The following is a 57671-nucleotide window of genomic DNA, read 5'->3' as shown; positions in this document are numbered from 1 at the left end:
CTGAGAGTGGTTAGTTCGACGCTACCAAGCAAGAATTTCTTTACTTCTGGATTATCATTCTCTGATACTTTCTCTGCTATAATCTTTGTTACTGCAGCCTTTACATCCTCATCAGTAATGTTGAGGTCGTATTGTTCTAAAGCCTGATCGTACTCACTCTTCTCTACAATTCCATTCGCTTTCTGCGCTTGGATATCCTTTGAAACGGTGTCTTTAATGATTCCCATATTATTATTTTATAATTGTAATGTAGATGTTTTATTTATTAGTTAGAAGTTTGTTTTATTCTTGATTATCAGTAAGTTTCGGGTTGTTCTTATGTCTGTCTCTGTCACGTGACGTCTTCTTCTCAAAGCTGCGTTGTAGTTCTTCTGTGAGATTAACGCCTGTTTGGTTTGCAAGACAGAGTAGAACCCACAAAACATCAGCCATTTCCTCTCCTAGGTTGGGCTTTTCTCCTTGCTTAAAGCTTTGGTCTCCATAGCTTCGAGCTATGATTCTTGCCAGCTCCCCGACCTCTTCTGTGAGACAAGCCATATTTGTTAGTTCGCTAAAATAGCGTACTCCATACTGTTTAATCCACTTATCTACAGCCTCTTGTGCCTCTTGTATTGTCATTATTCTTTGTTTTTAGTATCCATACAAATGGTTACTGGTCCATCATTTAATAGTTTTACTTTCATGTCGGAACCGAATTCTCCCGTACTAATAGGCTTTCCTAATGCTTCGCTTAAGGTCTTGCAGAAGTAATCGTAGAGCGGAATTGATAGCTCATGAGGGGCTGCGTGTATCCAACTGGGTCGGTTTCCTTTCTTGTAACTAGCCATGAGTGTGAACTGAGATACAACTAGGATCTCGCCTTTGATGTCCATAATACTACGATTCATTATACCTTGTTCATCATTGAAAATACGAAGTCCTATAACTTTATTCACCAACCAGTTAGCATCCTCTTCAGTATCTTCTTTGCCAATACCAAGCAAGATAAGCAGTCCTGCTTGTATGCTGGACTTCACCTGTTGGTCAATGGTTACGGATGCTTGAGCCACTCTTTGTATCACAATTCTCATACGGCAAATGTACAATATTTATTTGGTTCTCTGCTTATTCAGTGTGGAAATAATTGTAGATAATGCTAGCTTTGCTTGCACCTATTATATTTGTAAGTGATTGAATATCAGCTTCTTTTATGTTATTTACGCTCTTCAGTTTCTTTAATAACATGTCCTTTGTCTTCGGACCAATACCTTTTATATCATCTAACTCGCTGTGTAACTGATGTTTAGAGCGCTTACTGCGATGAAAAGAGATTGCATATCGATGCACTTCGTCCTGTATTTGTGTGAGAACTCGGAATAGTTCACTCTTCACGTTGAGTGCTACTACTTGCTGTGGGAAGCCAAAGAGAAGTTCATTTGTGCGGTGTTTATCATCCTTGGCAAGTCCAGCAATAGGGATTTTGAGGTGTAATTCATCTTCAATAACCTCTCTTACCACTTCCATTTGCCCCTTACCACCATCTGTAATAATGAGGTCGGGGAGGGCAGAACCTTCTTCTTGCATACGTGTATAACGTCTTCTAACGACCTCCTGCATGCTTGCATAATCATCAGGACCAACCACTGTCTTTATGTTATATTTACGATAATCTTTTTTGGAAGGCTTCATGCCCTTATAAACAATACATCCCGCAACAGCATCAGAACCAGAGATATTGGAGTTATCAAAGCATTCTATTTGATAAGGAAGCTTTGGTAATTTAAGTTTCTCTTGCAGTTCTCGCATTAAGCGAGTCTGTTTCTGCTGTGGATTTAGCTTTTCCGATTGTTTTAATCGATCGAATTTATATTGCTTGGCATTCATCTCTGATAGTTCTAGAAGGTGCCATTTATCACCCCGTTTAGGTATGACGAACTCTGCATCTTTTATCCTAAAATCAAGTTCAAAGGGCACTATAATCTCCTTAGCTGTGCTTTTGAAGCGAGCACGAATCTCTGGAATTGCCTCATTTAATAGCTCTCTAACGTTTTCATCGAGCTTTCTCTTGTATTCATAAGTGAAACTTTGATTGATTGCGCCATTCTTAACATGAATGTAATTAACAAATGCGTTCTTTCTTGTATCATCATCCACGATTGTGAAAACATCGACATCTGTGATAGTATAATTGACTATTTCACTCTTTGCTGCAAAGTTTTCGAGAGCAAGATAGCGCTGTTTACAGAGTTCTGCATCCTCAAACTTCAGTTCTTCTGCATATTTCTGCATTTTTAATCTGAGCATTTGTTGTACGTTACGAGTGTTTCCTTTTAATATTTCTCGTGCTTGCTTGATCGCTTCTTGATAGTCTTCATAGCTCTGTTTGTTGATACATGGGGCACCACAGTTATGTATATGGTATTCTAAGCAAGGCTTATATTTGCCCTGTTCTATGCCCTCTTTTGTGATTGGATAGCGACATGTACGAGGCTTGTAAACCTTTTTTATAATCTCTAAAATGGCATTCATACTACCAATATGGCTGTAAGGACCATAGAATGTGCCATAATGCTTATTAATTGTACGCGTCTTGAATATTCGTGGAAAATATTCGTTTGTTACACAGATGCTCGGATAAGTCTTCCCGTCCTTAAGTAATACGTTATACTTTGGTTTGTATTGTTTGATGAGTTGATTCTCGATTAGTAAGGCATCTTCTTCTGTATTGACAACAGTGTAAGTTATATCATGTATTTTAGAAACTAGTACCTTTGTTTTGAATCTGTCTACCTCTTTGTGGAAATAAGATGATACACGGCTCCTTAGGTTCTTAGCCTTTCCTACATAGATTATTGTATGTTCTGAATCATAGTATTGATAAGTTCCGGGCTTCTCGGGGAGGCTCGAAACAATATTCTTTAAATAGGCTAATCGCTTCAAGTTATTTTCTTTATTCATTTTGTGTAACTGCTTTGTTTAAAGGTCTTTTAGTCTGTTTTGTTTCACGTGGAACGTTAACTATGCTACGTGTGTCGTATTTGCTTTATAGGGACAGAACTTGTTCTTTTGTTTTGCTTGTTGCTTATTAGACGTAATAATGATTCCTGGAAGAGAAAAGGAGCAATCCTCTTAACTGGATAGCTCCTTTCTTTTCTTTACTAACTAGATGATTCTTTATTGATTAGAATTGGAGTAAAGAAGTAATTTCAATATCCTTATCGAACTGGTCACGACTGTTAGGAAATTCCGAATGGAGTTCGATAATGAAGTTACAATACACCTTTTTAGGATTGAACTTCTTAACAAGGTCACATGCAGCTTTCATCGTTCCACCAGTTGCAAGGAGATCATCGTGGAGCAGAACAACGTCGTTCTCGTCGATAGCATCCTTATGAATTTCTATCGTATCTACGCCATACTCCTTCTGGTAACTCTCTTGAATAGTCTCACAGGGAAGCTTTCCCGGTTTACGACAGAGTACGATACCAGCACCCAAACGGGTCGCAATAGCAGACGACATGACGAAGCCACGACTCTCGATACCCACGATCTTGGTCACACCCTTATCCTTGTATAAGTCGACCATCTCGTCCGTAATCTCCTTGAGAGCCTCTGGTGATTTGAATAGGGTAGTCACATCACGGAAATTAACTCCCTTGATAGGCCAATCTGGGATACATCTCAGGTTGTCTAATAATAGTTTTTTGTTCATTTTCAGATTGTTATATAGTTTTGTTTTATGCAGTTGTTTCACGTGAAACGAGGCCTTTCTATATCTTATCTGAGGCCTCTCTTATTCACATTTTTATACTGTTGAGACCCGAAGACATTATCTCCCCATCAAGACAAGGAGCACATTAATATCGCTTGGGCTTACTCCTGGGATACGACTTGCCTGTGCGAGCGTCTCTGGTTGGATTTGTTCTAACTTCTGTCGGCACTCTGTTGAGAGGTCATGTAGCTCACTATACTTAAAGTGTCCTTTGATTTTTATATCTTCAAGTCGGTGCATCTTCTCAGCGAACACACGTTCACGTTCAATATATCCCTTGTACTTCAGTTTTATTTCTGCAGCTTCGGCAATCTCTTCTTTACGGTTAGGAGAAGCCTCGATAGCCTCCTTCAAACTTGGAATAACAGCCGAAAGGTTCTCGAAGTTGACCTGTGGACGTGCAACAAGGTCAACTATCTTCGTTGCTCCCTTGATAGGAGAAGTGCCCAACTGAGCCAAGAATCCATTGACAACCTCGGGCTTAACAGAAGTGTTATTACAGAAGTCAAGGATACGATTGATATGCTCCTTCTTCTGTATCCACCAGTCATAACGGTCCTGTTTAGCTATACCTATATTATAAGCACGCTCCGTCAGACGTGCATCAGCATCGTCTTGGCGCAAGAGAATACGGTATTCCGCACGCGAAGTAAACATGCGGTAAGGTTCATCAACACCCTTTGTCGTGAGGTCATCAATCAACACACCGATATAACTCTCGTCTCTATTCATCACGAAAGGCTCCTTACCCGCACAGAGTAGGGCAGCATTAATACCCGCCACTAAGCCTTGTCCGCCAGCTTCCTCGTATCCAGTCGTACCGTTCACCTGCCCAGCAAAGAACAAACCCTCGATGACTTTTGACTCCAAAGACTGCTTTAGCTGTGTTGGATCAAAGTAATCATACTCGATAGCATAGCCGGGACGATAGATTTTAGCGTCACGAAGGGCAGGAATCTTATGTATAGCATCCAACTGTACCTCCCAAGGCATACTTGAAGAGAAGCCATTCAGATACATTTCATTCGTGTCCACGCCCTCTGGTTCAAGGAAGAGAGGATGGCTATTCTTGTCAGGGAAGGTGACGAGTTTCGTCTCAATTGAAGGACAATAGCGTGGACCTGTACTCTGAATCTGCCCATTGAATAAGGGAGAATCAGCCACCCCACGTCGCAACACCTCATGTGCTTCCTCGTTCGTGTTACACGTCCAGCATGGCAACTGTGGTAGATGGCGATGTGGACCATAGAAAGAGAACTGATGATAATCGGTCTCTCCCGGTTGTGGTTCCATCTCATCAAAGTGTACTGAACGGTGGTCAATGCGCACAGGCGTACCCGTCTTCATGCGATCAGCACGAAGACCATGGCGCGTAATGCTCTCCGTAAAGTTGTGAACAGCAGGCTCTGCACATCGTCCACCCTCCACCTTTCGCTTACCGATATGCATCAGTCCGTTAAGGAAGGTTCCCGCAGTGATAACCACTGTACGTGCATAGATCTCAATACCCCATATCGTTTTGATACCCAATACCTTACCATTCTCTACCAACAACTCGTCGGCTTGATCCTGAAAGATGTCGAGGTTGTCCGTATGGTCGAGTATTGTGCGCCATTCCCAAATAAATTTACCACGGTCACACTGCGCTCGTGGACTCCAAACGGCAGGTCCCTTTGATCGGTTCAGCATACGAAACTGAATCGCTGTAGCGTCGGTCACCAGTCCCATGTGGCCTCCAAGAGCATCTATCTCTCTGACTATCTGACCCTTAGCAATACCTCCGACGGCAGGATTACAGCTCATCTGACCGATCTTATTCATATCCATTGTTATCAAACAAGTCGTTGCACCCATGTTGGCAGCTGCTGTTGCAGCCTCACAACCTGCGTGTCCACCACCGATAACAAGTACGTCATACTTGAATTTCATCGTCTTTTTACAAAAGTATAGGGGCACAATACCCCTAATTTATATCGTCACAAAATTAAGAAATAAATTCGAATTATATCTATATTATAGATAGAAAAGTTCCTTCCTAACTCCCCTCTTTCGCTTAATTCGGCAGCCACGCAACGCCTAAACCAACGTTACTGTATCGTGAGAACTCGTTGAAAGAGATGTCATAGAAAGTGTTTACGTACAGACGTGGTGATACCTTATAAGCCAATCCCGCCTCACTCATAAAGTTGAAGTGGCTGTCTTGTCCCGGTTTAGCCCAATCGTCTTGTCGTTTTGAGTTATATCTATTATAGCTCTCAACGAAGAAGCTCCATCTTTCTGACGGTTGATAAGTGAGGTTAGCACCAATGAAAAGGTCGGGACTCTCAGTGTCTCCGTTCCATTCAGCTCCCAAGTCATAGCCTAAGGTGAACTTACTACTCAGCTCATTCTCGAACAAGAGGTGAGCTTGAAAGCCCAAATGCTTGGGCAGATAGTGTGCGTTACTACCGCCAGGGATGAGCATCGTGCCCATAAAGGCAACCTTTGGAAACACCTTTCCACCCTCATATACCTTGATTTTCGTACCGATAGAGGCATTAGCGATACCCCCAAAATTCCCTTCAGGCGTATGGGTTATACATTCATCAATCTGTAGTCTTACCTCCGCTTGTGGAGTCAGTCCAAGACGAAACGTAGATGTATTGATAGTGAAAGTACGTGCTTGTTTACCGTTTCTTCTGTCCCATTCAAGTACGATACCTGTTTCCCAATCAATTTTACCTTGCTTCATGATGTCGACACCAGTCGTTGCGCCGGGTGCATCCGGTGAGAAATCAATCGTTTCTTGTGCTATAGAGCGCGCAGAGCCGAGCATAAGGAGAGACAGACATAGAGTTCTCCTCAAACTACTTCTAAGATAGGCTATCATAGTCTTCTTTCTCTTTGATAATGTTTCTGTTTGTTTTGATGTGAATTACAGTCCCCTATCTGTACTATTATCCTTTGATACTCATCTTCATATAGGGGACTATCATGCCAGCTACAAAGATACGCATTAATCGGTTGAAAACAATCTTTTTAGGGTTAAAGAATGCCTTATCCTCGAAAATCAAAACTGTTTTGCGCTCTGTCTTACGGCTAATAACCCTCCTTTCTGTCCCTTTCTATCTTCGTGTTAACGTTCCACACATGTTACAATGCTGCCCCACAGAAGTTGTACTAATGTCCCGAACCCTCTTAAGCGGTGGTGTTGTCGACGAAAGAAATCAAACACCTAAACAGGCGCAAGGCATCATGGTTATTACGCTATACGTTCTTTGTTTATAAAGATAATGTGTAACTTTGCATGTTTGGACATAATAACAGAAAAAATGGAACTAAGTAAAAAGGAAGAAGAAAGCAACGAAGAACGTACAGCCTTGGGCATTCTGCTCACAATAAGTTTTTGTCATCTTTTAGACGACACAATGCACTCCATGCTACCAGCTATCTATCCGATGTTGAAAAGTGAGTTTGGATTATCCTTCTTTCAGGTGGGTATCATAACGTTAGTACTACAGTTAACCTCCTCCATCATCCAGCCCTTCGTCGGACTCTATGCCGACAAGCATCACGGTTGGTGGCAGTTACCAGTGAGTATGGTGTTCACGCTTATTGGTATCTTTATGCTTTCGTATGCCGATAGTTTCCTTGTTATCTTAGTCTCAGTGTCGTTGTTTGGCTTAGGCTCATCTATCTTCCACCCACAAGGGTCGCAAGTAGCGCAGCAAGCCTCTGGTGGTCGTAATGGTTTAGCACAAAGTATTTTCCAAGTGGGAGGCAATGGTGGCTTCGCAGCAGGACCATTGTTTGCAGCCTTGATAGTGATACCAGTCGGTCTGAGTGGTGTACGATGGTTTGCGTTTATTGCCCTTCTTTTAGCCGTCATACTAATTTACATAGGAAAGTGGCATGTAAAACAATTAAAGGTCGTTCGTAAACGCAGCAGGGCACGATGGACAACAGCAAAGGCATATACGCGTAATCAGATTTATGGATTTGTGTTTATCCTCTTCGTATTGATGTTCTCCAAGAACTTTTATACAGAAAGTATGGTTAGCTATTTCACCTTCTTTCTGATAGAGAAGTTCGGGGTCTCTATTCAAACATCCCAACTCTGCCTGTTTGTTTTCTTAGCAGCAGAAGTTGTCGGAACCCTTCTTGGAGGCTGGATAGGCGACCGCTACGGACGTAAATACGTGATATGGTTCTCTATCTTTGGTGCAGCGCCCTTCACAATCATGCTCCCTTACGTGGGTAGTCTTGCTGGGACAATCATCTTGTCAGCCATCATCGGACTCATTATAGCATCAGCCTTCTCAGCAATATTGGTCTATGCGACCGACCTCATGCCCAATCATATCGGTACGATAGCCGGAATCTTCTATGGACTTTCGTTCGGTCTTGGTGGACTTGGAAGTACCTTCTTCGGTTGGTTAGCCGATCAGACGAGTATTCTCTTTGTCTTTAAAGTGAGCACATTACTCCCTTTATTAGGTATTATAGCCGTCTATTTGCCAAAGATGAAGCGTGAGTAAGACCACAGCTATCAAGAAAATAAGGTACATTTATTGGTCTATTGTCATTCCAATCATTCTTTTTACAGTTATAAAATGCTATCTGTAAGTCCTTAATATAGAATGTTAAGGATGAAAGCAACTTACATTAATGATACCTGAAGTATTTTAGGTGCAGTAGAGATGAGGGTATAATCAATTTCAAATAGTTCTGTTATGGAACTAAAATACATGATAATATCAGTCAATATAACAACCGAATAAACAAGTATCAGTGCCAAGATGACAACATCAAACCCACCACAATAACTAACTCTCATGCCCTTCTATTCCCTTCAAATAGCGTGTAATCTAATGTGATGAGCGTTATTTACGATCGTGCAGACCCTTTTATTCCAATTAATTCCTTATCTTTGTAGCATAAATCAAATATATTACGCAATAACATTCATACATGCTTGTCCGTGTTGATAGAGGGCAGGCAGGAATCTAAACATTAAAAACCTACATGATTAAAAAGAAACTTTTAGTTACATTTGCAGTAGGGCTATGTGCCTTAACTGCGGCTCATGCGCAGGATAATGAGTTCGATTTAGGTAGTCAGCGTTCGGAGATTCAGTTGGTAAATCCCGTTCCCGGCAATCGGATTGACCATCACGGACTCGTTATTAATCCTACTCCTCGTTCGTTGAAGATGATGAATGGTGAGACAATCGACGTCAGTAATGGTGTTCAACTCATCAATCCTGTTACGAACAAGAAGGTCAAGAGCATTGATTATCAGCCCGACCTCAACTTCATTCCATTGGTTAAGAAGGGGCTACCTCTGCGTATCGAGTTAGTGAAAAATACTGCCCAATTCACAAAGGATATGGCTGGCGTAGCTGCAACTAATGGTGCTTACGTGTTGAAGATAACTAAGAATGGAATCAACATACAGGCTGAGAATGACTTAGGAGTGTTCTATGCCATCCAGACCTTGCGCCAGATGATGGAGAGCCCAGCCGTTGAAATGGGTAAAAAACTACCTTGTTTGGAGATCACCGACAGCCCCGTATTCCCTTATCGTGGTGTTGTTGAGGGTTTCTATGGTACACCATGGTCGCACGCAGTACGCCTTTCATTGATTGACTTCTATGGTAAGTACAAGATGAATACCTATATCTATGGTCCGAAAGACGACCCTTATCACAGCTCACCTAACTGGCGTTTGCCTTATCCCGAACGGGAGCAAAAGAACATCAAAGAGCTTGTTGACGCTTGTAAACGAAATCGTGTAGACTTCGTTTGGGCAATTCATCCAGGCAAGGATATCAAGTGGAACGAGGAAGATTATCAGAATCTTGTGCATAAGTTCGACCTTATGTATGCGGATGGTGTGCGTTCGTTCGCTATCTTCTTCGATGATATTGAGGGCGAAGGAACCAATCCTAACAAGCAAGTTGAGCTTTTAAACCGCTTGACTAAGGAGTTTGTAAAGGCGAAGGGCGACGTCTCTCCATTGATAATCTGCCCTACAGACTACTCCAAACTATGGGCAAAACCAGGGGAGGATGGTCCGTTGAGCATTTATGGAAAGACCCTTGATCCATCCGTGAGAGTGTTCTGGACAGGCGATGTAGTCTGCAGTGACGTTACAAAGAGCACCCTTGACTGGGTAAACAGCCGTATCAAACGACCCGCATTCTTCTGGTGGAACTATGCAGTTACCGACTATGTGCGCAACTTAATACTGCAAGGTCCGGTATACGGATTGGACACCTCGCTCACAGCTAATGATATGTGCGGGCTCGTCAGCAACCCAATGGAGCACGGCGAAGCCTCTAAGTTGTCCCTATATAGCGTTGCCGACTACACGTGGAATCCGTCTGCTTATAATGCAATAGATAGTTGGGAACGTGGACTAGAGGTCATGATGCCACGCGCAAAGGCTGCTTATCGCACCTTCGCCATCCATTCTGCCGATACAGAAACAGGCTATCGGCGTGACGAATCATGGGAGACTGAACCCTTCCGGTTGGCTGATTACTCCAAAGAAAAGCGTGATAAGCTCTATCAAGAGTTCCAACGTGTGGCAGAGGCACCAGCTACTATTGAGGCAGGATGCACCGATTCGCTATTGCTCAAAGAGTTGAAACCATGGCTTGTAGAGTTTGGTAAGCTCGGAGAAAGGGGTAAGAAGGCGATCGAACTCATGGATCTCTATCGTTCAGGTGACGCTGGAAAGTTCTGGAAAGAGTATGTGAATAGTGGTATGACTGCGGCAGATAAGCAGGCATACGAGGCTCATAAGTCGGGAACAATGAAGTTACAACCCTTCTACGAGCACGCTATGTCCGACTTAGGCGATGCTTTTTACGAGCAGCAATCAGGTCAGAAAGCATTTACCTTGCGTGGGATTGGCTCTTACAAAAGCCTTAGTACTACCCAAAGTAAATTGATGTTAGATGGTGACAGCACCACTTTCTACACCTCAGGAGAGAGCCAGAAGGCAGGAGACTGGATGGGTGTCGCCCTCCCAGAACCTATGTCTTTGCGGGAGATACACGTACTTCAAGGTAGAAACTCTAAGGATGATTGCGACTTCTACGACCATGCTGCGTTGGAGTATTCCGTTGAAGGCAAGACATGGAAGCCGCTTTTGAGCGATATGCGTAACCAGTATGACATCCTGTGGAAGTCTGATAGTCCTATTGAAGCACGCTTTATTCGTTTGCGTCGACTTGATTCTGATCGTAAGAACTGGGCTTCTATTCGTTCGTTCGTAGTCACTCCTGTGGGGGCTGCTGATACAGCAACTGATGCGCTCCAGTTGGTGTTTGACCATCGTCCAGAGACTTCTTTCCATAGCACTGGTAGCCTTTCTTTCGAGGTTCCGAGCGGCATTACGTCTTACACCTTCCTACTTTCATTGCCAACGAACGAGCCAGTTTGCTTGCGACAATACGACAAGCGCGGTCGCTTGAAGGCTGAAATAAAGACCAACGAGCCGTTCTTCACCGCTAAAGTTGATAAGAAGGTAACTCGCATGGAATTAGTTGGTAAGGCTGATGTCTACGAGATTATACCTAAGAAGTAAGTTCATTCTTTATACGTTTTATCGCCCTTCTGCGATAGAACTAAAGCCAAAAACAGGGATACACAAGCGTGTATCCCTGTTTTGTTAATGATATTCTCCCTTGCTTAAAGCCTTTCGTTCTCTATGAGTTCCGCACATTCCAGATTATTACAAAAGGCTTGTAATGGTTCTCCAAGTGCTTTGTAATGGTTCTCCAAAGCATTTGTAATAATCTGGAATGATGTTTTCTGTTATTTTAAAAACGTTCTTTGTCCAAAGAAAAGACGGGAGAGTCCGATCTTATCCATCACCCATGTGATGGCAAAAGAGCCCGTTATGGCAAAGAGAACACTTATGAGAAGGAACAACATACCCGTTGGTTCTATCTTAATCAGTAGGTTTTGATAGTACTTGGCAAGCATGGTGAAGATGGGAGAAAATAGCAATAAGGGGAAGGTATTGCGCCCAACAAAGAGCATGATACGGCGTAATTGCGTTGGAATTTGTAGGCGATAGAGCCACAATAACGTACTGATTACGAGATAAACGATACATATTCCGCCGTATGAAGCACGATTATAATTGTTGACATCAAGGCTAATTATGATCAAGAGAATGATGATCCACCATTGAGCTGGGAAACTTTTGCGGAAGTCTCCAACCCCTTGTCGGATGATGACACCGCCTAAGAAGTAGGCTGCATTAGCCACTGAAAGGAGTTGACAACTATGGGATAGGAGCCAAAGAAACAAGGTTAGGAGGATAGTTCGACCTATCCAAAGCTGTTGAGGCTGGTTAAGTGTGTTGATGAAGTTTGCTATCTTGCCCTTTTTAGAGCCTTCTCTCGGCTTTAAATCCACATTGGTCGTATCTGTACCACTCGTCTTGAAAACTCGTTCTGACGGCGTTTTAAATGCCAAATAATAGGACAATCCACATAGAATTAACGTGTGTAAGTACCAATAAGGACCTATTGGATGTAGGAAGATATGGTCTAAGAGGATGGCAGGCGTTAGATGATTGATGTGTTCCCGAATGGGTAGGAGCGCCGCCATTAACGTGTAACTCGATTCCATAATGGCGTAAGGAATAAATATCCAAAGGAGCGTTTTGCCCAAAGCCGACCATGATTTGCGCACGTTAAAGAGGTAACCAGAGACTAAGAGAAAGCCCGGCATGTGAAAAGTATATACATATTGCTTGGCAACGGGATAGGTGTTACCGATGTAAACAAGGTGGAATGCAATCATTAAAGTTATGAAAACGCATTTGAGGAAGTCGAGTTCTTCCACCCTGGGTTTGGCTTTGTGTAATTGAATTATCATTTGCGCAAAGTTATGAAAAAGGTTGAGAATGACAAAGAAGAGCGTCGGTTTTCCTGTAAGAGAGGTTTTTCTTGTGGCTTTATACGATACGAAGAGAAGGGCAGTTGTTGCTTTGTTTGAGGCTAGATAAAAGGAAAGTGGATGTGTCGAAACCCTTGTTTTGACGCATCCACCTAATTTGTTTGTATGTGTTCAATAGACTTTATCGCCTATAGAAACGCATGAAATTTACTTTACTTGATATGCTCTTCCGAGTGGAGCATGTGCTCTGGAGAGAGAATCGCATCCAACTTCTCCTTAGAAAGAATATTGTGTTTGAGGACGAGATCATAAACAGAACCACCAGTCTCGAGGGCTTCCTTGGCAATCTTTGTGCTGTTCTTGTAACCGATGTAAGGGTTCAGAGCGGTTACAATACCGATAGAATGCTTCACCATCTCTAGGCATCTTTCCTTGTTCACTGTTATGCCATCGATACACTTCTCACGTAGTGTGTCCATCGCATTAGGCAACCATGTGAGGTCTTCAATGAGGCATTCTGTGATGATAGGTTCCATGACGTTCAACTGGAGCTGACCTGCTTCTGCAGCAATCATAATGGTTGTGTCGTTGCCAATCACCTTGAAGCAAGTCTGGTTAGTGACCTCTGGAATGACTGGATTCACCTTTCCTGGCATGATACTTGAGCCTGGTGCCATAGGTGGGAGATTGATTTCGTTCAATCCACAACGTGGACCAGATGCAAGCAAGCGAAGGTCATTGCAGATCTTAGATAACTTAACAGCTAGACGCTTCAAAGCACTTGAGTAACTAACATAAGCACCAGTGTCTGGGGTTGCTTCTACCAAGTCTGAGCCTGCAACAAACTGATACCCGGTTAGCTCTGAGAGCTTTTCTGCACAGATCTTAGGGAATCCTGGGGCTGCGTTCAAGCCTGTTCCAATGGCAGTACCACCCATGTTGATCTCATGTAAAAGAGCTGCATTGCGGTTGAGATTAGCGACTTCCTCCTCTAAAGTGTTTGCGAAGGCGTTGAACTCCTGACCGCTAGTCATAGGCACAGCGTCCTGTAGTTGGGTGCGACCCATCTTGATGATGTTCTTAAACTCATTGCCTTTTTTGCGGAAGGCATTGATTAAGTGGTTCAGAGACTCAATCAGTTTACTATTGAGAAGGATGAGAGTTAGACGAATGGTAGTAGGGTAGACATCATTAGTTGATTGCCCGCAATTAGCGTGATCATTCGGTGCGCAGTATTGGAACTCGCCCTTCTTATGACCCATAACTTCGCATGCGCGGTTCGCAATCACTTCATTGGCATTCATGTTAACAGACGTTCCTGCACCACCTTGTACCATATCGGTAACGAAGTTCTCATGCAACTTTCCACCAATAATCTCTCGACATGCTTGAGCCATCGCATCAGCTACTTCGTTGCTAATCTCACCTAATTGTCGGTTCGTCTCAAGGGCTGCTAACTTCACATAAGCTATTGCTGTGACATAGTCTGGATAGTCACACATGCGCTTACGTGATATGTGATAGTTATTGATGGCACGCTGTGTTTGTACACCATAATACGCCTCTTCTGGTATTTGAAGTTCACCTAGAAGGTCACTCTCTATACGAAATTTCTTTTCTTCCATTGCTTAATTAATATTTTGTTTAGTATTATTTAGTATGCTTTGATACGATACATTAGTATGCTTTAATGCGATACATGAACCCAAGTTCAATGCGGTTTGTATTGTAGTTACTCAATCCGCTAAGAGCTGTGTAATGCACCTTTTTACCTATGTAAGCCAGGAATATGCGTAAGTCTTGGCTCTTTACAGGATAGTATTCAAGGCTCCCGATATAGCCATAACTCTTGCGGTAATCCTTGAGCGAGGTGATATCTTTAGCACTGGCAGTCTCATACATACCCTTTAACATTAGGTTCCATTGTGGTGCGAATTGCCAGTTTAACTTTGTGATAAACGAGTTGTAATGCACACCAGCAGCCCATACATTATCGTTATAGAGGGTTGGATTAGTTGATTGCATATCTCTAGAGACTATGCCCAAGCGGTCAACACTATCAAAGGAACCGATATAATCGAAGTACCATTGTAGGTTATCTAGGTTTAACTTCTGCCCTAGGAAGAGCATACGACTATACTTATGACGTGCCTCACTCTGTATTCCCCATGCCCAGCGAGTCTGTAGCTTGTTGCCAAGGAAGCTCCCGTTCCAATTGACAATATAGGTTAGTGGATTGCGGGCGGGCTTTAGCTGGTTAAGTGTAAGTCCATTACCATCTTCATACATGGCGTTCTGACCATACACTTCAGCAAACTTCTCGTTATGAGCATTAGATATTTCAACAGCAATCTCTTGCGTTGGTACTGGGTTATAAGTCACTGTCACGCCTGCAACGAAGTTGTCCATGTTGTTAAGCATATCAGAGTATTGATAGATGAACATGGGGTTCTCATCAAATTCAAAGCCTCCCCAAATCTGACACATCTTACCTGCTTCAACCTTCCAAGCGTCTGAGAACTTATAACCAACCATCATGATGTCGGTTGCCTTAGCAAAGTTATCTTCGCTTTTAGCGTCATTTGCCTTGTTTAAACGGTGCCTGAAACGATAGTAGAGTTTGTCAGTAAGGTTGCCTTTCACCTCTATTCTTAGTTGCTTGTTAGCAAAGCGTGAACTCCAGTCTTTGCTTGCGTCTTGTTCTACTTGCGCACTTGCAGCATAATTGAAGTACACATTAAACATGTCATTGTGCTTCTTTAGCTTTGCAATCTCTTCTGATAAAGACTTGAATTGTCCATCGCTTGCACCATATCCATGGTTGTCCTGCGCTGTAGTTGTTAGCGACAAAGCTAGTAGACAGGCACATAATAGATTCCTTTTCATGCTTTTCAATCTGATTGATAATTGTTTTATATAATAAGTATTAGGGCGCTTATTGATAAGTGATAATAGGTAGAAAGCAAAGTCTCGGAGCTTTTTCATTTGTGTTTTTGAGCCTTCTTGGTTCTTAAAATGAAGTCATTTTTATCAGAGAAGTTGCTCTCTACCCCTTATTAATACTCCTATCTAGTATTCATTGAAGTACTGCTGAATCTTCTGCCAATCCTTTGTTTTAGTCAAGGCAAGCATTAGTAGTATTCGAGCCTTTTGTGGATTGAGGTTTAAAGAGGCTACAAAATGATATTTAGCATCGTCTACCTCGCCGTTCAAATTGGTTGGTCCGAACGCAACTCGGCTTGAGCGAACAATCTGGATACCGCTGTTTTGTGCCTTTACTGCTGCTTCGAATACATCTTTATAGAAGTTTCCATCACCTACACCAGCAACTACAATACCATTATACTTGGCATTTACGAATGCTTCAAAGGGTAGTGCAGAAGCGTTAGCATACCCATATACGATGCCAACTTTGGGTAGTGAGGTTAGAGAAGACACGTCGAACTCTGACGAAAGACCCTGTTTTGCAACTGGTTTATGCAAGAAGTAGGGCTTACCATTGTACACATAACCCATCTCACCATACAATCCTCCCTTGAAAGTAGACACATCTGTGGTGTGAGTCTTTATGAGTGCTTTAGCTTCGAAGAGCTCATTATTCATACAAGCCATCACTCCATGACCCTTAGATGATGGGTCTACGAGAGTGCAGACACCATTATATAGATTGGCAGGACCATCTGCGCTGATAGCTGTTGATGGTCTCATTGACCCAACAAGCACTACAGGTTTATCTGAATGAACGGTCAATGAGAGGAAGTAAGCCGTTTCCTCCATCGTATCTGTTCCATGCGTTACCAATACACCATCATATCCTTCTTTATTCAAGAGGTCATTAATGCGTTTAGCCAACTTTAGCCAAACCTCATCATTCATATCTTGACTACCGATGTTAACAAGTTGCTCACCTGAAATATCAGCTATTTCTTTCACTTGTGGTACTGCATCTATCAAAGTCTGAACGCCTACTTGTCCTGCTCCATACGCAGAGCTAGTAGCCGATGCAGATACACCTGCGATGGTTCCACCTGTTGCAATAATGCGAATCTTTGGCTTCTGTGCCATGACGACAGTGCTTATGATCAATGCAATCACTGTCATGAATGTAATCTTGAAGATTCTCATAAGAATTTTATTTATTAGTTAAACGTTATTGAGTTAACTGATAGTTGGAGGATTCTTCCCTCTCTTTTCTGTTCTAGTAAGCTCTACTCTTTACAAGAACTGAATGACGAGTACACCCAAGAGGATGGACACTATCGTTGTTATAAAGCCTGGTAATTGGAAACTATGATTGATAACATACTTGCCAATATGCGTTGTTCCAGTTCTATCAAAGTCGATTGCTGCAACCTCTGTTGGGTAGTTTGGCAAGAAGAAATAACCATTGCAAGCAGGGAACATTGCTATCAATAAGAGAGGATTTACGCCTAGAACAATGCCCACAGGATAGAGTGTTGTGACTGTTGCTGCTTGTGAGAATAACATGATACTAAGCACGAAGAGTGCCACTGCAAATAGGATAGGAGCAGAAGTAATCATACTTGACAATGCTGCATTCAATACCTTTTCGTTCCCCATGTAGAATGTGTTTCCCATCCAAGCAATACCAAAGATAGCTACAACAGCATTCATTCCAGCCTTAAAGATGTTGCCATTTACAGCATTGGCTACCTTTGCTTTACCAACGAAAAGGATTAAGGCTGCATCTGACATCATTATCATTTCAATGGTTTGACTCATAGAGACTCCTTCTGGACGAAGGCTCGGAACGAAGCCAAACACTACAACCAAAGCAACTCCAAAGAGGAATGCGAAGACGGAACGTTTTGCCTCGGAACCACACTCTAAAGTAGACTCTTGAACGTTTTTAGCGTCTTCTTCTGGGTTGATAAGACCCTTTGCTATACGTCTCTTATACTCTGGATCGTCTACTAACTCTTTACCTACATGGTTCTGAACAAAGGCTGCCACAATGATAGATATTAGAGCCGTTGGAATACAGATCATTAAGACTGTCCCTAATTCAATGCCCTTTGCTCCGAGTAAATCTTGGCTTATTAATGCTGCTGTTGCTGCACTAACTGGACTACAAGTAATACCCAAAGAGGCTGCAATAACGCTCAGACTCAAAGGGCGTTCAGGCCTTATTTTGTTTGCTTGAGCAATCTCTGAGATAATAGGTAAGAGTGAATAAGAAGTGTGAGCAGTTCCTGCTACGACACAGAAGAGCCAACAGGTGATAGGACCAAAGTATGTGATATGTGTCGGATGCTTATGTAGAAATTTAGCAGCAACGCCCACTAAGTACTCCAAACCACCAGATGCCTGCAGTGCAGCAGCAGCCGTAATCACTGATACGATAATCATCATTACATCAATAGGAGCATTTCCTGGGGCCAGTCCGAAGCCGTAAACCAAGATGAAAACACCTATCATACCATAAATACCGAGGCCAATACCTCCCACACGAGCACCTATGAAAATAAGTGCCAAAATAATGAGTAGTTGTATAATTACTATTGTTGTAACCATTTCGAGATGATTATATTCTGTGAAGTGAGTTGTTTTTACAAAAGTAGGAAATTTATTAATACAAGTACTGGAGATGGCTAATAAAGATAAAGTGTTTAACAATCTTTAGTATCAGAAAGTAATCATCAAGATCATAGATAAGTGTTATTTGCGGATTAGAAGTGACATTCTGACAATTATTCTAAAAGTCTTCTCGTGTCAAGAACATATACATTAGGAATACTGGTAAAGGTTCTTCTATAGCTTAACTCATATTCTTTACAATGCTTCTGGTCAAATGACAGAATAGAAGCGAAGCGTCTTTAACTGCCAACCAATGGTGTGTTTATCCTTTAAGAAAATGATAAAAATAATATTAAAAACCTATTCGTCTTCAGAAATAAATGCTACTTTTGCCTATAATATGAGATTAATAAGAAAACTTTTCACGCTTTTGTCGCTGTTTGCCTTTGCTTCGGCTGCAATGGCACAAGACCATATTAACCCTGAAGATCGTGTTGTTGACATGAACTCTCCGACGTTTGTTCCGATGGTACACATCGGTAAAGCGAAGGTAGGAAGCGATAGTATTCAATACGTAAGGACAAGTAATGTGTATGTATTTCCGCCTATGGAGTTCAAAGATAAGGCTCAGGAAACGGCATATTATCGCTTGGTTTATAACATCAAGAAGGTTCTTCCTATTGCTAAAGAGTGTCATCAAATTATTCTCGAGACGGGTGCTTACCTCGAAACTATCCCTACAAAGAAGGAAAGAGATGCGCACATGAAGCGTGTGGAAAAGGAGATTTGGAACACATATAAGCCTCGCATGAAGAAGTTGACATTCACTCAAGGCAAGTTACTCATCAAACTCATTGACCGCGAATGTAACTCTACTTCCTACGAACTGGTGCAAGCTTTCCTTGGTCCTGTTCGTGCTGGTTTCTATCAAGCGTTCGCTTGGGCGTTTGGAAGTAGCCTAAAGAAGCGTTACGATCCACAAGGAGCTGATCGCCTTGTAGAGCGTATTGTACTGCAAGTTGAGGCTGGTCAATTATAGTGGCAAGCCTTAACTATTCCCCTGAATACACTTAGCTATACAGCAGAAGAGACTTATTAAATTTGAAAAATAGATTATTTTATTTTCGTTTTTAATCTATTAAGCTGTCATTTTTAGTCTATTTTTATATCTGATGAACGCTTTTTCCCACTTTACATCAGGTTCTTTTCCTTTGTAAGGGGAAGTTTCCTAGAGGATAGAAGAGGGTAGGGAGGGCTATGCGAAGCATGATTTTGTGTCATGAAAAGTAGTCTTCTATCTTCTTGAGAACGCCTTTCGCTAGGATAGAAGACCTCTGAAACGAAAGAAGGCTAACGTCTTTGAGATTACTCAAAGAGTTAGCCTTATATGGAAAAAACTTCTTTCTCTTATTTAGTATATAGAACTTGAATGATGGTCTGACCCACTGCCTGCAGTGTATTCTTATCAATGTGTTCCATCGTATCATTGATGGTGTGCCACGTAGGACCAAAGCTGCTCTGTGCGCAATCAGGGTAGTATGGGATAATATCTATCGTTGGTATGCCTGCATTCTGGTTCACTGGGATATGGTCATCAGTAATCATTCCACCTGGAGAATCAGGGAAGTAAGAGCCAAAACCAGCCGACTTTGCTGCTGCCCACACCTTCTCAACAATGTTATTAGCGTATTGCTGCGACATTCCTTCACGATAGAACTGAGCGCCTTCACCGCCTACCATGTCCAAGAGAATGCCGTATTCGGGCTTGATAGTGCCTGGGAAGTGCAGAGAATAGTACTGCGCACCGAGTGCCCAGCTGTCTCCTGTGTCCTTATAGTTGGTCTCCCACTGTGGAACTCCCCAATCCTCGGCATCGAAACAGACAAAGTCTACACCCATAGTAAACTTCTTATCTGCCTGTAACTGGCGTGCAATCTCAAGCATAACAGCAACTCCACTGGCGCCATCGTTGGCTGCCATGACTGGTTTACGGTGGTTGGTAGAGTCTGGATCATTGTCTGCCCAAGGTCTACTATCCCAGTGTGCGCAGAGAAGAACACGTTTCTTTGCCTGTGGGTTGAGCCTGGCAATGATGTTAGTAGACTTTAGCACTGTTCCGTCATAGCCCTTTAAGTCTGCCTTTTGTTCCTCAACTTCACATCCAAAACGCTTGAATTGCTCCACAATCCACTTGCCGCATTGCTCATGGGCAGTAGAGTTCATGGTGCGAGGACCGAACTCGCATTGCGCAGCAGTGTATGCGTAAGCAGAGTCGGAATTGAACTTTGGACCAATAGGATGCGCTGTTGTAGTAGTATCAGCATCCGATGTCGCATTGTTATTACTTGCTTTTCCTTTGCATCCATAGGCTACGCTCGTCAGAGTGAGGGCTAGGATGCACCCTAAAAGAATCCTTATTTTTGTTTTCATCATTGTTTATTGTAATCAAAAACACTATCTTACACTCTGCACACGAGCCATGACACGCAGCCAGTTACCCCCCCATATCTTCTCAATATCACGTTCGCTATACTTTCGACGCAATAGTTGTAAGGTGAAGTTAATCATCTCGCTGGCATCAGCTAAGCCCCTTATCGTACCATCACCATCGAAGTCGGTGCCTATTCCTACATGGTCAATACCCATGATATCAATGGCATGTTCGAGGTGAGCAATAGCATCCATAATAGTTGCCTCACCGTCCTTCTTGAGGAATCCATGATACATAGTTATATGTGCAACACCGCCCTTCTTTGCCAGAGCACGCATCTGATCGTCAGTGAGGTTACGGGGAACGTCGCATAGAGCTTTACTATTGGAATGACTGCAGACAATCGGCTGTGTACTGATGTCAAGAGCGTCATAAAAGCTCTTCTCACCCCCATGACTCAAGTCGACCATGATACCATTTCGATTCATCTCTCTTATGACTTCCTCACCAAACTTACTAACTCCTCCATGCGTATTACAGCCTCGTGCCGAGTCACAAATATCGTTATCTCCGTTGTGACAAAGCGTGATGTAAACCACACCTCGTTGTGCGAAGTGCTTGATGTTCTCGATCTTATGCTCCAAAGCTAAGCCGTTCTCTATGGCAAACATAATACTCTTGCGCCCCTTGCGCTTGTCTTCGTAGAGGTCGGAAGGAGTGCGAGCTATACTGATGTAACGCTGGTTCTGCTTCACAATCTCCTCTATCTTGTCGAAGATGAGATCGGCATATACCGCAGGAGAAAGATGGTCGAGAGCCTTAGAGAGAGTAGGGTTGTAATGCTTCAATCCAGCGACATCAATCTTAGAAGAGAAGCTCTCTCCGATCTTTGGTTGTGGAAGATAAGCAGCCATCGTTACGGCATCTTGATGTCCTTCCGTCATCTTATGAAGGTCGTAGAGAATACGTGGGTCACGTTGATCGAAACGCACTCCTTGAGGGAAGAACATCGGTGTATCGCAGTGCGTATCGAGGGTTAGTACACGCTTATGAAGCTGCTTGGCAATATAGAAGTTGTTAGCTTGTGTGACCAACCAAAGGAATAGTTTACCTCCATCCTCACCCAAACACTCAGGGTGCCACTGCACTCCCATGATGGGTTTAAACTCTGTGCTCTCCATTGCCTCGATAACTCCATCAGGTGCAACAGCCGTTACTCGAAAGCGTTTACCGGGTGTTTTGACAGCTTGATGATGGAAGGAATTGACGTAGATGCGCTCTTCTTTGTAGAGAGCATAGAGTATTGATGACTTGTTTAGCGTAACGCTATGCGTCCTCTCACTGCGTTCTGCGTCTTGAGAATGCTTGATGGTTGCAGCATGGAAGGTTGTGATTGTTTTATCCTTAGCTAATTTCTTCTCAACAGTAGCATCTGTTCTGATATAATCCTCATAGATATCCTGTTGTACAGAACCACCCAAGGCAGCAGCAAGCGTTTGTATTCCTCGACAGATACCCAGCATAGGTATCTGGCGATTGAAGGCTAATCTGGTAAGCATGAGTTCGGCTTGATCACGCTCAGCGTTGATACCATGGAGATGAGTAGAGGGTTCTTTGCCTATCCAAAGTGGGTTAATATCAGCTCCACCAGTCAATAGTAGTCCATCAAGATGGTCTAGTGTGTTGACAAGAACATCCTTATCAGCGACTGGCGGGATGAGTATTGGAATGCCACCAGCGGTTACTACTTGTTTATAATAGACGTCTCTTAATGTGGCATCACGCTCTGTAAAGTTGGTCGTGATACCTATTATCGGCAGACGCTTTGCCTCGGGGTAAGTCGCATACACCTTGTCAAGATGCGACTGAAGGTCGTATTTCATCTTTCCGCTCTATGTTCTATAATTCGTTATATCGTTGTTATCAAGTCTAAAGCAGGCTTATAGTTCTTCTGTAATTGGTATTTCACGCTTGATACTCTGCTCTAATGAGATGAGAGTCTCCGTTGATACAACCCCTGGAATGCCCTGTAATTGGTTGTTAAGGAGGTCCATTAATTGCTCATTATCACGTGCATATAGCTTTAAAAGGATGGTATATGGACCAGTTGTGAAGTGACATTCCACCACCTCGGGGATGGCACTAAGACGCTCAACTACCTTTTTATACATAGAACCACGTTCTAGGTTGAGGCCGATGTAAGTACAAGTTGTATAGCCCAAGCTCTTTGGGTTGACATCAAAACCACTCCCCGTGATAGCTCCATTCTCGATGAGGTGTTGTACACGTTGATGTATTGCAGCACGCGAAACACCGCATTGTGCGGCTACATCTTTGAATGGCATACGTGCATTCTGCGATAGAATGCTTAAGATCTTCTTGTCTAATCGATCTACTTTCTCCATCTCTTTCTATTGATATACTTGATTTGTTATGTTGTTGAAAACGCTTATTTGAAGTAGAGCAAAAGTAGATAATAATTATTGAATAGGCAACAAAATGACAAACAAAATGCACCTCTTGGGTGCATTTTGTCTATATAGAAGCTAATAGTAAGGTATTTCTTCGCCCATTAGCTTACGTTTCTTAATATCGAGGAAAGAGTCTCTAGACTTTATTTACCAGCCTTTGAAGATGCTTTCTTTGCGCTCTTTGGCTGAGATTTCTTCGCTGTCTTGCTATCCTTCTTAGCCTCGGTTTCCTTAGAGGGAGTAGGCTGTGAAGCTTTTACCACATGCACTCCATCAATGTCTTTAAGCTCCAATGTGAAGATAAGAGTTGAATAAGGAGCGATGTCGCGACCTGCTCCACGCTCGCCATAAGCCAAGTTGTAAGGGATAAAAATTTCCCACTTAGAACCTACGGGCATAAGTTGTAAAGCCTCAGTCCAGCCCTTGATGAGCCCACCAACGTTGAAGGTGTCGAACTCGCTACCATGTCTTGCAGTTGAATCGAATACCTTTCCGTCGATAGTCTTGCCTTCATAGATTACCTGAACATCGTCAGTAGCCTTTGGAATGGCGCCTGTTCCGTTCTTAATAATGCGATATTGCAAGCCACTAGGGAGCGTTATGACCCCTTCTTTAGCCTTATTTTCTGCCATGAAAGCCTCGTTCTTTGCTTTGTTCTCAGCCGCTTTAGCCTTTGCTTCAGCCTCTTTTTGCTGTCTGATAGCCATTTCTTTTGCTTCAAAGAGCTTTGCTGCAGTTGCTGATGACATCATTGTCGTGTCCTTGGACATAGCTGCTACGATTCCACTGTATAGTATCTCTGTGTCAATTGGGCTCTTTGACTCTTCGAATTGACTAACCATATTTGGGAGCAAACGGCTTTCTATCTGGCGACTGACGGCTATACCCACTCCATGAGCAGCGAAGTTCGCATCCTTGCGTTTGCTGATTCCTTCCTTCAAGCCCCTGATGAAGTCGGGCATTAACTCCTTTGTTATACCGAATTGTTGCTCAAGATAGGCGTCCAAGCCGTTTGACATGGTCATACCTGTTGCGTAACTCAATGAATCGGCAGCACTCTTCAATACGATAGGTGCCGTCTTGCAAGTCTCTGAACACTCTGTTGTAGCTTTGTTCTTCTTATCTTTTTTCTTACTCTGAGCGCTTGCTGTGTTAAAAGCTGAGCCTGCCGCAATAAGCAGAGCCAGCATGATTACTTTCTTCATAACCTATATTTGTTTAATAAAAGATGTTTCCCTTTCCTATAGATGTTGCTTGATTATACTCGTGTGTCCAACTGATTATACACGTCTGTATAACTGATTATACTCGTGTGTATAATTCCCTATTCTATAAGGGATGATTGTTTGCTTAAAAGGAAATGATTCAAAGAAGGTCAGGCTATGCACCTGACCCTCCTTATTTATTATCTTAAGATGTCTTGGAATTACTTTGCTGGCTTACCGCTAACCTGCTCTGGCATACCAGCAGGCATACCTGGCTGACCTTGTGGAGCCTTCTCAATACCCAACAACTCAACCGTGAACACAAGTGTTGAGAATGGCTTGATGTCTGGGCTAGGCTGTTGTGCACCATAAGCAGCACTGTAAGGGATTGTAATCTCCCACTTAGAACCAACTGGCATAGTGGTCAATGCAGCTGTAAAACCAGGTATTACACCACCTACAGGCATAGTTGCATCATTGCGTTGATCAAACACTTTGCCCTCGATAGTCTTACCAACATAGTTGATTTTCACTACATCAGAAGCCTTTGGAACAGCGCCATTTCCAGCCTTAAGTTCTTTAATCTGTACACCCTGCGCAATGGTCTTTACGCCTGGTTTCTTTGCATTAGCAGCCATGTAAGCATCGCTCTTCTTCTTGTTAGGACCGTATGTCTTCTCAGCGTTCTTCATCTGAATTGCCTTTGAAGTAGTCTGCTCTATGTTACGAGCCTGCTCAACAGTCATCTTCTGATTCTTGCCCTTTGCACTTGCAGCAAAGCCTGCCAAGAAGTTCTTCAGAGAGATAGTCTTGGTTGAATCATCACCAAAGATCTGGCGGTTAATCTGCTGTTTAATGACCATATTCATCTGCTGTCCAACACCGATACCAGCGTTATAAGCAGCCTTCTTCTTGTCATCTGCGCCCTGAACACCATCGTTCATACCCTTGATGAACTCGTCGATGTAAGCGGTATCAATCTGCATCTGCTGTAGATACTGCTTAACACTTTGACCTTGGTCAATACCGAATGCGTAGCTTAAAGAGTCTACATCAGACTTCAAATCCTCCTTAGGAGCAGAATTGCCACAGGCTGTGAAGCCTACAGCTGCCATAGCCATTGCGGCTAAAAGATAAACTTTCTTCATTTATTTTATTGTTTAGTTTTTAGGCATTAATATATGTTCTGTAGGGCTATCATAAGTTATTAAGAGTACTTATAACGCCCTAGCAGATATTAATTTATAATACTTTGAGTAATTCAACATCGAATACAAGTGCTGCAAATGGTGGTATCTGTGCACCTGCGCCACGCTCTCCATAAGCGAGATTGTAAGGTATGAAGAAGCGATACTTAGCCCCTTCCGACATCAACTGTACGCCTTCTGTCCATCCAGCAATGACTTGGTTGAGTCCAAAAGTGGCTGGTTCGTTACGTTGATAGGAGCTATCAAAGATCGTCCCATCGATAAGTGTACCCTCATAGTGGCACTTCACCTGGTCAGTTGCGCTTGGTTTCTTACCATTACCCTCCTTTAGTACTTGGTATTGGAGACCTGAAGGCAATACAACCACACCCTCTTTCTTTGCGTTCTCAGCCAAGAATGACTCTCCAGCAGCCTTTGCTACCTTTCCAGCCTCAGCCGCTGCAGCACGTTGCTTTTCCTCTTGTTCCTGGAAGAAAGCCTGTACTAAGGATTGTGCCTCAGCGTTATCAACCTTCAAAGGAGTGCCTGATATTACATCTTTAACAGCCTGTGCGAAGTCGTCGATATTTAATCCCTTCGCTCCCATACCAGCGAGTTGGGAACCGATACCGATGCCCAGTGCATAGCTTAATTTATCCATTTTAGTTCTTGAAGTTATTTATTATTAATGTGCAAAGATACTATTTTTTAAGGTATTGAATCACATTAATCGAATTAAAATAACTAAATTTGTGGAATAGAAACAAATGTAAGGTCGTATGAAGAAAGTAGTATTCTTAACGGGTGCAGGTATGTCTGTCGAAAGCGGCTTCAAGACTTTTCGTGGTAACGATGGGCTTTGGGAAGATTATCCCGTTGAACAAGTAGCCTCACACGAAGGCTGGGAAGCAAATCCAACATTGGTTAACAACTTCTATAATAAGCTCCGAAAGAAACTTTACACAGCATTGCCTAATAAGGGGCATCAGCTGATTAAGGAACTAGAAAAGGCTTACGATGTGGTTGTTATCACGCAGAATGTGGATAATCTACACGAGAAGGCAGGGTCGAAGAAGGTTCTTCATCTGCATGGAGAACTATCTAAGGTGTGCTCAAGTAACGACCCTTATGACTCGAGATATATAAGAGAGTTGCCCCCAGAGAATTGTGAGGTAGCCCCAGGAACGCTGGCTGGTGATGGCTCTTTGGAGCGTCCTTTCATTGTCTTCTTTGGTGAGGCTGTGCCAATGATAGAGCCTGCTATGGAGGAAGCAGCACAAGCAGATGTGTTCGTTATCATCGGTACTTCGCTGAATGTTTACCCTGCGGCAGGGCTCGTGAGATATGTTCGTCCAGGTGTCCCCATCTATCTCATTGACCCTGATAACGCTCCTGCTGGGAGTGCAGGACACGTCATTCACATTCAAAAGGGGGCTAGTGAAGGAATGGAAGAATTAATAAAGTTATTATAAAAGAACATCCACATTCATTGCTGCTACTCGATGAGTTTCGAAGGAGATGTGACTTGGATGTGAAATAAAAGAGTATGAAAAGACTATTATCATTAGTTATCATTGCGTTGATGGCATTGCCTATTATGGCGCAGAAGAACGTTTATAAGTTCAGTGTAAAGGATGGCAATGAGAAGACCATCAAGTTGAAAGAGTATAAAGGAAAGGTGTTACTCATTGTAAACACAGCCACAAAGTGCGGCTTCACACCGCAATATGAGGCGTTACAAAAGCTCTATGATACTTACAAGGATCGTGGTTTTGTCATCCTAGACTTCCCTTGTAACCAGTTTGGAGCACAAGCACCTGGATCGCTCAAGGACATCCACTCTTTCTGTACGGGTACTTATGGCATTACGTTCCCACAGTTTGCTAAGATCGTAGTAAATGGTAAGAGCGAGTCACCCTTGTACACTTACCTTAAGGCGCAACAGCCTTTTAAAGGTTTCGATACGACCACTCAGATTGGTAAATACCTTGATGAAAAGTTTAAGGCAGACAACCCTAACTATGCAAAAGACCCTAGTATCAAGTGGAACTTCACGAAGTTCCTCGTTGATAGAGATGGTCACGTCATTGATCGTTTTGAGCCTACTGCAGATATGAAAGACGTTGAGGCAGGTGTTAAAGCGGCTTTGAAATTGTAGAGAAAACCCTACTCTGTCGCCCCGAGAAGCCCCACCCAACCTCTCCGAAAGGGGAGGAGTGCCTAACGGAAGTCGGTTGGGTTATATAGAGGGAGGGTGTAGTTAGTGTGTAACAAAGTTGTGCCTCGTAAGCAAGAACGATAAGAATGAAAACAAAGAAACGCCCTTCTCCATCCGAGAAGGGCGTTTCTTTGACATGAAGAGAGGCTTTCTTTACATCAAAGAAAGCCTCTCTTCATATCCTATTATAATCTTCTCAATTTGAGAAGTATGCCATATTCTATCTAAATCGTCGTTGGTGTCTGTTCTTTATGTGCCTTACGTTTCACCTTAAACTTATCGAATCCCTTACCGAAAACGCCCATTACTTGACTCTGTGTAACGAATGCGTCAGGGTCAATCTCATCTATCATACGATAAACGTAAGAGGCTTCTCGCTGGCGTGTAACCACGATTACAACCTTTAAGTCATGCCCCGTATAATAGCCCTTAGCGTCAATAATGGTGCTGGTGCGGTGAGGTTGGTCTTGAGAAATCATATCGCATATTTCCTTATAACGCTCAGAAATAATCAAGAACTGTACTGATCTGCGACTTGAATTGATGACTTGATCAAGTACGAAGGACGTTATGATGAGGTTTACATAGCCATAAATCACTTGCTCCCAACTGTGAAGAACGACGTAACTACCAGTTACGATCGTCATATCAACCAATAGAATGACCCGACCTAACGATATATCGCGATACTTGTTGACGATAGCTGCAACGATATCGGAGCCACCTGAGCTTCCGTTATACGATAGTCCGAAAGCAAGACCAACACCACAAAAGACTGCTCCGATGATTGCTGACATGAAAGGTTGCCCATGCAAGAGCATTGGATGAGGGAAGGCTTGGCTCAAGACATTCACTAGGATGGTAAGAACTACTACACCATAAATGGTGCGAATACAGAACTTTAAGCCGAGAACCTTTAGTGCCACAGCTAGTAAAATAGCGTTTAGACAGAAGTAAGTCCAGCTTACGGGGATTCCATTTCCCCAATAGATGATAGATGCAAAACCTGCTACACCACCATTGCCAATGTGGTTTGGCAATAGAAAGATAGTCCAACCGATTGCATAGAAGAGCATTCCTGCGGCTATCATGATGTAGTCGAGGATCTCACGATAAAGTAGTTTCTTGTTCATTCTGTTGATCATACGTATAAGGATAAAGCGTTAGTTCATGTTGCAAATTTAGATAAATTTTCCGAAACAAAGCATCTGCACGGAAAAAATACACTACCTTTGCAGAAAATAAATAGCACTTGTAAAGAGCATAGGTCATATATCCAATTTGATAAAGAGTATATAACTGGAATCTTACAAACACTCAATAGATATTGAACGAGCCGTTTTGTCCCTACATAAGGATGTTTGACACGTTCGCAAGTACTCTTTTTTTCTAAAACAGAAAGATAACATGTCGGAAGATTTTGATATACATGAAGAGAGGCTCTCATCGGCTGAGAAAGACTTTGAGAACGCTCTCCGCCCATTGAAATTCGATGACTTTAGTGGACAGCAGAAGGTTGTTGAGAACCTTCGAGTGTTCGTTGAAGCGGCGAAGTATAGGGGAGAACCACTCGATCATACGCTCTTGCATGGTCCACCAGGACTGGGTAAGACGACGTTGAGCAATATCATTGCAAACGAGTTAGGCGTTGGCTTTAAGATAACTTCTGGTCCAGTGCTTGATAAACCAGGTGATTTGGCTGGTATTCTGACGTCATTAGAACCCAACGACGTACTCTTTATTGATGAAATTCATCGTCTTTCGCCTGTCGTTGAAGAGTATTTATACTCTGCAATGGAGGACTATCGCATCGATATAATGATTGATAAGGGACCTTCTGCACGTTCCATACAGATTGATCTGAACCCTTTTACACTCGTCGGAGCCACTACTCGCAGTGGACTTCTTACTGCTCCGCTTCGCGCGAGGTTTGGTATTAACCTACATCTAGAGTATTATGACCCCGAAACAATACAACGTATCATCAAGAGGTCGGCGTATCTTTTGAAGGTTCCAATCGTTGATGAGGCTGCTGTTGAGATTTCTCGACGTTCGCGTGGGACGCCTCGTATCTGTAACTCATTGCTTCGACGTGTAAGAGACTTCGCTCAAGTGAAGGGCAATGGAACGATAACTCCAGAAATAGCAATGATGTCCTTGCAGTCATTGAACATTGATCAATATGGTTTGGATGAGATAGACAATAAGATACTACTTACCATTATTGATAAGTTCAGAGGTGGTCCTGTTGGCGTATCAACCATTGCAACTGCCATTGGTGAGGATGCTGGAACTGTTGAGGAGGTGTACGAACCATTCTTGATTATGGAAGGTTTCATCAAGAGAACACCGCGTGGGCGTGTTGCAACTCAGCTTGCTTATGACCACTTAGGGCGCAACTCTTTCCATGACAACCCGCTCCAACCCAGTCTATTTGACTGATAAGAAAGTTGTTATCTATTTGGTTTTCTAATGGAAATAAACTATATTTGCGGTAGAAACAAGGAGGTAAACATGAATAGAACAATAAGTATTCCTGCTGCTGATAATGCTCTCTTGGAGATGTTGGCACAGAAGATTAAGTGGGAGATAATAGATGAATAAAGGACTCTTTGTTGGTAGTTTTGATCCATTTACTATTGGGCACGACTCTATAGTACGCCGTGCTTTACCGCTCTTCGACCATATTATCATTGGTGTAGGGGTGAATGAGCGGAAGAAGTGTATGTTGAGTGCAGAGGAGCGAGTGAGGCGTATCAAGCGTTTCTATGCTGATGAGCCCAAGATTGAAGTACGGGCATATAGCGATTTAACCATTGATTTCGCTCGTAGAGAGCAAGCGACATATATTATAAAAGGTGTTCGCAGTGTGAAAGACTTCGAATATGAACGGGAGCAAGTAGATGTGAATAGATTATTGTCAGGCGTTGAAACCATCTTTCTCTATGCTGAACCGCAGCTGTCAAGCATTAGTTCTAGTATGGTGAGAGAGCTTCAACACTTTGGTAGAGATATATCGGAGTTCCTTCCAAAGGGGTATTAACAAGAATAGAAAAACAACTGAAGCAAATGATTACATATAGTGCAGAAGGCGTAAAGATGCCTAAAATCAGGAAACGTGATACTTCTCGTTGGATTAAAGCAGTCGCTGCTACCTACGGAAGGAAGGTCGGGGAAATAGGTTATATGTTTGTTGATGACGAGAAGATACTCGAAGTAAACAATGACTACTTGGGGCATGATTATTATACGGATGTTATTACCTTCGACTATGATGAGGGTGATGTACTCAATGGCGATCTTGTAATTTCACTCGATACAGTGCGTTCCAATGCTGAACTATTTGGTAAGTTGTATGAAGAAGAGCTGTTTCGTGTTATCATACATGGCATTCTTCATCTCTGTGGAATCAATGACAAAGGACCAGGCGAACGTGAGATAATGGAAGAGAATGAGAATAAGGCACTTGCATTGTTACGTCAGATGGAATCCGAAGATGGTGTTTCGTTTATAAGATAAGGTTCTGTTTCTGGAGGTTGATACACCTTATTAATATAGTGCATACACGATAAAAGGGGAAAAGGATAATGCTTATTGAGCAAGTCCTTTTCCCCTTTTATAGAATAGGAGAATCTTACTTCACTCCTTATTCTTTATCACTTGCGAGTTTAACAGCCTTATTAACAATGTCACTCTGTTCATTCCAAACACGGTAGTATTCGTTCATATCCCATAGGTCGCGTGCCACAAGTGCTTTTAATTGAACCTTGATATAAGGTATGGTTGCTGTTAGTTCTGCTTTATCCTTTGGTTCCACCTTCTCTTTCTTGCCCTCTGCTATGATCGTGTCAAGCAATGATTGTGGCACTACGTAATTCTTATTGAAGGTGTCAAATGACTTATAAAGGTCTTTCAACGTTGTTCTGTTTGCATCAACATACTTCAGATAAGCATTCATAATGATGTTCTTTGCAGCCAAGAGACGATGATATTTCGTGTATTTAGTTGTATCTAAAGGCACGAAGTAATCGGGCATAATACCGCCACCACCATATACTACTCGATGGTTACGAAGCGTATAGAACTTCTGAGAAGAGTCGAAATGAATACTATCCGGATTGGTTAGTTCACCATGTTTCAGGCGTTTCTCAAGATCCATCTCATAGTCTTTCAAGTCGCCTTTCTTGTATGGTTTCTGAATACAACGACCGCTTGGTGTATAATAATGGGCGATAGTCAAGCGCATCATACTACCATCAGGGAAGTCGAACGGACGCTGAACAAGCCCCTTGCCAAAGGTTCTGCGCCCAACAACTGTGCCTCGGTCGTTATCTTGAATAGCCCCTGTAACAATCTCTGCAGCCGATGCTGTGAACTCATTCACAAGTACATAAATGCGCATCTTTTGTAGTCTTCCATTGCCAATAGCCTTGTAGTTCTGGCGTCGCACATTGCGTCCTTCGGTATAGACAATCATCTCGTTATCCTTTAGGAACTCATTGGCAATCTGTACGGCAGCCTGAAGATAACCGCCACCATTGTCTTGTAAGTCGAGTATCAGGCTCTTCATACCTTGCTTCTCAAGCCCCCTTACGGCATCCATGAACTCCTCGTGAGTCTTCATACCAAAGCTCTCTAAGCAGATGTAACCCACAGTTGGGCGAATCATATAGGCTGCGTTGAGTGTATGGACTGGTATCTTGTCACGCGTGACGACGAATGTTAGGATATTATTTACGCCACGACGCACAATACCCAACTTCACCTTCGTACCCTTCTTACCACGTAGCATCTTCATGATGTCGATACGTGGCATCTTTACTCCAGCTATTGTAGAGTCGTTCACACTGACGATACGGTCGCCAGCAAGGATTCCCACCTTCTGAGAAGGGCCATTCACGATGGGTTGAATCACCACTAACGTGTCCTCAATCATGTTAAATTGGACGCCAATACCCTCGAAGTCGCCCTGTAAAGGCTCATTCATTGCCTTCGTTTCCTTAGCATCTGTATAAGTGGAGTGCGGGTCTAAGCCCTTTAACATTCCTCTTATGGCATCTTCCGAGAGCTTCTGTTCATTCACAGAATCCACATAGAAGTTCGTTATTGCCATCTCTGCTATCTGCAACTTACGCAAGGGTGAGTCGCTCTTAAGCTGCGCTGACAATGGTAAAAAGCTAAAGAAGCAAAGGAGTGAAAGATAGATATACCTTTTCATAGACTATTATTGTAAATTAATGAAACTCTATTTCTCTGAAAGACAACGCAAGGGAATAGTGTTCGAGTCCCTGCTCTTGTCCTTCTATCTTGTTGTTGTAATGAATTGCAGTTGTTTGTTTAATAGCATGTTCATGAAGATTACGGAGCAAATGGACGGCTTATTCTAATAGAACTAACGTCTCCTTTAAGAGAACACTCGACTGATTTGGAAAATTAGTCGAGTGTTTAAAAAAATCAGTCGACTGATTTGAAAGCTCCTATCGACTATGCTTTAGAACCGAGAAGAAAGTAAGTTAGCTTTATGACAAAGCCCTCCTTTACATCTCCCCTTGGTCTTCAGGCAAGTCCTCTTCGATAACGAGGTTGTCAATGATGAAGTTTTGACGCTCCATAGTGTTCTTTCCCATATAGTACTCAAGCAACTTTGCAACTTGATCATTCTTATGGAGTGTGACCTGCTCAAGGCGCATGTCGGATCCTATAAAGTGTGCGAATTCATCAGGAGAAATCTCTCCAAGACCTTTGAATCGTGTTATCTCTGGTTCAGGACCAAGCTCGTTGATAGCTGCCACACGCTCCTCTTCAGAGTAGCAGTAGCGTGTGATAAAGTCGTTCTTCTTCTCTCCTTTCGCACGACGGGCGTCGGCATCAGCAATAACCTGCTTATCCTTGATTTTTGTTCGACGGTTGCGAACACGGAAGAGGGGCGTCTGAAGGACATATACATGCCCTTTCTTAATCAGCTCAGGGAAGAACTGAAGGAAGAAGGTGATTATCAGTAAGCGGATATGCATACCGTCGACATCGGCATCCGTAGCCACAATCACCTTATTATATCGGAGTGAGTCGAGTCCGTCCTCAATATCGAGCGCAGCCTGAAGAAGGTTGAACTCCTCATTCTCATACACTACTTTCTTTGTCAATCCAAAGCAGTTAAGCGGCTTACCACGCAATGAGAAGACAGCTTGTGTGTTGACATCACGACTCTTAGTGATACTTCCGCTGGCCGAATCACCCTCTGTTATAAAGATAGAACTCTCCTCCTTTCGATCGTTCTTCACGTCACAATAGTGTACACGACAGTCACGTAACTTACGGTTATGGAGGTTGGCTTTCTTCGCTCTCTCGCGTGCCAGCTTCGTTACACCAGCCATTGCCTTACGTTCCCGTTCGGTTTCTTTGATCTTACTCTCCAATATGTCGGTGAAATCCTCCTTGTGTATGTGAAGGTAATTATCGACATTTGTCTTAATAAAGTCGCCTACGTACTTATTAATAGTTTCTCCATCGGGAGCCATAAGGGTTGAACCTAACTTGATCTTAGTCTGTGATTCAAACACAGGTTCCTCAACGTTTACAGCGATAGCAGCCACTAATCCGTTACGAATGTCACCATATTCATACTTGCCGAAGAACTCTTTAATGGTCTTGGCAATATGCTCTTTGAATGCAGTTTGATGTGTTCCGCCCTGCGTTGTATGCTGACCATTCACGAAGGAGTAGTACTCCTCGCCATATTGATTGGTGTGTGTGAAAGCTATCTCAATATCCTCTCCCTTCATGTGAACGATAGGATACAATGGATCTCCCGTCATGTTATCCGTCAGCAAGTCCTTTAGTCCATGCCTACTCAATATGCGTCTACCATTGTACATGATGGTTAGCCCCGTATTAAGATATGTGTAATTGCGGAGCATCTCCTCGACTATGTCATCATGGAAAGAGTAGTTTTTGAATAGCGTGTTATCAGGTTCAAAGTAGATGTAAGTACCACTCTCATCGTTAGTCTTCTTTGTTTTATCACTTTGAAGATTACCTTTTTCAAACGAGAGCGCACGTACCTTACCCTCACGGAAGCTCTTCACCTCGAAGTGCGAACTAAGTGCATTAACAGCCTTGACACCGACTCCGTTCAATCCGACACTCTTCTTGAATGCCTTAGAGTCGTACTTACCACCCGTATTCAACACTGATACCGCCTCTACGAGCTTTCCCTGTGGAATACCACGACCATAGTCACGCACACTAACACGCAGGTTGTCCTCGATATCTATCTCTATTCTATCGCCCGCATTCATCTTAAATTCATCGATAGAGTTGTCTATGACTTCCTTTAAAAGCACATAGATACCATCCTCGGGCAACTTTCCATCACCTAAACGACCGATGTACATGCCCGGACGGGTACGCACATGTTCCATATCCGATAGGTGTCGGATGTTGTCATCGGTGTATTCTACGGGTTTAACTAATTCGTCCATAAATATTAAAAGCTCACTTTCAATCCCTCTCAGAACGGAGAGAAGAGTTGTATGTTACCATGTGTGAGCAAAGGAACATACACTCTTTTGTCAGATAGAAGCTACTTAATTAATCTAAAATTAATGTATAACTAAACAATAACTATTATACCGAGACGAAAGGACTGAAGATCGAATTATTCACCTCCCTCTGCCCTTGTTTCAGTTGTGAGAGTGAGACTTCTTCTATAGCAACGCCTCTTCTTGTGGTTAATAGGGTCTAGTGGTCCCCACTGACTCTGCACTCCTTCGTTGCTCTCCATCTCTACTTGCGTCTCACCCCACTTGAATCTGTAGTTGACATAACGTGGGATAAGGTCGGCAAAGAGCAGTGCATTGGCTCCTTTAGCCCTGTATTCGGGTAGAAAACCCATCAAGAGAAGGTCCACACCATCGGTCTTATGGAACTTAATAGCGCGTAGTAAGTGCCACCAACCAAATGGGAACAGACGTCCGCGACGGCACTTTTGAAGTGCATGACTCAACGATGGGATTGTAATTCCTAGTCCGGCGAGTTGGTTGTCTTTGTTTCCATCCTCAATAACAGTGACGAGGTTGAGGTCAGCGAATGGGAAGTACATCTTGACATATTGGTCAATTTGACGATCAGTAAGCTCTGAGAACCCATAAAGATCACTGTATGTGAGATTGATGAGGTCGAAGAGTTTCTTACCATAACCGCCTTGGAAGATGTCTTTCTTCGTCAGTTTGCGCACGTGGAGATTGTATCTTTTCTCCACCATCTCGGCTATCTTCGTATATTTCTCAGGTGATTTCTCTGGCACTACGAGGTAGTATTCAACGTAATCGTTGTCTTTCTCCCATCCACCGAGCTCCTCCATGTGTTGTGGATAATACTCATAATTATAGATGGTTGCCATTGTTCCCAGCTTATCAAAGCCCCAGGTCAACATTCCTTCAGGATCCATATCGGTGAAGCCAAGCGGTCCAACGATATCATTCATGCCTTTCTTTCGACCATACTCCTCAACAGCTTCAAACAAAGCACGCGATACTTCAATATCATCAATGAAGTCAATCCAACCAAAGCGAACGTCCTTCTTCTTCCATTTCTCGTTTGCTTTATGGTTGATAATAGCAGCCACACGACCAACAATCTTCCCTTCTTTTAAGGCAAGATAATACTCTGCTTCGCAAAAGTCAAAGGCAGCGTTCTTGTTTTTTGATAGTGTATTTACTTCGTCACTATAGAGATTGGGCACATCATAAGGGTTCCCTTTGTAGAGATCGTAATGGAACTCTATAAACCTTTTGAGTTCTTTCTTTGTCTCTACTCTCTTGATTTGAATCGATGACATTATATTATTCTATATTCGTTATATTCCTTTTCTTAAACGTGCAAAAGTACTAAAAAAAAGGTAGATGGGCAAATTTAACGTGTCTTTTAACTGATTGGCTGAGGTCATTTGAAGTTCCTTCTGAGGGAAAGGATGTTCCTAGTTGTCAGCATCGAACAAATCTTTTTCAATCGGACAATCGTATTTCTAGAATAAAGGAAACGCCCTTCTTACATCGAAGAGAGCCTCTCTTCGATAGGAAGAAAGGCTCTCTTTCAATCGAGAAGAGGCTCTTCTTGATTTCACTTGTTTATGCCATGAGATGATAACAACCGCCAGCCATAGTCCGAATGATACCTTTCATCTCCAAAGAGAATAGAATACCAGTGAGGCGTGAGATGGCTATGTCTGTTTTTACGGATAGCATATTTATCTGTAAGTCATTGTTACTTTGTAAGGTACGAACAATCCGCTCTTCCTCTGGCGACAAATCAGGGAAAAGTTCCCGTTCGATTCCTTGTTGTTGTGCAAGCACTAGTTTCTGTTCATCATCCCATCCCATCGCCTTCACAAAATCGGTTGCTGAAGTGATGAGGGCAGCTCCGTTATCTCGAATAAGATTGTTGCAGCCTTCGCTATAAGTAGCTCCAATGGCTCCGGGAACGGCAAATACCTCACGACCATAGCTGCGGGCAATCCCACAAGTGATAAGTCCTCCACCCTTAGCAGCCGATTCTATGAGGATAGTTGCGTCCGAGCAACCAGCTACAATGCGGTTGCGTTGCACGAAGTTACGGGCTACGGGCTGTGTATGTGTCATGTATTCAGTGAGCAAACCACCCTGTTTTATCATTTTGAGGGCAGTCTCTTGATGTCCACGAGGGTAAAGATCGTCCAGCCCGTGAGCCAATACTCCAACCGTATCAAAGCCATTTTCCAGTGCAGCTCGGTGTGAATGGATATCCACGCCGTATGCTAGTCCGCTGAAGATAAGCACATCTGGGCACAGAGCCTTCAATTCCTTGATAAATAAACGGATGATGTCTTGCCCATAAGGAGTGCAATGCCGTGTTCCAACGAGGTTGATGGTATGGCGTGCGTTGAGCTTTGTATTACCTTTAAAGTAGAGTAGGAGAGGGGCATCCACACATTCTCTCAACCGCTGTGGATAATCTTCATCATTCATACAAAGCGTTTGGATGTCATGTTGCAGACAATAATTCAATTCTTGTTCTGCCCTTGCACGAAGATGATCCACGTCCTTGAGTGCTTCAACAAGTTGTTTTGACGAATCTGGGAGAATCTCTCGAATATCGTTTTTATGCTCTATCACTGCTGTTGCAGAGCCTGCCCTGCGATATAATTCGGCTATCTCACGGAGGTGAAAACGAGTTAGGCGGGATAGAAGAATGGCGTTGAGTGCTTCCATAATGATTAGTTTTTCTTATCGAATTAGAGGTTTATAGTGCAACTCTTATCCCTCTTTTGTCAGGGATAAGAGTTGGATGTCGAAACTACGCATCAGTTTCTAAGACCTTGGCGAACGCCTCGTCATAGTCAGGACTAGAACCCAATCGCCCATTGATAAGCACTACCAAGTCAACATCTGCATGGAAACACAGACGCTCATCACTAGCTCGGAAGAGGTCATGAGAGAACACCCAGCGTAGCCCCTGCTTCTTGAGTCCCATGCGAGAGATGATTTCGTCATCACAAGTCAGTGGTACTTTGTATGTCAGTTGCATTCTAGCAACGACCGCATCAACGCCTTTCTCGTGTAGAGCAGAGAAGCTCACGCCTAGCGAACGAAGGAATCTATGACGTGTATGTTCGGTATAATGCAAGTAATTGGCATTATTAACTATCCCTTGAATGTCGCATTCGTAATCACGAACCTCCATCCTTGTTTCAAAGATGTAATTAGTCTTCATTATTATGTGAGCGTGTTGTCTCGTCAGTACAAGCAATGGTTATGCCTTATTGGTAATGCTTTGCAATATACTTGATGAGGCTTTATTATTTGATAATTAATTAGATTCTATTATTTGAAATATCGCCCTTCTCCATCTCACCCATTGTTGGGTTAGATACGGATTGAGCCTTTAGATACTCGTAACCTATCCTGCATCTGAGGCAGTCTTTGGGGTCACAATACTCTTTCTTGAGCTGTATGAGCGCTTGAGAGTCGCCCGCTGTATCAACCGATAAACCCACTTTTTCCCACATCTGGACAATGTGGTTGTGTTCAGCCTTTAGTGCTTCAAGGAAGTCGAAGGCACGTTCGCAAAGTTTCTCATTGCTTTTGTGCTTGCCATAAGCAAATAGAATGGGAATGACCGTGTTGATAATTTGTAAGTCCAAGGAGGCTTTTGTCAGTCGTTTCTCACTCCTTTTACTCTCAATACCAAACATGTAATGCGTCTCCCAATAGGCTGTTACTTGTGTCGAAAGAAGCTCACGTGCCTGCTTGATAGTTTCACACTCTAATAGACAAGATAGTCCCGAACGCTGCTCGTAATAGAGGTTTGCTAACTGAGAGATGCGTATGTGGGGGAAATTCTGCGGTCTTAATCGTAGGAATCGCCACTGGTTTGCATCCATCGGGTGCAGCTGGAACTTATGAGATAGATATTGATACTCCGTCTTCAGGCGCTGATAATAAGCATCATTGAGTGCTTCCTGCTGGTAACGTTTAGGTATCGAGGTCTGCTCGAGTAGCCCTGCTTGACCCAAGAAGAAGGCTTCCACTTGCATTAAATCATCCCTATGATGGCCGACGTCATGCAAGGGTATAGCCTTTGCCCACGTTTCGAAGGCATCACCATTTATGCTGAAACCATAGTTTCGGGCTAAGGTTACGAAGTAAGCAAGCTCCCAAGAGCCATTACATGATTGCAGTCTCTCCGTGATGGCATGTGCTTTCTGCTCTAAGCGTTCGGCTTGTAAGGCATTCATCCACGCATGAATCATGAGCTTGGAGAGGTTGGGTATAATCCTGTAACAAGCTGGGTAATCATCGGTTGATAGTAGTTCTTGATAATGCTCACGCACTGTTTCTGGGATAGCAAGCCTCATTTGCGGTGGATAATCGCCTCGGCTGGTCTTGACGGCAAGGTCGATTGACTCTGCAACATGTAGTATTACATTATCATAATGTGGGTCTCTGTCATGATGATGCAGGTACCAATCAGACGAACGGAGGTGTATCTCCACATTGCCCACCCATAACGTCCCACCAATCTTCACCTTTGCATTGAAGAAGTCGGGACCTGCGTTGCGGTTAGGAAGCCCTGGGTCGATAACTTCAATGGCTTGACCATCGGTAGTCTGAAGTCCCTTTAAAGGAAATAACTTATGCTTCCATACATAGTGGATGAGCTGTTCCATCATAGATTCGTGGCTTATTAACAGAGGACAAATATACGAATTTTTTGATTATAAAGCCTTTCTTGTATGCTTATTTTTTATCTTTTGCTTGCTTATACCTTACTTAAAATAAGTGAAGTAATTTTGTTTTATGTCGTAAATCAGCTACCTTTGCATTGTTTTTAATACGTATTAATTATGAAGATAGCACTGATTGGCTATGGTAAGATGGGGCACATGATAGAACAAATAGCCCTCGAACGTGGCCACGAAATCGTTAGTATTATAGATGTAAACAATCCCGATGACTTCGACTCACCGGCTTTCTCGTCTGCAGATGTAGCTATTGAGTTCACCAACCCTACGGCTGCTTTCGGCAATTATAAGCGTGCCTTCGCACACAATGTGAAGGTTGTTAGTGGTTCAACTGGTTGGATGAATGACCATAAGGAAGAGGTAGAACGCCTTTGTACAGAGGGTGGTCAGACATTGTTCTGGGCAAGTAACTTCTCTATAGGAGTAGCCATTTTCTCTGCTGTCAACCGCTATTTAGCAAAGATTATGAATGGTTTCCCACAGTACAATGTAGCAATGGAAGAGGTGCACCATGTGCATAAACTCGATGCTCCATCGGGTACTGCTATCACGCTGGCAGAGGACATCATTGACTGTATCGATCGAAAGGATAAGTGGGTAAAGGGCTTTCAGCACAATGCAGATGGTACAGAGTCTGGCACAAATGATGTGGCTCCTAACGAACTACCTATTGCATCTATTCGACGCGACGAGGTGCCTGGTATTCATAGTATTAGTTATGACTCTGATGCCGACAAGATAACCATTACGCATGATGCTCATAGTCGACAAGGATTTGCATTGGGTGCTGTCTTAGCAGCAGAATATACCAAAGACCATACCGGTCTATTGACTACAAGCGACTTATTTAAGTTCTAACTGTATTTCAAGATATGATAGATAAGGAAAAAGCAGCCCTAGATCCTAAGAAGCAATGGGCGAAGTTTATTAGTGTTACTGTTCTATATCTTCTATTCCTACTATGGGTTGGAAGCTGGTGGGGATTAGTCGTTGTACCATTCATCTACGACTATTATATCACCAAGAAGATACGTTGGCAGTGGTGGAAAGAGGCTGAGGGTCCAGTCCGATTCATTATGGGTTGGGTGGATGCACTAGTGTTTGCTTTGGTCGCAGTGTACTTCATTAACCTCTTTTTCTTTCAAAACTATGTCATCCCATCATCGTCTCTTGAGAAGTCACTACTTACTGGTGATTACCTCTTTGTATCGAAGGTCAGCTATGGTCCTCGTATACCGGAAACACCATTGACAATGCCTTTGACACAGCATACTCTCCCTATTATCAATACGAAGAGTTACATTTCTTGGCCGCAGTGGGACTATCGCCGTGTAAAGGGATTGGGCAAGGTTGAATTGAACGACATCGTTGTCTTTAATTATCCAGCAGGTGACACGATTATGAGCGAACCGAACTATCAGGGTCAAGACTATTATCAAACTGTCTACACATTAGGCGAGAATACATTGGCACAACAGCATCCGAACATCAAGTTGAATCAGATGAGTATAGCTCAACAACGTGCCTTTTATGATAATGCTTACACTGTTGGTCGGAATTACATTATTAATAATGTGGGAACTTATGGGGCATTGGATTGGCGTCCAACTGACCGCCGTGAGAACTTTGTAAAGCGTTGTGTGGGCCTTCCTGGACAAACTCTTCAAATCAAGAATAGGATTATTTATCTTGATGGTAAGCCTAACAAGGAACCAGAAAAGGTGCAATATACCTATTTTGTAAAGCTCAATAACATCACAACAGCCGACCTTCTCAGTGCTCAATATGATGACCTTCGCAAGGAATTAGAGATTAGTAATGAGGATGTTCAGACCCTTACAAACCTGCATGGAAGTGATATCAGCAGAGGAATGGTACTCAACAACGCTGCCTTGGAGTATGATGGTTATATGCCATTAACCAAGAGAGCCGCTGCAGAAATGAAGCGTTTAGGACTCATCAAGGCTATTCGTCTTGTCACAGATAAGGACATCTACTCTGGTCCTTACTATCCATTGAATGCTTTCACAGGCTGGACTCGTGATAATTACGGGCCTATCTGGATTCCTGCAAAGGGTAAGTCTATCACCCTCACCCTCAATAACCTCCCTATTTACGAACGCTGTATTAAGGTTTACGAGAAGAACGATTTGCAGGTAAAGAACGGCAAGATCTATATCAACGGACGCCCTGCAACGCGTTACACATTCAAGATGGACTACTACTGGATGATGGGTGACAACCGTCATAACTCTGCCGACAGTCGTTACTGGGGCTTTGTTCCAGAAGATCATATCGTGGGTAAGCCTATCTTTATATGGTGGTCTAGCGATCCAGATCGTAAGGGTTTCGGTGGCATCCGTTGGCATCGTCTGTTCAACTGGGTCGATAATATCAAGTAAAGTATGGCGTCTGCACTTCTCTCTTCGACCTACTTTGGTCCCGTTCAATGGTATCAGAAGCTGAATAGATACGATACTTGTTTGATAGAACAACATGACCATTTCGTGAAGCAAACCTATCGAAATAGATGTGTGATAGCAGCTACCAACGGACTACAAACGCTCTCTATCCCTGTGGAGAAGTTTGAGGGAGCGAAGTGCGAGATGAGAGATGTGCGCATTAGTGACCATGCCAACTGGCGTCATCAGCACTGGTATGCATTGCAATCAGCCTACGGGGAGAGTCCATTCTTTGAGTATTACGAGGATGATATACGCCCTTTCTTTGAACGAAAGTGGGACTTTCTCTATGATTTCAACTGGGAGATCACATTGAAGATGTGCGAGCTTATCGACATAATGCCCTGTATGAGGCGCACAGATAGCTATGAGCTGGAACCCTCGGAGGGCGTGATTGATTTCCGAGAAACGATTCGCCCGAAGCATCCAGGGCGTGATGACGAGTTCAAACCACGTACTTACTATCAGGTTTATCAGCAGAAGTACGGATTTCAACCGAACTTAAGTGTACTCGACTTGCTATTTAATCAAGGTAATGAGAGTGTCTTATTCTTATAATAAGAAAGGTTGTTTCAACGCATATTAACCTATTAGTTATTGCCTTGAAACAACCTTTTTGCTTTTCCCTCTGGTCTCCTTTGTTCTTCACGCAGAGCTTTTCTTTCTTCCATGAAAGCCCTTTCTATCTTTGTCTAAACGCTCTGTTAAATAATAACCGATACTTATTTCTCCAGCAGAAAACCTCTCGATAAAGAAAAAATAAACTATTTTTATAATATTATTAATCTGTTAATTATATGTTTTTAGATTAGTTTTTGATGTAATTAATCGTTCTTTCAAATATAAACAAGTATTGCCTATGTAACTCAAGGGCGTTTTATCTTGTTTTGAACATGCTTACTTCCCATTCATCAATGCGATTATTTCTGACAAGAAAAGGACATTCCTCAATCGTGTAAACGGCTATCTTCTGCAGAATGAATTGTTATTTTGAGTGTTAGATAATGAATCTTGCATTACTAAAGAGTTTCACCTCCTATGTCTCCTCTTGTTTCTTTAGATTTTCCAAGTATCTAGATTAGTCTGTATAATCCGTGTTTTACGTGATAAAAAGGTGTCAGCAAAGAATAAAAGAGTCCTTTCCTGTCCGATTTCTATTAGTTATTCTTCCCTTTGAAGAGGGCTAGAAGGGGTATAATGGGCGGTGTTTGGAGAAGCAAAATCTCTACAAGATTAATTCTTTCACCACAATCTCTTGCTCCCGATAAAAGGCTTTTTCAGCTGCATCAGATACTGGATTAACTTCTGACAAACTAGCTGCAAGATTCTGCATAGCCCATGTGATGGTGTAACCAGCCTGTCGCCTTGCTTCAAGGCACTTGTCTAGTTCGTAACGTGCACGGGCTTTATCCTGTCTAAACAACAATTCGGCAAGCGTGAAACGCAGGCGCTGTCGAAACTTCTCATCCCTCTGTAATGTGATAGCCTTGCATAATAAGGCTATCTTATAACGCTCATCCTCAATGAGATTAGCCAACTCTTGGAACTCATTTGACTTCTTTGACCTACTTATCAAATGCCGATAAACATTGATGGCTTTGTCCTTCTTGCCCATAATCTGGTAGATGATGGCTTTGTAACGTTGGTTATCTCGGTTATAAGGACTATGTTTCAACGCTTCAGCAAGGATGGGGGCAGCCCGTAAAGCCATGTCGACAGTAGGATTAGCAGCTACTTCCTTGAACACTTTCCCTACAATCCTCATCCCCGTGGAGGGCGTCACAAAGCCTTCATGCTGCGTTCCCTTCCAATCATCGTCAGTAAGTCGTGTGATGTTCCAATGCGTTATGAAGTCGAGTATGGAGAAACTATTGTTGTGCTCGAAGACCTGTATTGCAGCCCTCATCATTGCACTCTGTCCCTTTAAATCAGTGTCTTTCATAGTGGGGTAAAGCCTCATTAGACTCTTAAATATCTTATATGCCTCCTCTAAACGGCGTTGTTGATACCGCAAACGCATCATATCTACACCCACCCAAAACATGGCTATCGTTGTATAATGCCCCTTGTGAGCAGCATACAAAGGTAAGATTGCAGCATAAGCATCCTCTGTTCGCCCCTGTCGGCGTAGTTCGAATACATCCTTCACATCCATAGTAGTAGTAATAGATAGTTGTTGTTGCAAATATAAACAATAATCTTGAAAAATGCAGAAGATGGTGAACTAAATCGTAAGGAACGATATTTTCTGAATGAATTGCAGTACCTTTGCCTTAGAAACAAACAACAGAAAGAACATGAAATATCTATTTGTATCAGACATCCACGGCTGTTTGCCGACCCTAGAGAAGGTGTTGCAATTCTATGATCGAGAGCAGTGTGATATGTTATGTATCCTTGGTGACATCCTAAACTATGGTCCGCGTAACTCTATTCCAGAGGGTATTAATGCCAAAGGGATCGTTGAAGTATTGAATAAAAGAGCGCAAGATATAATCGCAGTAAGGGGTAATTGCGATGCAGAAGTTGACCAAATGCTCCTGAAGTTCCCCTTGATGGCAGACTATATCATGCTCGTTGATGAAGGAAAACGGCTCTTCCTCACCCACGGACACATATATAATAAGGAGAAGATGCCCGTAGGTAACATTGATGCCATTGTATATGGACACACGCATCTGTGGGAGTTAACACATCAAGAGGATGCTCTGGTCTGCAACTTGGGCTCGATTACCTTCCCTAAAGGAGGCAATGTTCCAACGTTTATGACATACGAGCATGGTGTCTTCACAGCCTATAACTTGGATGGAGAAGTATTAAAGCAAGAACATATATAAGCCGTATCTGGCGCAAAAGAAAAGGGATTGAACGTATAAAGCTAACGTTTAATCCCTTTTTAATTTACCTTTATCAGCAATAAAGCTAACCTATTCTCTCAAACGCTCCCGACAGTCTTCAAGAATTGACAAGAGTTCGTCCACCTTCGTAGCACGTAGCATGGAGATACGTATCTGTTTGAAGTCTGGAATGCCTTTAAATATCGGTGAAGCCGCAAGGTGGCGTCTTGTATGCAAGATACCACGATATTCATCAATGCGTTCAACATTGATCTTGAGCATTTCCTCTAGTACATCTATCTTCTCATCGAGGCTTATCTCATCTGCTTTTGGGCTGAAGATCCATGGGCAACCGAATGTTGCTCGACCAATCATAACGGCATCTACGCCGTAAGTATCGAACTTCTCGCTTGCTTCTAAGCGATTCGTCACATCCCCGTTACCAATGATTGGAATCTTAATACGTGTGTTCTTCTTCACTTCTCCTATGAGTGTCCAGTCCGCCTGACCAGTGTACATCTGCGAACGAGTGCGCCCGTGAATCGTTAATGCTTGTATGCCGCAGTCTTGCAGTTGCTCTGCTAGGTCGGTAATGATGAGGTGTTCGGTGTCCCAACCTAGTCTTGTCTTCACTGTAACAGGTACATTTACAGCCTTAACAACCTCTCTTGTGATCTCTAACAGCAGTGGGATATTCTTCAACATACCCGATCCTGCCCCCTTGTTTGCCACCTTCTTCACTGGACAACCAAAGTTGATATCTATCACGTCAGGCTTTACTTGCTCCACAATCTTGGCTGCTTCAACCATAGAAGCAACGTCCCTACCATAGATCTGTATGCCTACAGGACGCTCACTATCGTCTATCACCATCTTAGAAAGCGTCGACTTGATACTCCTAATGATTGCATCTGCCGACACAAACTCGGTATATACCATTGCTGCCCCATATCTCTTACACATCTTCCGAAAGCCTATGTCGGTCACATCTTCCATCGGTGCAAGGAATAAAGGACGCTCTCCTAAATCAATCGAACCTATCTTCATGCCTGCAAAGGTAACAAAAAAGTGAAAGAGAAAACGCCTATTTCTATAAAAAGAAGTGGCATCTTTGCAACTGGGTTGCGAAAGTTTATGCTTAACTTTGCGGCAGAATATTAATCAAGTAACATATTTTTAGCTATGAATAAGAAGTTATTACGCATCATTCTCACCGCTATCCTGCTTGCAGGAGCGTGGCTCGTGGAGCATTATGCAGGACTTGCTATGTGGCAGGTACTGCTTGTTTATCTCATTCCTTACCTCCTCATTGGTTACGATGTATTGTCAGAAGCAGTGGAAGGAATCATGGATTTGGATCCATTTGACGAAGACTTCCTGATGGCATTGGCAACAATAGGAGCCTTACTCATTGGTTTCTTGCCAGGAGCAGAGCCTCAGTTCGTTGAAGCAGTGTTTGTTATGCTCTTCTTCCAGTTGGGTGAGTTGTTTGAAGACTACGCCGAGGACAAGGCTAGAGATTCGATAACTGAATTGATGGACATACGTCCTGACACTGCAAACATCGAACGGAACGGGCGCATTGAGGCGGTTAGTCCAGAAGAGGTAAGCGTTGGTGACATCGTAATAGTTAAGCCGGGAGAGAAGATTCCACTTGATGGTACGATCCTTGAAGGCACTTCCAGTCTTAATACTGTAGCCCTTACGGGTGAGAGTCTACCACGAGATGTGCAAGAAGGAGACGCTGTTATCTCTGGATGTGTCAATCTCTCGGGCGTTCTGAGGCTCCGTGTCGACAAGTCTTACAGCCAGTCTACAGCTGCAAAGATTATCCAGTTGGTGGAAGACGCAGGTAATAACAAGTCGAGAAGTGAGTCATTTATCCGCCGTTTTGCCCGTGTCTATACGCCAATCGTGGTCATTTCAGCCCTTGCACTGGCACTTATTCCACCTTTCTTCTACGATAGTTATGCCCCAGCCTTTGCTACTTGGCTATACAGAGCATTAACCTTCTTGGTTGTTAGTTGCCCTTGCGCACTGGTGATTTCCATCCCATTAACCTTCTTCGCAGGTATCGGTGGCGCCTCACATAAGGGTATTCTTATCAAAGGAGGCAACTATATGGATGCCTTGGCAAGGCTTCAGACCATCGTATTTGATAAGACTGGAACATTGACATACGGTACTTTTGAGGTGGAGGCAGTGCATCCAGATAATTGTTCGGAACAGGAGTTACTACATTTGGCAGCGCATGTAGAACGTTATTCAAACCATCCCATTGCCATCGCCTTACGACAGGCTTACCCCCATGAGGCTGATAATTGTAGTATAGAAGATGTGCATGAAACGGCTGGACAAGGCGTTTCTGCAATGGTCAATGGGCGAGTTGTCAGCGTTGGTAACGACAAAATGATGAAAACATTAGGACTCTCAATCCCCGTATGTAGCCGTTGTAAGAATCATGTAGGTACTATTGTGCATGTTGCCATCAATGGTGTTTATGCCGGACACATCCTTATCTCTGATAAACTTAAGGCTGACGCACGTGAGGCAATCAGCTCTTTAAAGACCTTAGGAGTGACCCGCACGGTCATGCTAACAGGTGATAAGGAAGATGCCGCACGCCAAGTAGCTGCAGAAACAGGCGTAACGGATTATCATGCCGAGCTACTCCCAGTTGATAAGGTAGCACGTGTTGAACAGCTGTTGAGAGATAAGAATGAGAACGGAACACTTGCTTTTGTGGGTGACGGAATCAACGATGCACCTGTACTAGCGCGTGCCGACGTGGGGATAGCGATGGGTGCTTTGGGCAGCGATGCCGCTATTGAAGCCGCAGATGTTATCCTCATGGATGACAAACCATCGAAAATCTCGCTTGCAATCAGGCTCTCCCGCCGCACCATCTTCATAGCGAAAGAGAACGCATGGTTCGCTATTAGCATTAAAGTGGCAGTCTTGTTCCTTGCCACCTGTGGCTTTGCAAGTATGGGATTAGCCGTCTTTGCAGATGTTGGTGTAATGGTTCTGGCTGTTCTCAACGCAATGAGAGCACGATAAAGAACGTACTTTATTGGTCGAAATAACACACGACTCGTTTGTCTGAAACCGATTGGGACTTGCAGACAAACGAGTCTTTTTATTCGTAAGATAGGATTTATAACATTCTCAAAAACACTTATCTTTACTTTAAATAATGTTAGTATCCTTTGTAATTAACCAAAAATTATCAACAAAGGAAAGCACAAATGGAAACTTTTATATAGATTTGCAACAGAGAAGATGAGGTACTTCTCACATCTAAACAGACTATTAACGAATAACAGCTATGGATAGGTTATACTCGGCGATACAGGTTCCTCACATGGAAAGGAGCTATGATAACATTCGTGTCATGGCTTTATTGCTGTGGTTATTGTCGGTATCTTCCATGGTAGCACATGCCCAGAAGACGTTGGTTTGTGATGCTGCTACACACTTTCCCATACGTGATGTGCTGGTTAAAGTGGATGGTCGTAACCTCGGAATGACCACTTGGCAAGGACTAATCAACCTACCCGATACGTTCCAAACAGCCTCTTTCAGCAAGAAAGGATACGTTCCCGAAAAATTGTTTAGAGCCGAAATTCTACGTGATACTGTCTTTCTTTATCCTGCAGAACATTACTTGGATGAGGTTATCGTGACGGGTCGGCAAACTACAGATGGGCGTGCCTTGCTGGAGAAAATGCCGAAACGTGACATCTTAGAAAAGCGTCCGAAGTGTAAGAGAAGCGAGTTTGATATAGGTTTAATGCTCGATAGGAGATACCGAAGAGACAAACAGCACGTGGAGCAACTACGTAAGATTTTCAAGAAGATGGATGGAGTTGAAGACCATGAAGACCCTATTTTAAAGGCTTATAGACAAACGCTATTGGATCAGAGGAACGATTCCATCAAGCAAAGTATGCAACGGAAAGAGGGGAAGAGTGAGCCTCCAAAATAGGAGAAGAGCACTTTTTAAAAGGCTAAAAGCACCCTGTTCAATAGGAGGTTACGAATGCTTGGTAGGAAAAATAATCTAAATTTAGTTCGTTTTTAGTCTCTTAATTCTTAGTTTTTAGTTTATTTTCCGTATTAAAGAAGGCTTCTTTGCAAGATAGATTGTTGTTGTTAAGGAGATAGCTAAGGTTCATCTCTTAGATAGCAGATGGTTGTTATAAAATAATCAAAGTATTTTGTCGGAAAGAAGGAATGGTTGAAAGGAATAAAAACAGCGAAAAGTTAGCTCTGAGAAGAGCTTTTTCTCGTTTTTAATCTATCCTCATTTATTAGGATAGATAGCGTTTCCTTATTTTAAGTCTAAATACTATATATTTTGATGAAATAGCTTTGTTAAATCATTAAAATATAGTACTTTTGCAGCAAAATAGCCCCAGTAGCATACCAACTTTTTGGTATCTCTGAGGGTGAAAGATAGCATTGAGGTGGGAGTTAATTATTATCTTTCTGCCTAATAACCATTAGAAGTAATAATTCTAACAGTTTAAATATTTAAAATCAAAACATTTATGTGGTTAATCAATTCATCTATTGGTAGAAAGGTGATTATGTCCGTGACGGGTATAGCCCTTATTCTATTCATGACGTTCCACTGCTGTATGAATCTTGTAGCGCTCTTCTCTGGTAGTGCCTACAATATGATTTGTGAGCTATTAGGTGCTAACTGGTATGCAGTTGTTGCAACAGTAGGTCTTGGCGCGTTGGCTGTTTGTCACATTGTTTACGCATTCATCCTTACAGCACAGAACCGCCGTGCACGTGGCGACAACCGTTATGCAGTCACAGAAAAGCCTGCAAAGGTGGAGTGGGCAAGCCAGAACATGCTCGTATTGGGTATCATCATCTTGCTTGGTATCGCTCTCCACTTGTTCAACTTCTGGTATAACATGATGTTTGCAGAGCTTGTTGGCATGACAGTAGCACATCACCCAGCTGATGGCTTTGCGTTCATTCAGGACACATTTGCCAATCCTATCTACGTAGTATTGTATGTTATCTGGATTTGCGCATTGTGGTTCCACCTCTCACACGGCTTCTGGAGTGCTATGCAAACAGTAGGTGTCAATGGTAAAGTATGGTTCAATCGCTGGAAGGCAATCGGTCTTGTCTATGTGACATTATTGATGTTGTGCTTCCTTATTGTAGTACTCGCATTCGCTTTCGGATGTGCACCTAGCCTTGCATAGTTAAGTATCTAAATTGAAAACTAAATTCAAAACAATCATGACAAAGATATTAGATTCCAAAATACCAGCAGGTCCTGTAGCCGAGAAGTGGACTAACTACAAGGCACATCAGCGTTTGGTTAACCCAAAGAATAAACTGAAACTGGATGTTATCGTTGTTGGTACCGGTCTGGCTGGTGCCAGTGCAGCTGCTTCTCTCGGTGAGATGGGCTTCAACGTATATAACTTCTGCATCCAAGACTCACCACGTCGTGCACACTCAATCGCTGCACAAGGTGGTATCAATGCTGCTAAGAACTATCAGAATGATGGTGACTCTGTTTACCGTTTGTTCTATGATACTGTGAAAGGTGGTGACTATCGTGCACGTGAAGCTAACGTTTATCGTTTGGCAGAAGTGTCTAACGACATCATCGACCAGTGCGTTGCTCAGGGCGTGCCATTCGCTCGTGAGTATGGCGGTATGTTGGCTAACCGTTCCTTTGGTGGTGCTCAGGTAAGCCGTACCTTCTATGCTAAGGGACAGACAGGTCAGCAGTTGTTGCTTGGCGCTTACTCATCATTAAGCGCACAGATTCAGGCTGGTAAGGTAAAGCTCTATACACGTTATGAGATGGAGGATGTCGTTATCGTTGATGGTCATGCACGTGGTATCATTGCTAAGAACCTCGTAACTGGTAAGCTAGAGCGCTTCACTGCAAACGCAGTTGTTATAGCAACTGGTGGCTATGGTAACACTTACTTCCTTTCAACCAACGCTATGGGTTGTAACTGTACAGCCGCTGTTCAGTGCTATCGTAAGGGTGCTTACATGGCTAATCCATCTTACGTTCAGATTCACCCAACCTGTATTCCTGTACATGGCGACAAGCAGTCAAAGTTGACATTGATGTCAGAGTCTCTGCGTAATGATGGTCGTATCTGGGTTCCTAAGAAGCTCGAAGATGCTAAGGCATTGCAGGCTGGTACAAAGAAGGGCTCTGATATTCCAGAGGAAGATCGCGACTACTACTTGGAGCGTCGCTACCCTGCCTTCGGTAACCTCGTACCTCGTGACGTTGCATCACGTGCTGCTAAGGAGCGTTGCGATAAGGGCTTCGGTGTAAACAACACTGGTTTGGCTGTATTCTTGGACTTCTCTGAGTCTATCAACCGCCTCGGTATTGATACAATTCTTCAGCGTTATGGTAACCTCTTCGATATGTATGAGGAGATTACAGACGTCAACCCAGGTGAGTTGGCAAATGAGATTAATGGTGTGAAGTACTATAATCCAATGATGATCTTCCCTGCTATCCACTACACAATGGGTGGTATCTGGGTTGACTACGAGCTGATGACAACCGTTCCTGGTCTGTTCTCTATTGGTGAGTGTAACTTCTCTGACCACGGAGCTAACCGCCTTGGTGCTTCTGCTTTGATGCAGGGTCTTGCTGATGGTTACTTTGTATTGCCATATACTATTCAGAACTATCTTGCTGATCAGGCACTCTGGGCAAAGGTTCCAACCGATCGTCCTGAGTTTGAAGAGGCTGAGAAGGCTGTCAATGCAGAGATTGATCGCTTGATGAGTATCCATGGTAAGCGTTCAGTTGACTCTATCCACAAGGAGTTGGGTCATATTATGTGGGAGTATGTAGGTATGGGTCGTACCAAAGAAGGACTCGAGGAAGGTCTCAAGCAGTTGAAGGCTCTCCGTGAGGAGTTCAACTCTAACCTCTTTATCCCTGGTAAGAAGGAAGGCTTGAACGTTGAGCTTGATAAGGCAATTCACCTCCGTGACTTCATTCTCATGGGTGAACTCGTAGCTTATGATGCATTGCATCGTGAGGAGAGTTGTGGTGGTCACTTCCGTGAGGAGCACCAGACAGAGGAAGGTGAGGCTAAGCGTGACGACGAGAACTTCTTCTATGTTGGCTGTTGGGAGTATCAGGGTGATGACACCAAGACCCCAGAACTCATCAAGGAACCTCTCGAGTATGAGGCAATCAAGGTACAAACACGTAATTACAAGAACTAAAATGGCAAAGAATATATCATTCACAATTAAGTATTGGAAGCAGAACGGCCCACAAGATCAGGGTCATTTCGATACACATGAGATGAAGAATATCCCAGATGACACCTCTTTCCTTGAGATGCTCGACATCCTTAACGAGGAGTTGATAGAGGCTGGTGATGAACCATTCGTCTTCGATCACGACTGCCGCGAGGGTATCTGCGGTATGTGCTCACTATATATAAATGGTACTCCACATGGTAAGACAGAGCGTGGTGCAACAACTTGTCAGCTCTACATGCGCCGTTTCAACGATGGTGATGTAATCACTGTTGAGCCATGGCGTTCGGCTGGTTTCCCTGTTATCAAGGACTGTATGGTAGACCGCACAGCCTTCGATAAGATTATTCAGGCTGGTGGTTACACCACAATCCGCACAGGTCAGGCACAGGATGCAAACGCTATTCTTATCTCTAAGGACAATGCTGATGAGGCAATGGACTGCGCAACATGTATCGGTTGTGGTGCTTGTGTTGCTGCATGTAAGAATGGTTCTGCAATGCTCTTCGTATCATCTAAGGTTAGTCAGTTGGCTCTCTTGCCACAGGGTAAGCCTGAGGCTGCAAAGCGTGCAAAGGCTATGGTAGCTAAGATGGATGAGGTTGGTTTCGGTAACTGTACCAACACTCGTGCTTGCGAGGCAGTATGTCCTAAGAACGAGAAGATTGCTAATATCGCTCGTTTGAATCGTGAATTCATCAAGGCAAAGTTTGCTGATTAATTCGAGGTAGTCGTTAGTAAATCACTAACGCAAACATAATTAAGAGGATATGTCGGGGCTTCCTGGACATATCCTCTTTCGTTATATAATAGGATTGAAACAGCACTGAAACCATCAGATGACGCATTGTCAATGAGTTGTAATGCGCTGTACAATGAGTTGTAACAATGCTGTATAATGAATTGTAACAATGCTGTACAATGAATTGTAACGTTATTGTACAATGAATTGTCACGCATTGTATAATCAATTGTCACGTATGTGATAATCGATTATCACGTATATGATAATCCAGTATCATACGTGTGATACTGGGTGAGATAAGGCCATAACGTGGTTTATATAGTATTTATGATGACCTTTACTCCTGCTTAACTTGCGTGCATCATGATGAAATCGAACCAGCGAGTTGGTAATATTGTATGCAAGAGGACGAGGGGTTTCGCACCAAAACCAATGAGGTATCGTGCCTTCGGACGACGTGCATTTGTGGCACGACTGATAGCCTTTGCAATTACTTCTGGGCTGCTCATCATGTTGCCACTATACAGCTTTCGCATCCCTTCAGCCACCTTCTTCGCCTGTTCCTCGTATGCTCCTCCCTTTGAGCTCTCCTCTAAGTGGTCGGCAGCAATGAAGCCCCAAGGCGTCTTGATACCACCCGGTTCGATGATTGCAACGTTGATTCCGAATCCTTTCGTCTCCATTCTCAAAGCGTCGCTGAATGCTTCAAGGGCATACTTAGTCGCATGATACCATGCACCGAAATAGATAGTCAGACGCCCGCCCATCGAACTGATGTTGATGATTGTACCGCTATGTTGCTTGCGCATGTGGGGTAATACCTTCTTTGTTAACATAGCAACACCAAAGATATTAACGTCGAATTGATTGCGTGCCTCCGCTATACTAACATCCTCAATGGCACCAAACGAGCCATAGCCAGCATTATTGACCAATACATCAATGCGCCCTTCAGCTGCGATAACAGTATCAACAGCTTTATTAACATTCTCTTCTATGGTTACATCCATCTGCAATGTCTTCACACCGAACTGCTTTAGTGCATCCATCTTCTCAACTCTTCGTGCTGCACCATATACTATATGTCCTTGCTTCGCAAGCATCTCTGCCGTCTGATAACCTATACCACTACTTGCTCCAGTGAGGATGATTACTTTCTTTTCCATTGCTTAATTATAATTCTGTTAATTATTTGCTACCTAATTGCAGCGCAAAGGTAAGTATTTCATCTAGTATCGCAAAAGGCACATCAGAGTATATCTTGCTAATGAGAAGAGCTGGTAATGATTGGATACAAAATAAGCCGTTGGGTTCTGTCTGATGATGTCCAATATTGCTACTGATGCTTACCAGCTTAACATCTATTTATGCTTAAAAGCCTGTAACTATGCCCTATATCAATTTTTTTTGCTAATTTTGCGCACAGAGATACATATTAAGTTATTTAAGTGCGATAGATATTCATGACAGATAAGAACAATACATCCAACCAGTCTTCATTGACAGCTGAGGCTCCTTTGAAAGCCAGTTACACAGATTACGAGGTTATTCCTTCACACGGATATAGCCTAATTGTGAAATGTCGTAAGGGCGAGCAGACCGTCATCCTCAAAGGTTTAAAGGAAGAGAATAGCAAGCGAACCCTACTAAGAAATGCCTTGAAGCGTGAGTTCAAACAATGTCAACGATTGAACCACACGGGTATTGTGCGTTATCAAGGACTTGTGGAAGTTGACGGCTATGGGCTTTGTATAGAGGAGGAGTTTGTAGAAGGTCACACATTGCAGGCTTATCTTAAAGAACAACACACTGACGATGAGAAGATAGCTATTGTAAATCAGATAGCAGATGCGCTCCGATATGCTCATAACCAGGGTATCGCTCATCGCAACCTCAAGCCTTCTAATATTCTTATCACCGCTCAAGGCAATTACGTGAAGTTGATTGATTTCAGTGTTTTGTCGCTTGATGACGTTAAAGCAACCGCTGACACAACCCGCTTCATGGCGCCAGAACTGAAAGACGAAACCATGACTGCCGACGGAACAGCTGATATCTATTCGCTCGGAACGATAATGAAAGTGATGGGGCTAACGCTTGCTTATAGTGATGTGATTAAGCGTTGTTGTGCCTTCAAGCGCAGTGATCGTTATGCAAACATCGATGAGTTCCTAGCCGATCTCAATCATGAAGGGTCGTCATTCACCATGCCTACAATAGGTAAAGGCACCGTTATGGTGGCTGTGATTGCGGTGCTTGTGATTGTTCTGGGCATTCTGACATATAATTATGGTGGTGCTTTGCTCAATCAAATGGGCAAGATAGATGTCTCATCTGTCTTTAAGTCGGATGAGGAGACAGCTCCTGAAGATAGCGTAAAGGTCACTACTCCTAACGAGCAGACCAACGATAGCACCCATAATGCGGCTCCAATGACAGGGAAACTCGCTTTCCTCAACACAATGAAGCCCGCTCTCTATCACGATTTGGATAACATCTTTGATAAGAACTCAGCCGATAAAGCAAAGTTATCGAAGGCAATCAAGAGTTATTATCGTGGACTTATTCAAGCCAATGATACACTCGACTCTGAGCAAAGAGCTGAACTCGACCGTGTATTCGGTGACTATGTAAAACAAAAGAAAGCTGCTTTGAAATAAGATATAAACGCTATTTCCACAGTGATAGAAATAACAACAGGGCAAGTTCTATGTATTCCTTCAATCAGTCATGGTTGTAAGAAAGCATAGAACCTGCCCTTGTTTTTATTCTTATCAATGGTTTATAAAAGAAAAGAACAGAATGAAGCAAATCTATTACGCACTACTAGCACTATTCCTTTCCACCACTTCTATATATGCACAGAAGCCTGCTACGGATCGTCGCTTGGCTGCTGGTCAATCGATGGAGAGGCAAGGGTTGGTGAATATTAAGCACGTTGTACCCTCAATAAAGGTCGCTTTAATGTATGCACGCACCGATAACTTCTGTAACCGACAGCTCTATCACGACCTTCGTGATGCTTATGTCCTCCCTCGTTGTGCAGAGGCTCTGCGTAAAGCACAAGCAGAATTGAAGCGTCGCAGACCTGACTTGAGTTTATGTATATTTGATGCTACACGCCCAATGAGCGTTCAGCAGACAATGTGGGATGCCGTGAAGAACACATCCAAATACTTCTATGTGTCTAACCCAGCGCATGGTGGCGGTATGCACAACTATGGAATGGCAGTGGATATCAGTATTTGTAAGGCTTCATGGAACGATGCCACATGGCGTGCGGGAGCTGTGCGTTGCCACATAGACACAATCCCTATGGGTGCGAAAGTTGATTACATGGGGGCTGCAAGTCATATAGATAAGGAACAAGGATTACTTGCTCGGGGCGTTATCTCACGTGAGGCACTTGCCAACCGACGGTTACTTCGAGAGGTTATGACCGCTGCTGGCTTCATGCCACTGCGCACTGAATGGTGGCACTTCAACCTTTGTACAAGGGAATGGGCGAAGAGTAACTTGAGAGTGGTTAGGTAGAGAAGCCTCAACAAAAGCCCCAACAAGCCTCACCCCCGCCCCCTCTCCGAATGGAGAGGGGAGTAGATAGTATCATTGGCTATTGTTAGATGGAAAGGGAAAGGTGTATAAGTAAGAACAAAAAGAGATGGTAAAACAGCAAAGGAATACGCTACAACAAGGAGAGTTTCCACTGCCTAAATACGTGCGAGAAGCCCTCGATAAACACAACATACCACTTCCCTCTCCACTCGGAGATGGTACTGGCGTGAGACTCTTAGCTCTTCAAGCGCATAACTATCCTGACATTGATATGCCCTTCTTGCTTAATCAGCTCACAGGATGGCTGAAGGCGCACACCAAGTTGCCCTCATGGGCTGCACAAGAGGATATTATCTATCCGCCACATCTATCTATGGAGCAGTGCTCAAGCGAGCAGACTGCATTGTATAAAGCTAACTTATTAGAGGAACTGAGTGGCTCTCATGCAACTTCTTCACCCACTCGCTTTGTTGATCTCACGGGTGGTTTCGGTGTCGACTTCTCGTTTATTGCACGCAACTTCACCCATGCCACCTACGTAGAACAGCAAGAACAGCTATGCAAAGTGGCACAACATAACTTCAAGGTGTTAGGTTTGAGTCAGGTAGAAGTGGTCAATACAGATGGCACGGAATACCTCCATCAAATGCAACCTGTCAATGTTATCTTCCTCGATCCAGCACGTCGTAATGAGCAAGGAGGTAAGACTGTACTGATAGAAGACTGTTCTCCTGACGTATTGACACTAGAGAAGGAACTCCTAGAGAAGGCAGACACCATTGTTCTGAAGCTCTCGCCAAT

49 protein-coding genes and 1 pseudogene (2 of these 50 running past the window's edge) are annotated in these 57671 nt (G+C 43.2%); 20 read left to right on the top strand and 30 right to left on the bottom strand.

The genetic code is table 11. The features are described from left to right. The 7 genes from deoC to F0475_RS01035 all read right to left on the bottom strand — a co-directional run. Positions 1 to 227, bottom strand: partial view of a deoxyribose-phosphate aldolase gene (gene deoC / locus F0475_RS01065; RefSeq protein ID WP_155715015.1) — the 5' end (the start) only. The gene continues 721 nt to the left of window position 1, outside the view; the window shows 227 of its 948 coding nt (coding positions 1-227); it begins with the start codon at positions 225 to 227; its stop codon lies off the left edge, out of view. Between the two features lie 55 nt (positions 228 to 282). Beyond that, entirely contained in the window at positions 283 to 618 is a 336-nt protein-coding gene (locus tag F0475_RS01060) for a nucleotide pyrophosphohydrolase (protein WP_155715014.1), read from the bottom strand. After that, positions 618 to 1070: a D-aminoacyl-tRNA deacylase gene (gene dtd, locus F0475_RS01055; RefSeq protein ID WP_155715013.1), complete on the bottom strand. Its 453-nt coding sequence runs from the start codon at positions 1068 to 1070 to the stop codon at positions 618 to 620. The genes F0475_RS01060 and dtd overlap by 1 nt, the downstream gene beginning before the upstream one ends. Before the next feature lie 34 nt (positions 1071 to 1104). Then, positions 1105 to 2937 (bottom strand): excinuclease ABC subunit UvrC, encoded by a 1833-nt coding sequence (gene uvrC / locus F0475_RS01050; RefSeq protein WP_155715012.1) that lies wholly within the window; start codon positions 2935 to 2937, stop codon positions 1105 to 1107. A 223-nt stretch (positions 2938 to 3160) separates the two neighbouring features. Further along, positions 3161 to 3691: an adenine phosphoribosyltransferase gene (locus F0475_RS01045; RefSeq protein WP_155715011.1), complete on the bottom strand. Its 531-nt coding sequence runs from the start codon at positions 3689 to 3691 to the stop codon at positions 3161 to 3163. A 117-nt stretch (positions 3692 to 3808) separates the two neighbouring features. After that, complete coding sequence (mnmG, locus tag F0475_RS01040) at positions 3809 to 5680, bottom strand: tRNA uridine-5-carboxymethylaminomethyl(34) synthesis enzyme MnmG (RefSeq protein ID WP_155715010.1); 1872 nt, start codon at positions 5678 to 5680, stop codon at positions 3809 to 3811. Between the two features lie 124 nt (positions 5681 to 5804). Then, positions 5805 to 6620 carry a transporter gene (locus F0475_RS01035; RefSeq protein WP_155715009.1) on the bottom strand — a complete coding sequence of 272 codons (816 nt, stop codon included), beginning with the start codon at positions 6618 to 6620 and terminating at the stop codon, positions 5805 to 5807. Positions 6621 to 7062: 442 nt separating this feature from the next. Between F0475_RS01035 and F0475_RS01030 the strand changes: the two genes are divergently transcribed. Next, positions 7063 to 8268, top strand: a complete 1206-nt coding sequence (locus F0475_RS01030) for an MFS transporter (RefSeq protein ID WP_155715008.1) — start codon at positions 7063 to 7065, stop codon at positions 8266 to 8268. A 122-nt stretch (positions 8269 to 8390) separates the two neighbouring features. Here F0475_RS01030 and F0475_RS01025 read toward each other — a convergent pair whose 3' ends face one another. Continuing rightward, complete coding sequence (locus F0475_RS01025; RefSeq protein WP_155715007.1) at positions 8391 to 8567, bottom strand: hypothetical protein; 177 nt, start codon at positions 8565 to 8567, stop codon at positions 8391 to 8393. Positions 8568 to 8755: 188 nt separating this feature from the next. Here F0475_RS01025 and F0475_RS01020 point away from each other — a divergent pair, with 188 nt between their 5' ends. Further along, a complete protein-coding gene (locus tag F0475_RS01020; protein ID WP_155715006.1) occupies positions 8756 to 11326 on the top strand; it encodes a beta-N-acetylglucosaminidase domain-containing protein in 2571 nt (856 codons plus the stop codon). 230 nt (positions 11327 to 11556) lie between these two features. Here the strand turns inward: F0475_RS01020 and F0475_RS01015 are convergent, their stop codons facing one another. From F0475_RS01015 to F0475_RS00995, 5 genes are all read right to left on the bottom strand, one after another. Next, positions 11557 to 12630 (bottom strand): acyltransferase family protein, encoded by a 1074-nt coding sequence (locus tag F0475_RS01015; protein ID WP_155715005.1) that lies wholly within the window; start codon positions 12628 to 12630, stop codon positions 11557 to 11559. A gap of 233 nt (positions 12631 to 12863) precedes the next feature. Beyond that, a complete protein-coding gene (gene aspA, locus F0475_RS01010) occupies positions 12864 to 14276 on the bottom strand; it encodes an aspartate ammonia-lyase (protein ID WP_155715004.1) in 1413 nt (470 codons plus the stop codon). Between the two features lie 52 nt (positions 14277 to 14328). After that, positions 14329 to 15537: a porin gene (locus F0475_RS01005; protein ID WP_155715003.1), complete on the bottom strand. Its 1209-nt coding sequence runs from the start codon at positions 15535 to 15537 to the stop codon at positions 14329 to 14331. Positions 15538 to 15720: 183 nt separating this feature from the next. Continuing rightward, positions 15721 to 16776 carry an L-asparaginase 2 gene (ansB, locus tag F0475_RS01000; RefSeq protein WP_155715002.1) on the bottom strand — a complete coding sequence of 352 codons (1056 nt, stop codon included), beginning with the start codon at positions 16774 to 16776 and terminating at the stop codon, positions 15721 to 15723. Between the two features lie 90 nt (positions 16777 to 16866). Further along, positions 16867 to 18186 carry an anaerobic C4-dicarboxylate transporter family protein gene (locus F0475_RS00995; protein WP_009435481.1) on the bottom strand — a complete coding sequence of 440 codons (1320 nt, stop codon included), beginning with the start codon at positions 18184 to 18186 and terminating at the stop codon, positions 16867 to 16869. A gap of 403 nt (positions 18187 to 18589) precedes the next feature. Here F0475_RS00995 and F0475_RS00990 point away from each other — a divergent pair, with 403 nt between their 5' ends. Next, positions 18590 to 19228 carry a DUF4294 domain-containing protein gene (locus F0475_RS00990; protein ID WP_199879762.1) on the top strand — a complete coding sequence of 213 codons (639 nt, stop codon included), beginning with the start codon at positions 18590 to 18592 and terminating at the stop codon, positions 19226 to 19228. Between the two features lie 368 nt (positions 19229 to 19596). Here F0475_RS00990 and F0475_RS00985 read toward each other — a convergent pair whose 3' ends face one another. From F0475_RS00985 to F0475_RS00960, 6 genes are all read right to left on the bottom strand, one after another. Beyond that, positions 19597 to 20619, bottom strand: a complete 1023-nt coding sequence (locus F0475_RS00985; RefSeq protein WP_155715078.1) for a M28 family peptidase — start codon at positions 20617 to 20619, stop codon at positions 19597 to 19599. A 24-nt stretch (positions 20620 to 20643) separates the two neighbouring features. Then, positions 20644 to 22503 (bottom strand): gamma-glutamyl-gamma-aminobutyrate hydrolase family protein, encoded by a 1860-nt coding sequence (locus F0475_RS00980; protein ID WP_155715001.1) that lies wholly within the window; start codon positions 22501 to 22503, stop codon positions 20644 to 20646. A 57-nt stretch (positions 22504 to 22560) separates the two neighbouring features. Further along, on the bottom strand, positions 22561 to 23025 hold the full coding sequence (locus F0475_RS00975) for an Lrp/AsnC family transcriptional regulator (RefSeq protein ID WP_004383014.1): 465 nt from the start codon (positions 23023 to 23025) through the stop codon (positions 22561 to 22563). A gap of 209 nt (positions 23026 to 23234) precedes the next feature. Further along, on the bottom strand, positions 23235 to 24296 hold the full coding sequence (locus F0475_RS00970) for an FKBP-type peptidyl-prolyl cis-trans isomerase (RefSeq protein WP_155715000.1): 1062 nt from the start codon (positions 24294 to 24296) through the stop codon (positions 23235 to 23237). 221 nt (positions 24297 to 24517) lie between these two features. Then, positions 24518 to 25444 carry an FKBP-type peptidyl-prolyl cis-trans isomerase gene (locus tag F0475_RS00965; RefSeq protein WP_009435472.1) on the bottom strand — a complete coding sequence of 309 codons (927 nt, stop codon included), beginning with the start codon at positions 25442 to 25444 and terminating at the stop codon, positions 24518 to 24520. 94 nt (positions 25445 to 25538) lie between these two features. After that, positions 25539 to 26144, bottom strand: a complete 606-nt coding sequence (locus tag F0475_RS00960) for an FKBP-type peptidyl-prolyl cis-trans isomerase (protein WP_155714999.1) — start codon at positions 26142 to 26144, stop codon at positions 25539 to 25541. A 118-nt stretch (positions 26145 to 26262) separates the two neighbouring features. Here F0475_RS00960 and F0475_RS00955 point away from each other — a divergent pair, with 118 nt between their 5' ends. Together F0475_RS00955 and F0475_RS00950 are read left to right on the top strand one after the other, a co-directional pair. Further along, positions 26263 to 26955 (top strand): SIR2 family NAD-dependent protein deacylase, encoded by a 693-nt coding sequence (locus F0475_RS00955; RefSeq protein WP_155714998.1) that lies wholly within the window; start codon positions 26263 to 26265, stop codon positions 26953 to 26955. Between the two features lie 74 nt (positions 26956 to 27029). Beyond that, on the top strand, positions 27030 to 27641 hold the full coding sequence (locus tag F0475_RS00950; RefSeq protein WP_155714997.1) for a glutathione peroxidase: 612 nt from the start codon (positions 27030 to 27032) through the stop codon (positions 27639 to 27641). Between the two features lie 284 nt (positions 27642 to 27925). Here the strand turns inward: F0475_RS00950 and F0475_RS00945 are convergent, their stop codons facing one another. Next, positions 27926 to 28846 carry a YitT family protein gene (locus F0475_RS00945; RefSeq protein ID WP_009435416.1) on the bottom strand — a complete coding sequence of 307 codons (921 nt, stop codon included), beginning with the start codon at positions 28844 to 28846 and terminating at the stop codon, positions 27926 to 27928. Positions 28847 to 29108: 262 nt separating this feature from the next. On the opposite strand from F0475_RS00945, the gene ruvB reads away from it, so the two are divergent. The 3 genes from ruvB (at position 29109) to ybeY (ending at position 31220) form a co-directional block, all read left to right on the top strand. Continuing rightward, entirely contained in the window at positions 29109 to 30143 is a 1035-nt protein-coding gene (gene ruvB / locus F0475_RS00940) for a Holliday junction branch migration DNA helicase RuvB (protein WP_004382985.1), read from the top strand. Positions 30144 to 30297: 154 nt separating this feature from the next. Further along, the gene (coaD, locus tag F0475_RS00935) at positions 30298 to 30744 is read left to right on the top strand and encodes a pantetheine-phosphate adenylyltransferase (protein ID WP_155714996.1); all 447 of its coding nucleotides are present in this window, start codon (positions 30298 to 30300) and stop codon (positions 30742 to 30744) included. Between the two features lie 26 nt (positions 30745 to 30770). Further along, positions 30771 to 31220, top strand: a complete 450-nt coding sequence (gene ybeY, locus F0475_RS00930) for an rRNA maturation RNase YbeY (protein WP_155714995.1) — start codon at positions 30771 to 30773, stop codon at positions 31218 to 31220. Positions 31221 to 31347: 127 nt separating this feature from the next. Here ybeY and F0475_RS00925 read toward each other — a convergent pair whose 3' ends face one another. The 6 genes from F0475_RS00925 to F0475_RS00900 form a co-directional block, all read right to left on the bottom strand. Continuing rightward, a complete protein-coding gene (locus F0475_RS00925) occupies positions 31348 to 32919 on the bottom strand; it encodes a S41 family peptidase (RefSeq protein ID WP_155714994.1) in 1572 nt (523 codons plus the stop codon). Between the two features lie 319 nt (positions 32920 to 33238). Continuing rightward, entirely contained in the window at positions 33239 to 35182 is a 1944-nt protein-coding gene (locus F0475_RS00920) for a DNA topoisomerase IV subunit B (protein WP_155714993.1), read from the bottom strand. Between the two features lie 176 nt (positions 35183 to 35358). Then, the gene (locus F0475_RS00915) at positions 35359 to 36540 is read right to left on the bottom strand and encodes an N-acetyltransferase (RefSeq protein ID WP_155714992.1); all 1182 of its coding nucleotides are present in this window, start codon (positions 36538 to 36540) and stop codon (positions 35359 to 35361) included. 289 nt (positions 36541 to 36829) lie between these two features. Then, positions 36830 to 37948, bottom strand: coding sequence for a DNA-processing protein DprA (dprA, locus tag F0475_RS00910; RefSeq protein WP_155714991.1), 1119 nt, complete (start codon positions 37946 to 37948; stop codon positions 36830 to 36832). Positions 37949 to 38033: 85 nt separating this feature from the next. Further along, complete coding sequence (locus F0475_RS00905; RefSeq protein WP_004383025.1) at positions 38034 to 38450, bottom strand: acyl-CoA thioesterase; 417 nt, start codon at positions 38448 to 38450, stop codon at positions 38034 to 38036. 100 nt (positions 38451 to 38550) lie between these two features. Beyond that, positions 38551 to 39909, bottom strand: coding sequence for a DUF2851 family protein (locus F0475_RS00900; RefSeq protein ID WP_155714990.1), 1359 nt, complete (start codon positions 39907 to 39909; stop codon positions 38551 to 38553). A 174-nt stretch (positions 39910 to 40083) separates the two neighbouring features. On the opposite strand from F0475_RS00900, the gene dapB reads away from it, so the two are divergent. The 3 genes from dapB to F0475_RS00885 are packed head-to-tail and all read left to right on the top strand — an operon-like array spanning position 40084 to position 43001. Continuing rightward, complete coding sequence (gene dapB, locus F0475_RS00895) at positions 40084 to 40839, top strand: 4-hydroxy-tetrahydrodipicolinate reductase (protein WP_009435539.1); 756 nt, start codon at positions 40084 to 40086, stop codon at positions 40837 to 40839. A gap of 14 nt (positions 40840 to 40853) precedes the next feature. Further along, entirely contained in the window at positions 40854 to 42383 is a 1530-nt protein-coding gene (gene lepB / locus F0475_RS00890) for a signal peptidase I (protein ID WP_155714989.1), read from the top strand. Positions 42384 to 42386: 3 nt separating this feature from the next. Beyond that, positions 42387 to 43001 carry a WbqC family protein gene (locus F0475_RS00885; protein ID WP_155714988.1) on the top strand — a complete coding sequence of 205 codons (615 nt, stop codon included), beginning with the start codon at positions 42387 to 42389 and terminating at the stop codon, positions 42999 to 43001. A 667-nt stretch (positions 43002 to 43668) separates the two neighbouring features. On the opposite strand, the gene F0475_RS00880 is transcribed toward F0475_RS00885, so the two are convergent. Then, positions 43669 to 44598 carry a tetratricopeptide repeat protein gene (locus tag F0475_RS00880; protein ID WP_009435485.1) on the bottom strand — a complete coding sequence of 310 codons (930 nt, stop codon included), beginning with the start codon at positions 44596 to 44598 and terminating at the stop codon, positions 43669 to 43671. Between the two features lie 142 nt (positions 44599 to 44740). Here F0475_RS00880 and yfcE point away from each other — a divergent pair, with 142 nt between their 5' ends. Beyond that, on the top strand, positions 44741 to 45280 hold the full coding sequence (yfcE, locus tag F0475_RS00875; protein WP_036895586.1) for a phosphodiesterase: 540 nt from the start codon (positions 44741 to 44743) through the stop codon (positions 45278 to 45280). A 90-nt stretch (positions 45281 to 45370) separates the two neighbouring features. Here the strand turns inward: yfcE and dusB are convergent, their stop codons facing one another. Next, entirely contained in the window at positions 45371 to 46327 is a 957-nt protein-coding gene (gene dusB / locus F0475_RS00870) for a tRNA dihydrouridine synthase DusB (RefSeq protein WP_155714987.1), read from the bottom strand. 135 nt (positions 46328 to 46462) lie between these two features. On the opposite strand from dusB, the gene F0475_RS00865 reads away from it, so the two are divergent. The 5 genes from F0475_RS00865 (at position 46463) to F0475_RS00845 (ending at position 53291) form a co-directional block, all read left to right on the top strand. Continuing rightward, positions 46463 to 48340, top strand: a complete 1878-nt coding sequence (locus tag F0475_RS00865) for a heavy metal translocating P-type ATPase (protein WP_155714986.1) — start codon at positions 46463 to 46465, stop codon at positions 48338 to 48340. A 268-nt stretch (positions 48341 to 48608) separates the two neighbouring features. Further along, complete coding sequence (locus tag F0475_RS00860) at positions 48609 to 49268, top strand: hypothetical protein (protein ID WP_234422924.1); 660 nt, start codon at positions 48609 to 48611, stop codon at positions 49266 to 49268. 565 nt (positions 49269 to 49833) lie between these two features. Further along, positions 49834 to 50511, top strand: a complete 678-nt coding sequence (locus F0475_RS00855) for a succinate dehydrogenase/fumarate reductase cytochrome b subunit (RefSeq protein WP_009435440.1) — start codon at positions 49834 to 49836, stop codon at positions 50509 to 50511. A gap of 37 nt (positions 50512 to 50548) precedes the next feature. Further along, the gene (locus tag F0475_RS00850; RefSeq protein ID WP_155714985.1) at positions 50549 to 52531 is read left to right on the top strand and encodes a fumarate reductase/succinate dehydrogenase flavoprotein subunit; all 1983 of its coding nucleotides are present in this window, start codon (positions 50549 to 50551) and stop codon (positions 52529 to 52531) included. A gap of 1 nt (position 52532) precedes the next feature. Beyond that, positions 52533 to 53291: a succinate dehydrogenase/fumarate reductase iron-sulfur subunit gene (locus F0475_RS00845; RefSeq protein WP_009435456.1), complete on the top strand. Its 759-nt coding sequence runs from the start codon at positions 52533 to 52535 to the stop codon at positions 53289 to 53291. Here F0475_RS00845 and F0475_RS00840 read toward each other — a convergent pair. Together F0475_RS00840 and F0475_RS00835 are read right to left on the bottom strand one after the other, a co-directional pair. Then, a complete protein-coding gene (locus F0475_RS00840) occupies positions 53288 to 53548 on the bottom strand; it encodes a hypothetical protein (RefSeq protein WP_199879761.1) in 261 nt (86 codons plus the stop codon). The two genes, F0475_RS00845 and F0475_RS00840, sit on opposite strands and share 4 nt — an antisense overlap. A 114-nt stretch (positions 53549 to 53662) precedes the next feature. Then, positions 53663 to 54481: an oxidoreductase gene (locus F0475_RS00835; protein WP_155714983.1), complete on the bottom strand. Its 819-nt coding sequence runs from the start codon at positions 54479 to 54481 to the stop codon at positions 53663 to 53665. A gap of 297 nt (positions 54482 to 54778) precedes the next feature. On the opposite strand from F0475_RS00835, the gene F0475_RS00830 reads away from it, so the two are divergent. The 3 genes and pseudogenes from F0475_RS00830 to F0475_RS00820 form a co-directional block, all read left to right on the top strand. Continuing rightward, positions 54779 to 55975, top strand: coding sequence for a serine/threonine-protein kinase (locus tag F0475_RS00830; protein ID WP_155714982.1), 1197 nt, complete (start codon positions 54779 to 54781; stop codon positions 55973 to 55975). A gap of 142 nt (positions 55976 to 56117) precedes the next feature. Continuing rightward, positions 56118 to 56849 carry a M15 family metallopeptidase gene (locus F0475_RS00825; RefSeq protein ID WP_009435532.1) on the top strand — a complete coding sequence of 244 codons (732 nt, stop codon included), beginning with the start codon at positions 56118 to 56120 and terminating at the stop codon, positions 56847 to 56849. A gap of 127 nt (positions 56850 to 56976) precedes the next feature. Then, a pseudogene (locus tag F0475_RS00820) lies at positions 56977 to 57671 on the top strand (THUMP-like domain-containing protein); it runs 616 nt beyond the window's last position.

The sequence above is a fragment of the Prevotella vespertina genome (genome assembly GCF_009728485.1).
In the GTDB taxonomy this organism is placed as follows: Bacteria; Bacteroidota; Bacteroidia; order Bacteroidales; family Bacteroidaceae; genus Prevotella; species Prevotella vespertina.
This window is presented reverse-complemented; position numbering and strand designations above follow the sequence as displayed.

Excerpts from the sequence above, each read along its gene's own strand:
- F0475_RS00835 (WP_155714983.1), bottom strand. The coding sequence starts at position 54,481 with ATGGAAAAGAAAGTAATCATCCTCACTGGAGCAAGTAGTGGTATAGGT.
- ybeY (WP_155714995.1), top strand. The coding sequence starts at position 30,771 with ATGATTACATATAGTGCAGAAGGCGTAAAGATGCCTAAAATCAGGAAA.
- mnmG (WP_155715010.1), bottom strand. The coding sequence starts at position 5,680 with ATGAAATTCAAGTATGACGTACTTGTTATCGGTGGTGGACACGCAGGT.
- dtd (WP_155715013.1), bottom strand. The coding sequence starts at position 1,070 with ATGAGAATTGTGATACAAAGAGTGGCTCAAGCATCCGTAACCATTGAC.
- F0475_RS00830 (WP_155714982.1), top strand. The coding sequence starts at position 54,779 with ATGACAGATAAGAACAATACATCCAACCAGTCTTCATTGACAGCTGAG.
- F0475_RS00915 (WP_155714992.1), bottom strand. The coding sequence starts at position 36,540 with ATGTCATCGATTCAAATCAAGAGAGTAGAGACAAAGAAAGAACTCAAA.
- F0475_RS00985 (WP_155715078.1), bottom strand. The coding sequence starts at position 20,619 with ATGAAAACAAAAATAAGGATTCTTTTAGGGTGCATCCTAGCCCTCACT.
- F0475_RS01020 (WP_155715006.1), top strand. The coding sequence starts at position 8,756 with ATGATTAAAAAGAAACTTTTAGTTACATTTGCAGTAGGGCTATGTGCC.
- F0475_RS00860 (WP_234422924.1), top strand. The coding sequence starts at position 48,609 with ATGGATAGGTTATACTCGGCGATACAGGTTCCTCACATGGAAAGGAGC.
- yfcE (WP_036895586.1), top strand. The coding sequence starts at position 44,741 with ATGAAATATCTATTTGTATCAGACATCCACGGCTGTTTGCCGACCCTA.
- F0475_RS00885 (WP_155714988.1), top strand. The coding sequence starts at position 42,387 with ATGGCGTCTGCACTTCTCTCTTCGACCTACTTTGGTCCCGTTCAATGG.
- F0475_RS01025 (WP_155715007.1), bottom strand. The coding sequence starts at position 8,567 with ATGAGAGTTAGTTATTGTGGTGGGTTTGATGTTGTCATCTTGGCACTG.
- dapB (WP_009435539.1), top strand. The coding sequence starts at position 40,084 with ATGAAGATAGCACTGATTGGCTATGGTAAGATGGGGCACATGATAGAA.
- F0475_RS00925 (WP_155714994.1), bottom strand. The coding sequence starts at position 32,919 with ATGAAAAGGTATATCTATCTTTCACTCCTTTGCTTCTTTAGCTTTTTA.
- dprA (WP_155714991.1), bottom strand. The coding sequence starts at position 37,948 with ATGGAAGCACTCAACGCCATTCTTCTATCCCGCCTAACTCGTTTTCAC.
- F0475_RS01005 (WP_155715003.1), bottom strand. The coding sequence starts at position 15,537 with ATGAAAAGGAATCTATTATGTGCCTGTCTACTAGCTTTGTCGCTAACA.
- F0475_RS00955 (WP_155714998.1), top strand. The coding sequence starts at position 26,263 with ATGAAGAAAGTAGTATTCTTAACGGGTGCAGGTATGTCTGTCGAAAGC.
- F0475_RS00825 (WP_009435532.1), top strand. The coding sequence starts at position 56,118 with ATGAAGCAAATCTATTACGCACTACTAGCACTATTCCTTTCCACCACT.
- coaD (WP_155714996.1), top strand. The coding sequence starts at position 30,298 with ATGAATAAAGGACTCTTTGTTGGTAGTTTTGATCCATTTACTATTGGG.
- F0475_RS00970 (WP_155715000.1), bottom strand. The coding sequence starts at position 24,296 with ATGAAGAAAGTAATCATGCTGGCTCTGCTTATTGCGGCAGGCTCAGCT.
- F0475_RS00990 (WP_199879762.1), top strand. The coding sequence starts at position 18,590 with ATGAGATTAATAAGAAAACTTTTCACGCTTTTGTCGCTGTTTGCCTTT.
- lepB (WP_155714989.1), top strand. The coding sequence starts at position 40,854 with ATGATAGATAAGGAAAAAGCAGCCCTAGATCCTAAGAAGCAATGGGCG.
- F0475_RS00865 (WP_155714986.1), top strand. The coding sequence starts at position 46,463 with ATGAATAAGAAGTTATTACGCATCATTCTCACCGCTATCCTGCTTGCA.
- F0475_RS00960 (WP_155714999.1), bottom strand. The coding sequence starts at position 26,144 with ATGGATAAATTAAGCTATGCACTGGGCATCGGTATCGGTTCCCAACTC.
- F0475_RS01060 (WP_155715014.1), bottom strand. The coding sequence starts at position 618 with ATGACAATACAAGAGGCACAAGAGGCTGTAGATAAGTGGATTAAACAG.
- F0475_RS00905 (WP_004383025.1), bottom strand. The coding sequence starts at position 38,450 with ATGAAGACTAATTACATCTTTGAAACAAGGATGGAGGTTCGTGATTAC.
- F0475_RS00945 (WP_009435416.1), bottom strand. The coding sequence starts at position 28,846 with ATGATCAACAGAATGAACAAGAAACTACTTTATCGTGAGATCCTCGAC.
- F0475_RS00850 (WP_155714985.1), top strand. The coding sequence starts at position 50,549 with ATGACAAAGATATTAGATTCCAAAATACCAGCAGGTCCTGTAGCCGAG.
- F0475_RS00995 (WP_009435481.1), bottom strand. The coding sequence starts at position 18,186 with ATGGTTACAACAATAGTAATTATACAACTACTCATTATTTTGGCACTT.
- F0475_RS01015 (WP_155715005.1), bottom strand. The coding sequence starts at position 12,630 with ATGATAATTCAATTACACAAAGCCAAACCCAGGGTGGAAGAACTCGAC.
- F0475_RS00980 (WP_155715001.1), bottom strand. The coding sequence starts at position 22,503 with ATGAAATACGACCTTCAGTCGCATCTTGACAAGGTGTATGCGACTTAC.
- F0475_RS00880 (WP_009435485.1), bottom strand. The coding sequence starts at position 44,598 with ATGGATGTGAAGGATGTATTCGAACTACGCCGACAGGGGCGAACAGAG.
- F0475_RS01035 (WP_155715009.1), bottom strand. The coding sequence starts at position 6,620 with ATGATAGCCTATCTTAGAAGTAGTTTGAGGAGAACTCTATGTCTGTCT.
- F0475_RS01030 (WP_155715008.1), top strand. The coding sequence starts at position 7,063 with ATGGAACTAAGTAAAAAGGAAGAAGAAAGCAACGAAGAACGTACAGCC.
- F0475_RS01045 (WP_155715011.1), bottom strand. The coding sequence starts at position 3,691 with ATGAACAAAAAACTATTATTAGACAACCTGAGATGTATCCCAGATTGG.
- aspA (WP_155715004.1), bottom strand. The coding sequence starts at position 14,276 with ATGGAAGAAAAGAAATTTCGTATAGAGAGTGACCTTCTAGGTGAACTT.
- uvrC (WP_155715012.1), bottom strand. The coding sequence starts at position 2,937 with ATGAATAAAGAAAATAACTTGAAGCGATTAGCCTATTTAAAGAATATT.
- F0475_RS00920 (WP_155714993.1), bottom strand. The coding sequence starts at position 35,182 with ATGGACGAATTAGTTAAACCCGTAGAATACACCGATGACAACATCCGA.
- F0475_RS00855 (WP_009435440.1), top strand. The coding sequence starts at position 49,834 with ATGTGGTTAATCAATTCATCTATTGGTAGAAAGGTGATTATGTCCGTG.
- ansB (WP_155715002.1), bottom strand. The coding sequence starts at position 16,776 with ATGAGAATCTTCAAGATTACATTCATGACAGTGATTGCATTGATCATA.
- F0475_RS00975 (WP_004383014.1), bottom strand. The coding sequence starts at position 23,025 with ATGGAGAAAGTAGATCGATTAGACAAGAAGATCTTAAGCATTCTATCG.
- dusB (WP_155714987.1), bottom strand. The coding sequence starts at position 46,327 with ATGAAGATAGGTTCGATTGATTTAGGAGAGCGTCCTTTATTCCTTGCA.
- F0475_RS00965 (WP_009435472.1), bottom strand. The coding sequence starts at position 25,444 with ATGAAGAAAGTTTATCTTTTAGCCGCAATGGCTATGGCAGCTGTAGGC.
- F0475_RS00950 (WP_155714997.1), top strand. The coding sequence starts at position 27,030 with ATGAAAAGACTATTATCATTAGTTATCATTGCGTTGATGGCATTGCCT.
- ruvB (WP_004382985.1), top strand. The coding sequence starts at position 29,109 with ATGTCGGAAGATTTTGATATACATGAAGAGAGGCTCTCATCGGCTGAG.
- F0475_RS00900 (WP_155714990.1), bottom strand. The coding sequence starts at position 39,909 with ATGATGGAACAGCTCATCCACTATGTATGGAAGCATAAGTTATTTCCT.
- F0475_RS00845 (WP_009435456.1), top strand. The coding sequence starts at position 52,533 with ATGGCAAAGAATATATCATTCACAATTAAGTATTGGAAGCAGAACGGC.